Source organism: Streptomyces sp. NPDC027962 (genome assembly GCF_055566095.1).
This window is the reverse complement of sequence record NZ_JBVHTA010000017.1, coordinates 66,752-122,084: the sequence shown is the minus strand read 5'-3', so window position 1 is coordinate 122,084 and position 55,333 is coordinate 66,752. Positions and strand designations below refer to the sequence as shown.

Annotated in this window: 51 protein-coding genes and 2 pseudogenes (1 of these 53 only partly in view); 29 read left to right on the top strand and 24 right to left on the bottom strand. The window is 70.8% G+C overall.

What is annotated here, in order from left to right:
* The 4 genes from ACZ4SA_RS18245 to ACZ4SA_RS18230 form a co-directional block, all read left to right on the top strand.
* Nucleotides 1-1,372: the 3' portion of a GMC family oxidoreductase gene (locus ACZ4SA_RS18245; protein ID WP_468275389.1), read on the top strand. The gene continues 191 nt to the left of window position 1, outside the view; 1,372 of the gene's 1,563 nt are visible here — the last part of the coding sequence; the start codon falls outside the window, past its left edge; the stop codon is at nt 1,370-1,372.
* Between the two features lies 1 nt (nt 1,373).
* Nucleotides 1,374-2,228, top strand: a complete 855-nt coding sequence (locus ACZ4SA_RS18240; protein ID WP_468275387.1) for a nucleoside hydrolase — start codon at nt 1,374-1,376, stop codon at nt 2,226-2,228.
* Between the two features lie 345 nt (nt 2,229-2,573).
* A complete protein-coding gene (locus ACZ4SA_RS18235; RefSeq protein ID WP_468275385.1) occupies nt 2,574-3,254 on the top strand; it encodes a class F sortase in 681 nt (226 codons plus the stop codon).
* A gap of 99 nt (nt 3,255-3,353) precedes the next feature.
* Nucleotides 3,354-3,704 (top strand): PRC-barrel domain containing protein, encoded by a 351-nt coding sequence (locus ACZ4SA_RS18230; RefSeq protein ID WP_468275383.1) that lies wholly within the window; start codon nt 3,354-3,356, stop codon nt 3,702-3,704.
* Nucleotides 3,705-3,740: 36 nt separating this feature from the next.
* On the opposite strand, the gene ACZ4SA_RS18225 is transcribed toward ACZ4SA_RS18230, so the two are convergent.
* Nucleotides 3,741-3,950: a DUF6381 family protein gene (locus ACZ4SA_RS18225; RefSeq protein ID WP_468275380.1), complete on the bottom strand. Its 210-nt coding sequence runs from the start codon at nt 3,948-3,950 to the stop codon at nt 3,741-3,743.
* A 105-nt stretch (nt 3,951-4,055) separates the two neighbouring features.
* The gene (locus ACZ4SA_RS18220) at nt 4,056-4,496 is read right to left on the bottom strand and encodes a nuclear transport factor 2-like protein (RefSeq protein ID WP_468275378.1); all 441 of its coding nucleotides are present in this window, start codon (nt 4,494-4,496) and stop codon (nt 4,056-4,058) included.
* A gap of 93 nt (nt 4,497-4,589) precedes the next feature.
* Between ACZ4SA_RS18220 and ACZ4SA_RS18215 the strand changes: the two genes are divergently transcribed.
* The 3 genes from ACZ4SA_RS18215 to ACZ4SA_RS18205 all read left to right on the top strand — a co-directional run bounded on the left by ACZ4SA_RS18215 (nt 4,590) and on the right by ACZ4SA_RS18205 (nt 6,722).
* The gene (locus ACZ4SA_RS18215) at nt 4,590-5,159 is read left to right on the top strand and encodes a PadR family transcriptional regulator (protein ID WP_468275376.1); all 570 of its coding nucleotides are present in this window, start codon (nt 4,590-4,592) and stop codon (nt 5,157-5,159) included.
* Entirely contained in the window at nt 5,146-5,976 is an 831-nt protein-coding gene (locus ACZ4SA_RS18210; protein ID WP_468275373.1) for an SGNH/GDSL hydrolase family protein, read from the top strand. Before ACZ4SA_RS18215 ends, ACZ4SA_RS18210 begins: the two co-directional genes overlap by 14 nt.
* A 305-nt stretch (nt 5,977-6,281) precedes the next feature.
* Complete coding sequence (locus ACZ4SA_RS18205) at nt 6,282-6,722, top strand: SSI family serine proteinase inhibitor (RefSeq protein WP_468275370.1); 441 nt, start codon at nt 6,282-6,284, stop codon at nt 6,720-6,722.
* 20 nt (nt 6,723-6,742) lie between these two features.
* Here ACZ4SA_RS18205 and ACZ4SA_RS18200 read toward each other — a convergent pair whose 3' ends face one another.
* The 5 genes from ACZ4SA_RS18200 to ACZ4SA_RS18180 all read right to left on the bottom strand — a co-directional run bounded on the left by ACZ4SA_RS18200 (nt 6,743) and on the right by ACZ4SA_RS18180 (nt 11,259).
* Nucleotides 6,743-6,901 (bottom strand): hypothetical protein, encoded by a 159-nt coding sequence (locus ACZ4SA_RS18200; protein ID WP_468275369.1) that lies wholly within the window; start codon nt 6,899-6,901, stop codon nt 6,743-6,745.
* A 92-nt stretch (nt 6,902-6,993) separates the two neighbouring features.
* The gene (locus tag ACZ4SA_RS18195; RefSeq protein WP_468275367.1) at nt 6,994-7,944 is read right to left on the bottom strand and encodes a cytochrome c oxidase assembly protein; all 951 of its coding nucleotides are present in this window, start codon (nt 7,942-7,944) and stop codon (nt 6,994-6,996) included.
* Nucleotides 7,945-8,074: 130 nt separating this feature from the next.
* Nucleotides 8,075-9,100 (bottom strand): 6-phosphofructokinase, encoded by a 1,026-nt coding sequence (locus ACZ4SA_RS18190; RefSeq protein WP_468275364.1) that lies wholly within the window; start codon nt 9,098-9,100, stop codon nt 8,075-8,077.
* A gap of 154 nt (nt 9,101-9,254) precedes the next feature.
* Complete coding sequence (locus ACZ4SA_RS18185; RefSeq protein ID WP_468275361.1) at nt 9,255-9,983, bottom strand: type 1 glutamine amidotransferase; 729 nt, start codon at nt 9,981-9,983, stop codon at nt 9,255-9,257.
* Between the two features lie 37 nt (nt 9,984-10,020).
* Nucleotides 10,021-11,259, bottom strand: coding sequence for a DUF1727 domain-containing protein (locus ACZ4SA_RS18180; RefSeq protein ID WP_468275359.1), 1,239 nt, complete (start codon nt 11,257-11,259; stop codon nt 10,021-10,023).
* A gap of 127 nt (nt 11,260-11,386) precedes the next feature.
* Between ACZ4SA_RS18180 and def the strand changes: the two genes are divergently transcribed.
* Entirely contained in the window at nt 11,387-11,950 is a 564-nt protein-coding gene (def, locus tag ACZ4SA_RS18175; RefSeq protein ID WP_468275357.1) for a peptide deformylase, read from the top strand.
* Between the two features lie 562 nt (nt 11,951-12,512).
* On the opposite strand, the gene ACZ4SA_RS18170 is transcribed toward def, so the two are convergent.
* On the bottom strand, nt 12,513-13,148 hold the full coding sequence (locus tag ACZ4SA_RS18170) for a TetR/AcrR family transcriptional regulator (protein ID WP_468275354.1): 636 nt from the start codon (nt 13,146-13,148) through the stop codon (nt 12,513-12,515).
* A 165-nt stretch (nt 13,149-13,313) separates the two neighbouring features.
* Here ACZ4SA_RS18170 and ACZ4SA_RS18165 point away from each other — a divergent pair, with 165 nt between their 5' ends.
* Nucleotides 13,314-14,543, top strand: coding sequence for an acyl-CoA dehydrogenase family protein (locus ACZ4SA_RS18165; protein ID WP_468275353.1), 1,230 nt, complete (start codon nt 13,314-13,316; stop codon nt 14,541-14,543).
* A gap of 69 nt (nt 14,544-14,612) precedes the next feature.
* Here ACZ4SA_RS18165 and ACZ4SA_RS18160 read toward each other — a convergent pair whose 3' ends face one another.
* The 3 genes from ACZ4SA_RS18160 to ACZ4SA_RS18150 all read right to left on the bottom strand — a co-directional run bounded on the left by ACZ4SA_RS18160 (nt 14,613) and on the right by ACZ4SA_RS18150 (nt 18,668).
* Nucleotides 14,613-15,098 (bottom strand): glutathione peroxidase, encoded by a 486-nt coding sequence (locus ACZ4SA_RS18160; RefSeq protein WP_468275350.1) that lies wholly within the window; start codon nt 15,096-15,098, stop codon nt 14,613-14,615.
* A 159-nt stretch (nt 15,099-15,257) separates the two neighbouring features.
* Complete coding sequence (locus tag ACZ4SA_RS18155; RefSeq protein ID WP_468275348.1) at nt 15,258-16,136, bottom strand: acyl-CoA thioesterase; 879 nt, start codon at nt 16,134-16,136, stop codon at nt 15,258-15,260.
* Between the two features lie 18 nt (nt 16,137-16,154).
* On the bottom strand, nt 16,155-18,668 hold the full coding sequence (locus tag ACZ4SA_RS18150) for a DEAD/DEAH box helicase (RefSeq protein ID WP_468275345.1): 2,514 nt from the start codon (nt 18,666-18,668) through the stop codon (nt 16,155-16,157).
* A gap of 121 nt (nt 18,669-18,789) precedes the next feature.
* Between ACZ4SA_RS18150 and ACZ4SA_RS18145 the strand changes: the two genes are divergently transcribed.
* Both ACZ4SA_RS18145 and ACZ4SA_RS18140 read left to right on the top strand, forming a co-directional pair.
* Nucleotides 18,790-19,581, top strand: coding sequence for a metal-dependent hydrolase (locus tag ACZ4SA_RS18145; protein WP_468275343.1), 792 nt, complete (start codon nt 18,790-18,792; stop codon nt 19,579-19,581).
* A gap of 289 nt (nt 19,582-19,870) precedes the next feature.
* On the top strand, nt 19,871-20,317 hold the full coding sequence (locus ACZ4SA_RS18140) for an SRPBCC family protein (protein ID WP_468275340.1): 447 nt from the start codon (nt 19,871-19,873) through the stop codon (nt 20,315-20,317).
* 61 nt (nt 20,318-20,378) lie between these two features.
* On the opposite strand, the gene ACZ4SA_RS18135 is transcribed toward ACZ4SA_RS18140, so the two are convergent.
* The 3 genes from ACZ4SA_RS18135 to ACZ4SA_RS18125 form a co-directional block, all read right to left on the bottom strand.
* Nucleotides 20,379-22,160 (bottom strand): ABC transporter ATP-binding protein, encoded by a 1,782-nt coding sequence (locus ACZ4SA_RS18135; protein ID WP_468275338.1) that lies wholly within the window; start codon nt 22,158-22,160, stop codon nt 20,379-20,381.
* Nucleotides 22,157-23,995 (bottom strand): ABC transporter transmembrane domain-containing protein, encoded by a 1,839-nt coding sequence (locus ACZ4SA_RS18130; RefSeq protein ID WP_468275336.1) that lies wholly within the window; start codon nt 23,993-23,995, stop codon nt 22,157-22,159. Before ACZ4SA_RS18130 ends, ACZ4SA_RS18135 begins: the two co-directional genes overlap by 4 nt.
* A gap of 209 nt (nt 23,996-24,204) precedes the next feature.
* Nucleotides 24,205-24,651, bottom strand: a complete 447-nt coding sequence (locus tag ACZ4SA_RS18125) for a MarR family winged helix-turn-helix transcriptional regulator (protein WP_468275334.1) — start codon at nt 24,649-24,651, stop codon at nt 24,205-24,207.
* Nucleotides 24,652-24,745: 94 nt separating this feature from the next.
* On the opposite strand from ACZ4SA_RS18125, the gene ACZ4SA_RS18120 reads away from it, so the two are divergent.
* Nucleotides 24,746-26,554 (top strand): ABC transporter ATP-binding protein, encoded by a 1,809-nt coding sequence (locus ACZ4SA_RS18120; RefSeq protein WP_468275331.1) that lies wholly within the window; start codon nt 24,746-24,748, stop codon nt 26,552-26,554.
* Between the two features lie 391 nt (nt 26,555-26,945).
* A complete protein-coding gene (gene mltG / locus ACZ4SA_RS18115) occupies nt 26,946-27,812 on the top strand; it encodes an endolytic transglycosylase MltG (RefSeq protein WP_468275328.1) in 867 nt (288 codons plus the stop codon).
* Between the two features lie 36 nt (nt 27,813-27,848).
* Here the strand turns inward: mltG and ACZ4SA_RS18110 are convergent, their stop codons facing one another.
* Entirely contained in the window at nt 27,849-28,931 is a 1,083-nt protein-coding gene (locus tag ACZ4SA_RS18110) for an NAD(P)-binding domain-containing protein (RefSeq protein ID WP_468275327.1), read from the bottom strand.
* A 95-nt stretch (nt 28,932-29,026) separates the two neighbouring features.
* On the opposite strand from ACZ4SA_RS18110, the gene ACZ4SA_RS18105 reads away from it, so the two are divergent.
* From ACZ4SA_RS18105 to ACZ4SA_RS18065, 9 genes are all read left to right on the top strand, one after another.
* Nucleotides 29,027-29,449: a secondary thiamine-phosphate synthase enzyme YjbQ gene (locus ACZ4SA_RS18105; protein WP_468275326.1), complete on the top strand. Its 423-nt coding sequence runs from the start codon at nt 29,027-29,029 to the stop codon at nt 29,447-29,449.
* 151 nt (nt 29,450-29,600) lie between these two features.
* Nucleotides 29,601-31,193, top strand: a complete 1,593-nt coding sequence (locus ACZ4SA_RS18100) for a TIGR02677 family protein (protein WP_468275324.1) — start codon at nt 29,601-29,603, stop codon at nt 31,191-31,193.
* Nucleotides 31,190-32,422, top strand: coding sequence for a TIGR02678 family protein (locus tag ACZ4SA_RS18095; RefSeq protein ID WP_468275322.1), 1,233 nt, complete (start codon nt 31,190-31,192; stop codon nt 32,420-32,422). Before ACZ4SA_RS18100 ends, ACZ4SA_RS18095 begins: the two co-directional genes overlap by 4 nt.
* Nucleotides 32,419-36,534 (top strand): TIGR02680 family protein, encoded by a 4,116-nt coding sequence (locus ACZ4SA_RS18090; RefSeq protein ID WP_468275320.1) that lies wholly within the window; start codon nt 32,419-32,421, stop codon nt 36,532-36,534. Before ACZ4SA_RS18095 ends, ACZ4SA_RS18090 begins: the two co-directional genes overlap by 4 nt.
* Nucleotides 36,525-37,823 carry a TIGR02679 family protein gene (locus tag ACZ4SA_RS18085; protein ID WP_468275318.1) on the top strand — a complete coding sequence of 433 codons (1,299 nt, stop codon included), beginning with the start codon at nt 36,525-36,527 and terminating at the stop codon, nt 37,821-37,823. The genes ACZ4SA_RS18090 and ACZ4SA_RS18085 overlap by 10 nt, the downstream gene beginning before the upstream one ends.
* Nucleotides 37,824-38,007: 184 nt before the next feature.
* Nucleotides 38,008-38,442 (top strand): hypothetical protein, encoded by a 435-nt coding sequence (locus tag ACZ4SA_RS18080; protein ID WP_468275316.1) that lies wholly within the window; start codon nt 38,008-38,010, stop codon nt 38,440-38,442.
* 18 nt (nt 38,443-38,460) lie between these two features.
* Complete coding sequence (locus ACZ4SA_RS18075) at nt 38,461-38,805, top strand: DUF6247 family protein (RefSeq protein ID WP_468275313.1); 345 nt, start codon at nt 38,461-38,463, stop codon at nt 38,803-38,805.
* Entirely contained in the window at nt 38,802-39,095 is a 294-nt protein-coding gene (locus tag ACZ4SA_RS18070) for a hypothetical protein (RefSeq protein WP_468275310.1), read from the top strand. Before ACZ4SA_RS18075 ends, ACZ4SA_RS18070 begins: the two co-directional genes overlap by 4 nt.
* Nucleotides 39,096-39,447: 352 nt before the next feature.
* Nucleotides 39,448-41,610: an ATP-binding SpoIIE family protein phosphatase gene (locus ACZ4SA_RS18065; RefSeq protein ID WP_468275307.1), complete on the top strand. Its 2,163-nt coding sequence runs from the start codon at nt 39,448-39,450 to the stop codon at nt 41,608-41,610.
* A gap of 167 nt (nt 41,611-41,777) precedes the next feature.
* Here the strand turns inward: ACZ4SA_RS18065 and ACZ4SA_RS18060 are convergent, their stop codons facing one another.
* On the bottom strand, nt 41,778-42,962 hold the full coding sequence (locus ACZ4SA_RS18060) for a beta-ketoacyl-[acyl-carrier-protein] synthase family protein (protein ID WP_468275304.1): 1,185 nt from the start codon (nt 42,960-42,962) through the stop codon (nt 41,778-41,780).
* 547 nt (nt 42,963-43,509) lie between these two features.
* Here ACZ4SA_RS18060 and ACZ4SA_RS18055 point away from each other — a divergent pair.
* Nucleotides 43,510-44,001, top strand: a pseudogene (locus ACZ4SA_RS18055) (transposase family protein); the annotation flags it as partial.
* Nucleotides 44,002-44,030: 29 nt separating this feature from the next.
* On the opposite strand, the gene ACZ4SA_RS18050 reads toward ACZ4SA_RS18055, so the two are convergent.
* The 3 genes from ACZ4SA_RS18050 to ACZ4SA_RS18040 form a co-directional block, all read right to left on the bottom strand.
* Complete coding sequence (locus ACZ4SA_RS18050; RefSeq protein ID WP_468275302.1) at nt 44,031-44,894, bottom strand: SDR family oxidoreductase; 864 nt, start codon at nt 44,892-44,894, stop codon at nt 44,031-44,033.
* Nucleotides 44,895-45,025: 131 nt separating this feature from the next.
* Nucleotides 45,026-46,204: a cytochrome P450 family protein gene (locus tag ACZ4SA_RS18045; RefSeq protein WP_468275300.1), complete on the bottom strand. Its 1,179-nt coding sequence runs from the start codon at nt 46,202-46,204 to the stop codon at nt 45,026-45,028.
* A gap of 84 nt (nt 46,205-46,288) precedes the next feature.
* A complete protein-coding gene (locus ACZ4SA_RS18040; protein WP_468275297.1) occupies nt 46,289-46,912 on the bottom strand; it encodes a LysE/ArgO family amino acid transporter in 624 nt (207 codons plus the stop codon).
* A 69-nt stretch (nt 46,913-46,981) separates the two neighbouring features.
* Here ACZ4SA_RS18040 and ACZ4SA_RS18035 point away from each other — a divergent pair, with 69 nt between their 5' ends.
* Nucleotides 46,982-47,884 carry a LysR family transcriptional regulator ArgP gene (locus ACZ4SA_RS18035; protein WP_468275295.1) on the top strand — a complete coding sequence of 301 codons (903 nt, stop codon included), beginning with the start codon at nt 46,982-46,984 and terminating at the stop codon, nt 47,882-47,884.
* Between the two features lie 247 nt (nt 47,885-48,131).
* Here ACZ4SA_RS18035 and ACZ4SA_RS18030 read toward each other — a convergent pair whose 3' ends face one another.
* From ACZ4SA_RS18030 to ACZ4SA_RS18020, 3 genes and pseudogenes are all read right to left on the bottom strand, one after another.
* The gene (locus ACZ4SA_RS18030) at nt 48,132-48,839 is read right to left on the bottom strand and encodes a PepSY domain-containing protein (protein WP_468275293.1); all 708 of its coding nucleotides are present in this window, start codon (nt 48,837-48,839) and stop codon (nt 48,132-48,134) included.
* A gap of 83 nt (nt 48,840-48,922) precedes the next feature.
* Nucleotides 48,923-49,078, bottom strand: a complete 156-nt coding sequence (locus ACZ4SA_RS18025) for a DUF6131 family protein (RefSeq protein ID WP_356636862.1) — start codon at nt 49,076-49,078, stop codon at nt 48,923-48,925.
* Between the two features lie 83 nt (nt 49,079-49,161).
* A pseudogene (locus ACZ4SA_RS18020) lies at nt 49,162-49,359 on the bottom strand (hypothetical protein); the annotation flags it as partial.
* A gap of 389 nt (nt 49,360-49,748) precedes the next feature.
* On the opposite strand from ACZ4SA_RS18020, the gene ACZ4SA_RS18015 reads away from it, so the two are divergent.
* On the top strand, nt 49,749-50,954 hold the full coding sequence (locus tag ACZ4SA_RS18015; RefSeq protein ID WP_468275290.1) for a PP2C family protein-serine/threonine phosphatase: 1,206 nt from the start codon (nt 49,749-49,751) through the stop codon (nt 50,952-50,954).
* Nucleotides 50,955-50,990: 36 nt separating this feature from the next.
* Here the strand turns inward: ACZ4SA_RS18015 and ACZ4SA_RS18010 are convergent, their stop codons facing one another.
* Nucleotides 50,991-51,497: a MarR family winged helix-turn-helix transcriptional regulator gene (locus ACZ4SA_RS18010; RefSeq protein ID WP_468275287.1), complete on the bottom strand. Its 507-nt coding sequence runs from the start codon at nt 51,495-51,497 to the stop codon at nt 50,991-50,993.
* Nucleotides 51,498-51,738: 241 nt separating this feature from the next.
* On the opposite strand from ACZ4SA_RS18010, the gene ACZ4SA_RS18005 reads away from it, so the two are divergent.
* Nucleotides 51,739-52,617: a SigB/SigF/SigG family RNA polymerase sigma factor gene (locus tag ACZ4SA_RS18005; protein ID WP_468275285.1), complete on the top strand. Its 879-nt coding sequence runs from the start codon at nt 51,739-51,741 to the stop codon at nt 52,615-52,617.
* 56 nt (nt 52,618-52,673) lie between these two features.
* On the opposite strand, the gene ACZ4SA_RS18000 is transcribed toward ACZ4SA_RS18005, so the two are convergent.
* On the bottom strand, nt 52,674-53,183 hold the full coding sequence (locus ACZ4SA_RS18000; protein ID WP_468275283.1) for a MarR family transcriptional regulator: 510 nt from the start codon (nt 53,181-53,183) through the stop codon (nt 52,674-52,676).
* Nucleotides 53,184-53,188: 5 nt separating this feature from the next.
* Here ACZ4SA_RS18000 and ACZ4SA_RS17995 point away from each other — a divergent pair, with 5 nt between their 5' ends.
* The 3 genes from ACZ4SA_RS17995 to ACZ4SA_RS17985 all read left to right on the top strand — a co-directional run.
* The gene (locus tag ACZ4SA_RS17995) at nt 53,189-53,863 is read left to right on the top strand and encodes an ATP-binding protein (protein WP_468275280.1); all 675 of its coding nucleotides are present in this window, start codon (nt 53,189-53,191) and stop codon (nt 53,861-53,863) included.
* 366 nt (nt 53,864-54,229) lie between these two features.
* Nucleotides 54,230-54,490 carry a WhiB family transcriptional regulator gene (locus ACZ4SA_RS17990; RefSeq protein WP_468275277.1) on the top strand — a complete coding sequence of 87 codons (261 nt, stop codon included), beginning with the start codon at nt 54,230-54,232 and terminating at the stop codon, nt 54,488-54,490.
* A 93-nt stretch (nt 54,491-54,583) separates the two neighbouring features.
* Nucleotides 54,584-55,333, top strand: a 750-nt coding sequence (locus tag ACZ4SA_RS17985) for a HAMP domain-containing protein (RefSeq protein WP_468275275.1), incomplete at its 3' end; no start/stop codon positions are given.

Sequence of the window (55,333 nt, the reverse complement as noted above, 5' to 3'; positions counted from 1 at the left end):
CTACGACTGGGACTACCCCGTAGAGCCGCAGGAGAACGGCAACAGCTTCATGCGCCACGCACGGGCCAAGGTGCTCGGTGGCTGCTCGTCCCACAACTCCTGCATCGCCTTCTGGGCGCCCGCGGAGGACCTGGACGAGTGGGCTGCGACGGGCTGCGCGGGCTGGAGCGCCGCGGACTGCTTCCCGCTCTACCGGCGGCTGGAGACCAACGAGGCCCCGGGCGACCACCACGGCCGCTCAGGGCCGGTGCATCTGCGGACCGTGCCGCCCGACGACCCTTGCGGCCGTGCCCTGCTGTCGGCGTGCGTGGCCGCGGGGATTCCGAAGACGCCGTTCAACACCGGTACCACGGTGGTGCGAGGCGCCCACTGGTTCCAGATCAACGCCTTCCCCGACGGCACCCGGGCGTCGTCCTCGGTCTCGTACCTGCATCCGATTCTCGGCAAGCGGCCGAACCTGGAAGTGATGACCGGACTGCAGGCCAGGCGGCTGCTGTTCGACGGCGACGGGCGCTGTAGCGGTGTGGAGTTCCGGCGGCCGGACACGATCCACAGCGGCGCGGTCGCCGCCCGGCGCGAGGTGATCGTCTCCTGCGGGGCCGTCGACTCGCCGAAGCTGCTGATGCTGTCCGGCATCGGTCCCGCCGGGCATCTGCGGGACGTCGGGGTGGACGTCCGTGTCGACGCCCCCGGTGTCGGATCCCACCTCCAGGACCATCCGGAGGGGGTGATCATGTGGGAGGCGAAGCAGCCGATGGTGAGTTCGTCCACGCAGTGGTGGGGGATCGGCATCTTCGCCGACACGGAACCGGGCCTGGACCGGCCCGACCTGATGTTCCACTACGGCTCCATGCCCTTCGACATGAACACCTACCGCCGCGGCTATCCCACGTCGGACAACGCCTTCTGCCTCACCCCGAACGTGACCCGCGCCCGTTCGCGGGGCACGGTGCGCCTGCGGACCCGTGACTTCCGGGACAAGCCGAAGGTGGACCCCCGCTACTTCACGGACGGGCACGACATCCGGGTCATGACCCACGGGCTGAGGCTGGCCCGCGAGATCGTCGCGCAGGCTCCGATGGCGGACTGGGCCGGTGCGGAACTGGCACCCGGGCCGGGGGCCCGGAGCGACGAGGAGCTCCTCGCCTACATCCGCGAGACGCACAACACCGTCTATCATCCGGCCGGGACGGTCCGCATGGGCCCCGACTCCGACGCGGACTCACCGCTCGACGCCCGACTGCGGGTCAAGGGCGTACGGGGGCTGCGGGTGGCCGACGCGTCCGTGATGCCGTTCCTCACGACGGTCAACCCGTGCATCACCACCATGATGATCGGTGAGAAGTGCGCCGACATGATCAAGGCGGGGTGACGTGCCCGTCCCCGTCATCATCGACTGCGACCCCGGCCATGACGATGCCCTCGCCCTCGTCCTCGCAGCGGGCGACCCCGCGGTCGACCTGCTGGCGATCACCACCGTCGCCGGAAACCAGACAGTCGACAAGACGACACTGAACGCCCGCCGGGTCTGCACCGTCGCCGGGATCACCGGCGTCCCCGTCGCCGCCGGCTGCGCCCGGCCACTCGTCCAGCCGCTGCTCGTCGCGGACGACGTCCACGGCGAGTCCGGACTCGACGGGCCCGCCTTCGGGGAGCCGACGGTCGACGTGGTGCCCGAGCACGCGGTCGACCTCATGCACAGGGTCCTGACGGAGCATCCGGAACCGGTCACGCTCGTCCCCACCGGTCCGCTGACCAACGTGGCGCTGTTGCTGACGCGTCACCCCGACAGCGCCGAGCGAATCCGGGAGATCGTGCTCATGGGCGGCTCCACCGGCCGCGGCAACAGGACTCCCGCCGCCGAGTTCAACATCCACGTCGACCCCGAGGCGGCGCACACCGTCTTCACCAGCGGGCTCCCCGTCACCATGTGCGGGCTCAACGTCACCCACCAGGCGCTCGTCACACCCGAGGTGCTGGCCCGTCTCGAGCGACTCGACACCCGGCTGTCCCGTATCTGCGCGGAACTGATCACGTACTTCGCGTCGACCTACCGCCGGCTGTGGGGATTCGCCGCGCCTCCGCTGCACGACCCCGTCGCCGTGGCGCGCGTCATCGACCCGGAGATCGTGCGGTGCGTCGAGGCGAACGTGGTGGTCGAACTGCACGGCCAGTACACGCGTGGGGCGACCGTGACCGACCTGCACCAGTACCTGGACCGCCCGTGAACGCACGGGTGGCGGTGGAACTCGACGCCGAAAGGTTCTGGGACCGGGTGATCACGGCCGTCGACGCCCTCGGCAGCCGTACGCCCTGAGGCCGCCGCGGCCGTGGACGACGGATCCGACACCACTTCCGCGCACTGCGCGGTCCGGCCGGGTGAATCCCGCACCGGCAGTCACCCGTCGGGCCTACCCGATCGCTCGGATGCCGCCCTCTGCGGTGGTGGGGGCCCGCGAACGTGCCGATGGTTTTCACGTCGCCACTGCGAGCCCGCGGAAGCCGGTGCCCTGACGGACGGCGCGGGCGGCGGCGAGCTCACACGACATCAGCAGCGAAAGGGTGTACGTCCCATGGCCGTGCAGCAGTCGAAGGATACGAACGAGCAGCCCGCCCGGCCTTCGCTCGGGCGCGCCCTCCTCTGGCCCGCGGCATCGGTCGGACTGGGCCTCCTACTGATCTACAACGCCGTCGACCCCGTCGCGGACGGCAAACCCGCCGCCCCGCCCGCCCTGACAGCTCCGTCGTCGACGGCCACCGTGCCGGGCGACGTCTCCCGCAAGGGACTCGCGCGCTCCGAGCCGACGCGGCTGAAGATCCAGCAGATCGCGGTCGACGCGCCTTTCACCCCCCTGTCCATCGGCGCCTCCGGCCGGCTCGACCCGCCGCCACCCGACGACAGCAACCTGGTCGGCTGGTTCCAGGAAGGCGTGACGCCGGGCGAGAAGGGGACCGCGATCATCGCCGGACATGTCGACACCAAGACAGGCCCCGCTGTGTTCGCGCAGCTGAGCGAGCTCAAGAAGGGGAGCCGGGTGGACGTCGTCCGCAAGGACCGCTCCGTCGCCACGTTCGAGGTCGACGAAGTCGACAACTTCAGCAAGTCCGACTTCCCCGACGACAAGGTCTACGCGGACACTCCCGACCCGCAGCTGCGGCTGATCACCTGCGGAGGGGAGTACGACAGGAAGGCGAAGGACTACGAGGAGAACGTGGTGGTCTTCGCGCACCTTGCCTCGGCGACGCAGCCCTGACGACGACCCCGGATCATGGGCTGCCAAAGCCGTGTGAAGGCGCGGCGCCAGGGTACCCGCGACGGCGGACGGGGCCGTAGCCGCAGGTGAGGAGGGACCATGGCAGGCGACATGTGGGGGTACCCGGAGACGGCGCAGTATGTGCCGGGGGCACAGCTCGTCGGGTACTCGGTCGAGGCGACCGACGGGTCGATCGGCAAGGTCGACAAGCACACCGACGAGGTCGGCCGGTCGTACCTGGTCGTCGACACGGGGCCGTGGATCCTCGGCAGGCGGGTGTTGCTGCCCGCGGGGCTCGTCTCACGCATCGACACCGCGAACGAGACCGTGCATGTGGCGGCCACGAAGGCCGAGGTCAAGGACTCACCGGCCTTCGAGAGCGGCAGGCACGAGGACGACGCCGACTACATCATGCTCATCGAGAGCCACTACGCCAACCGGCACATGTGAGGGCCGCCCCTGAGGGCCGCCCCGATGCCCTCGGGGCTATTGCGGGCCCTCCTCGTCCCGGTCGTCGTACAGCGCGTCGGCCTCCCGGCGCAGCTCCGCCTCGCTGCGCGACCGCAGACGCTCGGCGCGGTAGCGGAGGCGTTCGGCCTGCTCCGGGTCCTCGGCGCGGCGGGCCTGCTGGAAGAGCTGCTCCGCCTTGTCCCGGTCGTGTTCCGCGTGTATGCGGTGGCTGTCGTGCTCCGGCATGACGTCCTCCTGCGGTTCCGGGTCCGGGAGAGTGCCCCGGTGGTGCGGGTGTGATGCCCCGGTAGGGGCCGGTTGCCCGTACGGCACCGGGGCAAACCCCGCGGGTCAGGACGCGCTGGGACCGGCGGGGGCCGGCGCCAGGCCGTCGGCGACCAGGCCGGCGAGGACCGCCTCGCCCAGAGCCTGCACCGCGGACTGCGGACGCACCATCACCGTGAACTCCTTGATCCTGTCCTCCTCGTCGAACTGCAGCAGATCGATGCCGTGGATCTGCTTCCCGTCGACCGTGGCCCGGAAGATCAGGATCGCCGACGGTGTCTCGCCGCCGTCGGCGCTCGTCTCGGTCGTCCCGTCGAGCTGTCCGACGTAGCGGAAGTCCTCGAACGTGCGCAGCAGGACTCCGAAGAGCCCGAGCACCATGGGCCTGCCCTCGAAGGGGGTGAACTTCACGGGGCTGTAGAGGCGGACGTCCTGCGTGAAGAGTTTGCCCAGGCTCGTGAGATCGCGGTCCTTGACGGCGGCGCGGAAGAGGTCTGCTGTTGCCATGGCTTCTCCTCGGTAATCCTGAATCTGATTAGTCACTTTCTTGAGTATCATGAGCGGACGCACCGGGGACAGAGAGCGAGAAGGAGCATTCCGATGGCCTTGCGTCACGCGGTCCTCGCGGTCCTGCTGGACGAAGAGTTGAGCGGCTACCAGCTGGCCAAGGCGTTCGACATGAGCGTGGCCAACTTCTGGCACGCTCTGCCCCAGCAGCTGTACGGCGAGCTGGCCAGGCTGGAAGCGGACGGGCTGGTCAGCGGCCGGGAAGTGGTGCAGGAGACCCGGCCCAACAAGCGTCTGTTCAAGGTGACGCAGGCGGGTCTCGCCGAGCTGGAGCGATTCGCGGCCGCCTCGGCCAAGCCCTCCTTCATCCGTGACGACCTGCTCGTCAAGGTCCAGGCCTCCGACCGCATCGGCACCGAGGACCTCATCGCGCAGCTGACGGATCGAGCCGCGTTCGCCGCGGCCAAGGTCGAGCTGTTCAGCGGTCTGCTCCAGAAGATCCGAGGGGACCGCAGCGAGGAGGAGTTCCTGCGTCACGGCAAGCGGGTCGGGCCCTATCTGACCTGCCTGCGCGGCCTTGCCTTCGAGCAGGGCAACCGGGACTGGTGCGAGCGCAGCGCGGCGATCATGCGGGAAAGGCGGCAGGCTCATGCACAACGGTGAGTACCAGCGCTACGTCGCGCTCGGGGACAGCCAGACCGAGGGACTCGGCGACGGCGACGACACCGTGGGGCTGCGGGGCTGGGCCGACCGGCTCGCCGAACAACTGGCCGCGCACAACCCCGGCGTACGGTACGCGAATCTCGCCGTACGCGGCCGCCTCGCGGGCCAGGTCCGCGAGGAACAGCTCGACGCCGCGCTCGCCCTGCGCCCCGACGTTGCCACCGTCGCCGCGGGGGTCAACGACCTGCTGCGCCCCCGGTTCGACGCAGACGAGGTCGCCGGGCATCTCGAGGCGATGTTCGCCGCGCTCACGGCTCAGGGCGCCCGCGTGGCGACCGTCACCTTCCCCGATGTCACGCGGATCACCTCGCTCGCCCGCCCGATCGGCCCGCGCGTCGGCGCCCTCAACCACCGCATCCGGGAGGCGGCACGCCGGCACCAGGTGGCCGTGGCGGAGGCATCCGTTCATGAGGTGGTCACCGATTTCCGCCTGTGGAGCCCGGACCGGCTGCACGCAAGCCCGCTCGGCCACGAACGGATCGCCGCCGCCGTGGCCGACGCTCTCCGACTGCCCGGCAGCAGCACTGCATGGACGGATCCGCTTCCGCCTCCGGCAACACCCGTTCCCACCGGGTGGCGTGCGACGGCCGACGAGCTGCGCTGGGCCGGTTCGTTCCTCGGTCCGTGGCTCGGCAGGCGCCTGCGCGGCCGCTCCTCCGGAGACGGCCGCACGGCCAAACGCCCGCAGCTTCTCCCCGTCCAGGCGCTGCCCGCGCTCGGCGGCGGCGAGGCGGCCGCGGGCGCTACGGCGCCGTGACCGCCGAAGCGGCGCGGCGGGGGAGAGCCGGCCCTCGGGGGAAGGCCGGTCCTGTCCCGAGGTGCGCGCCCGCGTCTCCGCGATACGGCGCCTGACCGGCGCATAGCGCTCCTTGCAGCGCCTTGACGAACCCCGGGATGTCGTCCCGCCCGGGCGGGACGAGCGCGACGCCGTACGGAGCAATCCGGCGCCCCGTACGCACCACTGTGCGGCGCGGCGCCTTGCGCCGCGCCGCACTCGCGGAGTGCTCTATGCCTCGCCCCGCCCGAGCCGGCCACGTCGGCCCATCCCGTCAGGAGCGCCCCATGCACCGCAGCGCCACCCTTGCCGCAGCCGCCCTGCTCGCCGTCTCCGCTGCCGTGCCCGCCGCCGCGTCACCCGGCCCGTCCGAACCCGACCGGCCCGTGGCCGAGGCGGCGGAACGGGCCGGGAGACCGGACCCGTCCCGTGGCCTCTTCCTGACCGTGTCGGGCGCGGAGAACACCTGGATCCGAGGCGTGCTGCTGCACTGCAGCCCCGTGCCCGCCGGACCGCACCCCGAGGCGAGGGCCGCCTGCGCCGCACTGGACGCTGCGCGCGGCGACCTCGACCGGCTGACCGGGGACCCGCATCCGTGCACCAAGCAGTACGACCCGGTCACCGTCAGCGCCACCGGCGCCTGGCGCGGCCGCCCCACCGCCTGGCACAAGACCTTCGCCAACGCCTGCGAACTCGCCAGGACCACCGGCGCGGTCTTCCGCTTCTGAACGGATCAGGCGGGAAAGGATCAGGTGCTCTTGGAGGCGATCAGGCCGATCGTCACCATCCCGAGCACCACCCAGCCGAACCACAGCCAGCCGTTGCTGCCGAGTGCCGCCGTGTACGCCGTCACGACCACCAGGGCCCCGACGGTCAGTACGCCCATCGTCTTCGTCGAACCGGACATCTGTGCCCTCCTTCGACGGCGGGGACCGTCGAGGACAATCGTCGCTCCTGAGGAGGGCCCTCCGCTACCGCCCGGTGAGCACCGGCCGCCGGCTACCTGCTGCGCGCCTGGAGCGAGGCGAGATACGCGTTGTACGCCTCGAGCTCCTTGTCGCCGTCCCGGTCTGCCGCCCGGTCCCTGCGCTTGGCCAGGCGCTGGTCGGAGCGGTACCACTGGAACACGAGCGCGATCAGCACCAGCACGGACGGGATCTCGCTGAACGCCCAGGCGATGCCGCCCGCCGCGTTCTGGTCGGAGAGCGCGTCGATGCCGAGGGAGGCCGGCGGATTCCGGTACGCCCCGATCATCGGCTCGGTCGCCATCATCAGGGCGATGCCGAAGAACGCGTGGAACGGCATGCCGGCGAACAGCTCCAGCATCCGCATCACATAACCGGGCCGGTGCGGCCCCGGATCCACGCCCATGATCGGCCAGAAGAACACCAGGCCGACCGCCAGGAAGTGCACCATCATCGCGACATGACCGGTCTTCGACTCCATGAGGAAGTCGAACAGCGGCGTGAAGTACAGCCCGTACAGGCTGGCGATGAACAGCGGGATCGTGAAAGCCGGATGCGTGACGATCCGGATGTAGAAGCTGTGCAGCAGCATCAGCAGCACCTCGCGCGGCCCCTTGCGGCCCCGGCCCGCGACAGGCAGCGCGCGCAGCGCGAGAGTGATCGGCGCACCCAGCAGCAGCACGATCGGCGAGAGCATGCTGATCACCATGTGCTGCACCATGTGCACGCTGAACATGACCATGCCGTAGTCGTTCAGTCTGGTGCACATCATCAGCGCGATGCTCAGCACACCGACGGTGAACCAGACCGTGCGGCTCACCGGCCAGCTGTCGCCGCGCCGGCGCAGGCGTGCGACGCCCCAGCCGTAGAACCCGAGGGCGAGGAGGCAGCCGACGAGGAAGAAAGGGTCAGGAGAGAACTCGAGGCCCCGCCCCAGCGTGAACGGCGGCAGATCCATGGTCATGCCGTGCCCGCTGTGATCCATCTGTTCACTCCCGCAGGGGATTCCTGATTCGTGCTGGTTGTCCGCTTGCTCGCACAAGAGTAGAACCGCCCCCGGTCGCCGCTGCGACCGGGGGCGGTTCGTATGGTTCCGCAGGGATCCGCGGGTTGGATCAGAGGACCGTCTCGGCCTCGTCGTACCGCTCCGCGGGCACGGTCTTCAGCGTCTGCGTCGCTTCGGCGAGCGGCACCATCGTGATGTCCGTGCCGCGCAGCGCCGTCAGCATGCCGAACTCGCCGCGGTGCGCGGCCTCCACCGCGTGCCAGCCGAAACGCGTCGCGAGGACACGGTCGTAGGCGGTGGGCGTTCCGCCGCGCTGGACATGACCCAGGATCACCGGACGCGCCTCCTTGCCGAGCCGTTCCTCCAGCTCGACGGAGAGCTGACGGGCCACTCCCGCGAAGCGCTCGTGGCCGTATATGTCCTTGCCGCCCTCGTCCCACTGCATCGAGCCCTCACGGGGCTTCGCTCCCTCGGCGACGACCACGATCGCGAACCGCTTGCCCGCCTCGAACCGGGCGCCGACCCGCCGGGTCAGCTCCTCGATGTCGAAGGGCCGCTCCGGCACCACGATGGCGTGCGCACCGGCCGCCATGCCCGAGTGCAGCGCGATCCAGCCGGTGTGCCGGCCCATGACCTCGACGATCAGGACACGCTGGTGGGACTCGGCGGTGGTCTTCAGACGGTCCAGCGCCTCGGTGGCCACGCCGACGGCGGTGTCGAAGCCGAAGGTGACGTCGGTCGAGGCGATGTCGTTGTCGATCGTCTTGGGCACACCGACGATGGGGAGCCCGGCCTCGGACAGCAGGTTGGCCGCCTTGAGGGTTCCCTCGCCGCCGATCGGGATGACGGCGTCCAGTCCCAGGTCGGCCAGATGCCCCTTGGCCCGTTCCACGCCGTCGCGAAGATGCGCCGGCTGGACCCGGGAGGAGCCGAGGATCGTGCCGCCACGGGCCAGGATGCCGCCCACCGCGTCCAGATCCAGCTTGCGGTAGTCGCACTCCAGGAGGCCCTTCCAGCCGTCGTGGAATCCGATGACCTCGTCGCCGTGATCGACGACGGCACGGTGCACGACGGAACGGATGACGGCGTTCAGTCCGGGGCAGTCGCCGCCGGAGGTGAGCACACCAATGCGCATAGCGCGGATACCTTTACAACGTGGGCCGACTCCCGGACCACGTCGTCCGGTTGGATCCCCGCCACCCTACCGGCGTCGGGTGGCGGGTCAGAAACGGGCGTCCGACTGGTGGGACCGCGCCCACCCGGCTTCGCTCAGCTGAGCGAAGGGCCCATCAGGCGGGCTGCGTCGCGGCCGCGATCCGCTCGGCGCGCAGCGCCTCGTACCACCGGTCGTCGGTCGGCGGCAGCGCGTTCACATCGAGCGCCAGCTTCAGCAGCAGATCGGCGATCTGCGGATTGCGGGCCATGACGGGGCCGTGCATGTAGGTACCGAAAACGGTGTCGTTGTACGCGCCCTCCGTACCGTCACCGGTGCCGTTGCCCCGGCCGAAGACGGTACGGGCGAACGGGCGTGCCGACGGGCCGAGGTGTGTGATGCCCTGGTGGTTCTCGAAGCCCGTCAGCTGGGGCAGCCCCAACTGCGGGTCGATGTCCGCCAGTACGTCACCGACGCAGCGTGCGCCCTCGCCGCGCGTGGAGACCACGTCGATGAGGCCGAGGCCGGGCTCCCGCTCACCGAGGTCGTTGATGAACTCGTGACCGAGGATCTGGTAGCCGGCGCACACCGAGAAGATGATCGCGCCGTTCGCCGCCGCCCGGCTCAGCCCGCCGTCGCGGCGCAGCCGCTCGGCCGCGAGCCGCTGCGGGCGGTCCTCGCCGCCGCCGATCAGATAGATGTCGCCGGAGGTCGGCACCGGCTGGTCGCTGCGCACGTCGATGCGCATCACGTCCAGGCCCCGCTGCCGGGCCCGCCGCTCCACGACGAGGGCGTTGCCCTGGTCGCCGTAGGTGCTGAGCAGGTCCGGGTAGACCCAGACCAGACGCAGACTGCTGTCACTCATGCTCTTCGTCCTCAAGTCCTTTTCTTCCGGCCGTGGGTCAGTTGCCGACGCGGCGGCGCACGTCCTGGAAGGCGGTGTAGTTGGCGATCAGCTCGATCCGGCCGGGCGGCGCCGACTGCACCGCCTCGTCGACCGACTCGCACACCCGGAAGTCCAGACCGGCGACCTCCAGCCGGACCGCGAGGTCCAGCCTGCGGTCGCCGATGACGAAGATCGGGTGCCCGGCGAGCCGGGTGTAGTCGACGTCCCACAGCCAGGAGGTGTCCGTACCGTCCGCGCCGCGGGCGTTGACGGAGAGGATCACCGGCGTCGGCGGCGGGTCGATCAGGGAGAACGTCTCCAGCCATCCGGCCGGATTCTTCGCCAGCAGCAGCCGCACATCGCGGTTGAGGAAGGACACGACGTCGTACCGGCCGGCCACGGCCTGCACCTGGTACATGCGTTCCAGCGCCACCTGCGGGGGGACCCCGAAGCAGGCGGCGACCGCCGCGGAGGTCGCGGCGTTGGCCCTGTTGGCACGGCCGGGCAGCTGGAGGTGGATCGGCCAGGCGGAGCCGTGCGGGTCGATGACATGGTCGCCGCTGAGCACCCAGCTCGGGGCGGGGCGGCGGAAACCGCACTCGCCGCAGAACCAGTCGTCACCGGGACGCTGCATCACACCGCCGCAGGACGGGCAGGACCAGGCGTCGTCCTTCCACTCCTGGCCGGCCGCCACCCACACCACATTGGGGGACGAGGAAGCCGCCCACACCACCAGCGGGTCGTCGGCGTTGGCGATGACCATCGCCTTCGAACCGGAAAGCCCCTCACGCCACTTCTCGGCCAGCATCCGCGTCTCCGCCGCGCGGTCCAGCTGGTCACGGGAGAGGTTGAGCAGCGCGATGGCCTTGGGCGTCACGTCCCGGGCCACACCCGCGAGGTACTTCTCGTCCACCTCGATCACACCGAACCGGGCGTCCGACCCGCCGGCCAGCGCCGACGTGATACCCGCCGGCATGTTGGCGCCGAGCGCGTTCGAGACCACCGGGCCGCTGGCGCGCAGCGCCTCCGCGATCAGCCGGGTCGTGGTGGTCTTGCCGTTGGTCGCAGAGACGAGGACCACGTCCAGGTGCTGCGCGAGCCTCCCCAGCAGATCGGGGTCGAGCTTGAGCGCCACCCGGCCGCCGATCACCGATCCGCTGCCGCGCCCGGCGGCGCGGGACACCGCTGCTGCGGCCTTGCCCGCCGACACGGCCAGCTTGGCTCGCGGCGTCAGGGGCTCCGAGTTGCCTGACATCGTCCTTGATCCTCCTTGCATCGGTCCGGACTCAGCCTATCCAGCTCCGGTCGGCCGCCCGCACCGCGGCACCGTCGGAAAACGTGGAGGTCACGCGCGACCGTACGGGGAACGTACGCTGGACGCCATGCGAAACCGGCCGATCCCCGGCAGTTCCGGACGCGTCAGGCCGATGAGCCTGCTCGCGGATCCGGCGCTGCACGCCCCCTGCGAGACCGTCACCGACTTCGGCCCCGCCCTCGCGGAACTCGTCGAGGACCTGTTCGCGACGATGTACGCGGCCCAGGGCGTCGGCCTCGCGGCCAACCAGGTCGGGGTGGGTTTGCGGGTGTTCGTGTACGACTGCCCCGACGACGAGGACATCCGCCACCTCGGACACGTCGTCAACCCCCGTCTGGTGGCGGCGGACGGCGTCGTCGTCCGCGGCCCGGAGGGCTGCCTGTCGCTGCCGGGCCTGGAGGCCGGCACGGAGCGCTTCGACCGTGCGGTGGTGGAGGGCGTGACGAAGGGCGGCGAGCCGGTGCGGGTGGAGGGCACGGGGTTCTTCGCGCGCTGCCTGCAGCACGAGTGCGACCACCTGGACGGGGCGGTCTACGCGGACCGCCTCACGACCCGACGCCGCGCCCGCCTGGCGCGCGCGGCGAGCAAGGCGTCGTGGGCGACGCCGGAACGGGTGGCGCGACTGCGGTGAGCCGGCGCGCGTGCGCGCGGCGCCTGTGGTGGGCTGGTTGCCCTGCCGTCCCCTACGGGCTGGCCGCCTTGCGGCCCCACCTCCCGACCCGGGGCCTGCCTGCCCCTTCCCGAACCGGGGCAAGCCCCGGACTCCGTACGGCGCTTCGCGCGGTGTTCTCGAACTCCCCTACGGCCGGGCGGTCGTGGGGGCCTCATCACGCCGGAGACGGGCGGTGACGCCCGCGCCGTGGTGACGCCCGCACACAGCCGTCGGCCATGCCCGCCCCGCGGTCCTGGAGGCGGGCCGTGACGGCCATGCCCGCCCCGCGGCCACGCCCGTGCCCGAAAGCCGGCGGTGGCGCCCGCACACGGCGGCCACGCCGGCACCCGGGGAGCCCCGTGCCCCAGGGCGTGTTTCGAAAGTCCCGCCTGGCCCACGACGCCTGGCACGCACACTCGCTGCGTTGTCGGAGTCATCCAAGTACGTCCAGTACGAGGATGAACCTCCGCCTTGCGATCGCACGCACCAGACGCCGCGGGCCCCGCCCTGCGGGCGGACGACGCTACTTTCGGAACACGCCCTAGAAGCCCGGGCCGTCCGCTCTGTCCTCGACCTGGAAGAGGCGGCCGCACAGCAGGTCCGTCAGGCTCGTCACCAAGTCCGCCCGCGAGCACTGCCGTTCGCCCAGCCACCAGTCCCCGGCCGCATGCATCATGCCGACGACGCCATGGCCCCACGCCCGGGCCACCATCTCGCCTCCGGGGCCGAGGTCGACGCGGTCGGCGATCACCTTGCCGAGTTCCTCGCCGAGGCGGCGCAGCAGCGGCGCCGAGTGGCGTCCGACGTCGAAACCGGCCTCCGAGGGCTGGTTGTCCTCCGCCGGATGCATCAGGAACCGGTACACCTGCGGACGCGCCTCGATCGCGGCGAGATACGTGTCGAGCGTGCCCGCCACGCGCTGGCGGCGGTCGACGTCCGCGTCCACCGCCACCTGCAGCGCCCTGAGCAGCGCGTCGGTGTGGCGTTTGGCGAGCGCCCGGTAGAGACCGCTCTTGTCGCCGAAGTGCCGGTAGAGGATGGGCTTGGTGATCCCGGCCTCTGCGGCGATGGCGTTCATGGAGGCCTGGGGGCCGTCCCGGAGCACGACCCGGTCGGCGGCCTCGAGGAGCTCCCGGCGGCGCTGGTCCGCCGACCGCTGCTGGTGTGTGGTCTCCATGTGATTCTCCCCGCCCGGACGATTGCGTGACGCCTGCGCAAAGTAACACCCTGCCAGTGCGCACACATGATCGGGCCATGGCTGGTTGACAGGGGCTACCGGCCGGTAACACACTTCGGTTACCGCAGGTAACACTCACATCATCGCCGCAGTACTGGAGGGGACATGGCCGAGTTCACGCTCGATCTCAACGACGACCAGAAGCAGGTCCGTGACTGGCTGAACGGATTCGCCAGGGACGTGATGCGTCCGGCCGCCGCCGAGTGGGACGAGCGTGAGGAGACCCCCTGGCCTGTCATCCAGGAGGCCGCCAAGATCGGAATCTACTCCCTCGACTTCTACGCCCAACAGTTCTTCGACCCCACCGGCCTCGGCATCCCGATGGCGATGGAGGAACTGTTCTGGGGCGATGCGGGCATCGCGCTCTCGATCGTCGGTACCGGACTCGCCGCCGTCGGCGTCATCGCCAACGGCACCGAGGAACAGATCGGTACCTGGATTCCCCAGATGTACGGCGATGCCAACGATGTCAAGGTCGCCGCCTTCTGCTCCTCCGAGCCCGACGCCGGCTCCGACGTGTCGTCCATGCGCACGCGCGCCGTGTACGACGAGGCGAAGGACGAATGGGTCCTCAACGGCACGAAGACCTGGGCGACGAACGGTGGCATAGCGAACGTCCACGTCGTCGTCGCGCTCGTCGATCCGCAGCTCGGCTCCAAGGGTCACGCCTCGTTCATCATTCCGCCGGACACCCCGGGGCTGTCCCAGGGGCAGAAGTTCAAGAAGCACGGCATTCGCGCCTCGCACACGGCCGAGGTCGTCCTCGAGGACGTCCGTATCCCCGGCAGCTGCCTGCTGGGCGGCAAGGAGAAGCTGGACGAGCGCCTGGCGCGGGCCCGCGAGCGGGCGAAGGCCGGTGGCGGCGAGAGGGTGAAGAACGCGGCGATGGCCACCTTCGAGGCCTCCCGCCCCGCCGTCGGCGCGATGGCGGTCGGCACCGCCCGCGCCGCGTACGAGGTCGCGCTCGACTACGCGAAGACCCGTGAGCAGTTCGGCCGCCCGATCATCGACAACCAGGGCATCGCCTTCCAGCTCGCCGACATGCGCACCCAGATCGACGCGGCCCGCCTCCTGGTGTGGCGCGCCTCCTGGATGGCGACCGCGGGCAAGCCGTTCACCTCCGCCGAGGGCTCCATGTCGAAGCTGTTCGCCAGCGAGACCGCGAAGAAGGTCACCGCCCAGGCCGTCCAGATCCTCGGCGGCAACGGCTTCACCCGCGAGTACCCCGTTGAGCGCATGCACCGCGACGCCGCCATCTACACGATCTTCGAGGGCACCAGCGAGATCCAGCGCCTGGTGATCGCCCGCACCCTCTCGGGCATGCCGATCCGCTGATCAGCCAAGAGCGCGCCAAGGCTCCGGCCCCGGCAACCGCCCAGGGGGACCGGAGCCTTCCGCGTGTGCTCAGGCGGACAGCAGCGTCTCGATCGCCGCCAGCACCTCGGGGGCCTCCGGCTCGGTGCGGGGGCGGAAGCGGGTGACCTCGCCCTGGGGCGAGATCAGGAATTTCTCGAAGTTCCACTGGACGTCACCCGCCTCGCCCTCGGCGTCCGCGACCTTCGTCAGCTCGGTGTACAGCGGGTGCCGGTCCGCGCCGTTCACGTCCGTCTTCTCCAACAGCGGGAAGGTCACCCCGTACGTCGCGGAGCAGAAGGTCCCGATCTCCTCCGCGCTGCCCGGCTCCTGCCCGGCGAACTGGTTGCAGGGCACGCCCAGCACGGTGAAGCCCCGCTCGCCATACTCCTTCTGCAGCCGCTCCAGGCCCGCGTACTGCGGAGTCAGCCCGCACTTGGAGGCCACGTTCACCACGAGAACCGCCTTGCCGCGGTGGTCGGCGAGCGAGGTGTCCTCGCCGGTCAGGGTACGCAGCGGGATGTCGTAAAGGGGCATCAGGGACTCCTTTGAACCTGTCTTCGTCTGTTGGTCGGTCGTCCGCCGGTCTTCGTGCGGCACGCACGGGTGCGACAAGCTGCGACAAGCATGCAACACCGGGCTCAAAGGCTCAGTACGGGCCCGTGAACGGCCTGGCGGCCGCATGGCGTACGCGCCTCACTCAGTGACCGCCATGGGGCGGAACAGCCCCTCCTGCACCACGGACACCAGCAGCCTTCCGTCGCGGTCGTAGATCCGTCCGCGAGCGAGCCCCCGGCCGCCCGTCGAGATGGGCGACTCCTGGTCGTACAGGAACCACTCGTCGGCCCGGAACGGGCGGTGGAACCACATCGCATGGTCCAGCGACGCCATGTCGAAGCCCCGGTGGCCCCACAGCGGCTCGACGGGGATGCGTACCGCGTCCAGCAGCGTCATGTCGCTCGCGTACGTCAGCGCGCACGTGTGCACCAGTGGATCGTCGCCCAGCGGGCCCACCGCGCGCATCCACACCGCGCTGCGCGGGTCCGCGCCCTTGATCTCGTCGGTCGTCCAGCGCAGCCGTTCGACATAGCGGATGTCGAAGGGCTGGCGTCGTGCCATGCGCTCCAACGCCTCGGGCAGCGCGCCGAGATGCTCACGGATCTCGGTCGCGACCGTCGGGAGCGACTCCGGGTCCGGGAAGTCCAGCCGCGGCGGCAACTGGTGCTCGATGCTGCCGGGCTCGGGGCGGTGGAAGGACGCCGTCAGATTGAAGATCGTCCGGCCCTCCTGGACGGCGGTGACCCGGCGGGTCGTGAACGACCTGCCGTCCCTGACCCGTTCGACCTGGTACACGATCGGCACCCCGGGCCGCCCGGGTCGCAGGAAGTACGCGTGCAGCGAGTGGACGGGACGCTCGCCGTCGGTGGTCCGCCCCGCCGCGACCAGCGCCTGACCCGCCACCTGGCCGCCGAAGACTCGCTGCAGCGACTCGTTCGGGCTGAGCCCGCGGAAGATGTTGACCTCGATCTGCTCCAGGTCGAGCAGATCGACCAGACGCTCCGCCGGATTCGTCATCGGAATCTCTCTCCCCTGTCAGAGCTGACCGACGGACGTGACGCGCACGACAGCCAGGCCCGCCTCGTCGGAGGCCGCGAGATCGACCTCCGCGCTGATACCCCAGTCATGGTCGCCGTTCGGGTCGGCGAATGTCTGCCGCACACGCCACAGACCGTGCGCCGGGTCCTCCTCGATGGCGAGGAGCTTCGGTCCGCGGGCGTCGGGGCCGGTGCCCAGGTCGTCGTACTCGTCCCAGTACGCGTCCATCGCTTCGCCCCACGCGTCCTCGTCCCAGCCGGACTCCGCGTCCAGCGTGCCCAGTTCCGCGACGTGGTCGAGGGCCGCCAGCTCCACACGGCGGAACATGGCGTTGCGGACCAGGACGCGGAACGCGCGGGCGTTCGCCGTGACAGGCTTGACCTGGTCGGCCTTCTCCTGGGCCTCCTCGGCCGTCTCCACCTCCGGGTTGGCCAGCTGCTCCCACTCGTCCAGGAGGCTGGAGTCGACCTGGCGCACCATCTCGCCCAGCCAGGCGATCAGATCCTCCAGGTCCTCGGTCTTCAGATCGTCCGGGATGGTGTGATCGAGCGCCTTGTACGCGCTCGCCAGATAGCGCAGCACGATGCCCTCGGTGCGAGCGAGCTCGTACCAGGAGGTGAACTCGGTGAAGGTCAGGGCCCGTTCGTACATGTCGCGGATGACGGACTTCGGCGAGACCGGGTGGTCGCCGACCCAGGGGTGCGACTTCTTGTAGACGTTGTACGCGTGCCACAGCAGCTCTTCCAGCGGCTTCGGGTACGAGATGTCCTGGAGGCGCTCCATACGCTCCTCGTACTCGACGCCGTCGGCCTTCATCCTGCCGACCGCCTCGCCGCGTGCCTTGTTCTGCATGGCGGCGAGGATCTGCCGCGGATCGTCCAGCGTCGACTCGACGACGGACACCATGTCCAGCGCGTACGACGGGGACTCGGGGTCCAGCAGGTCGAAGGCGGCGAGGGCGAACGTCGACAGCGGCTGGTTCAGCGCGAAGTCCTGCTGGAGATCGACGGTGAGCCGGATGGTGCGGCCCTCCGCGTCGGGCTTGTCCAGCTGCTCCACCACGCCGCCGTCGAGCAGCGAGCGGTAGATGGCGATGGCCCGGCGGATGTGGCGCAGCTGAGCCTTGCGCGGCTCGTGGTTGTCCTCCAGCAGCCGGCGCATCGCCTCGAAAGCGTTGCCGGGCCGGGCGATCACCGAGAGCAGCATGATGTTGGTGACCCGGAAGCGGGACGTCAGCGGTTCCGGCTCGGAGGCGATCAGCTTCTCGAACGTGCTGTCCGACCAGGCGACGAAGCCCTCGGGGGCCTTTTTCCTGACCACCTTGCGGCGCTTCTTGGGGTCGTCACCGGCCTTCGCGAGCGCCTTCTCGTTCTCGATGACATGCTCGGGCGCCTGTGCGACGACAAAACCGGCGGTGTCGAAACCGGCCCGGCCGGCACGCCCCGCGATCTGGTGGAACTCGCGCGCCCGCAGGGTGCGCACCCGGTTGCCGTCGTACTTGGTGAGCGCGGTGAACAGCACCGTGCGGATGGGCACGTTCACGCCGACGCCGAGCGTGTCGGTGCCGCAGATGACCTTCAGCAGACCGGCCTGGGCCAGCTTCTCCACCAGCCTCCGGTACTTGGGCAGCATGCCGGCGTGATGCACGCCGATGCCGTGCCGTACGAAGCGGGACAGGTTCTGGCCGAACTTGGTGGTGAAGCGGAAGTTGCCGATCAGCTCGGCGATCTTGTCCTTCTCCTCGCGCGAGCACATGTTGATGCTCATCAGCGACTGCGCCCGCTCCACCGCCTGCGCCTGGGTGAAATGCACGATGTAGACGGGTGCCTGCTTGGTCTCCAGCAGCTCCGTCAGCGTCTCCGTGATCGGCGTCAGCCGGTATTCGTACGACAGCGGAACCGGCCGGGTCGCCGAGCGGACCACGGGGGTGGGGCGGCCGGTGCGGCGGGTCAGGTCCTTCTCGAACATGGATACGTCGCCGAGCGTCGCCGACATCAGGATGAACTGCGCCTGCGGCAGTTCGAGCAGGGGGATCTGCCAGGCCCAGCCGCGGTCCGGCTCCGCGTAGAAGTGGAACTCGTCCATGACGACCTGGCCGATGTCGGCGTCCTTGCCGTCACGCAGCGCGATCGAGGCCAGCACCTCGGCGGTGCAGCAGATGACCGGGGCGTCCGCGTTCACGGACGCGTCGCCGGTCAGCATGCCGACGTTCTCCGTGCCGAACAGCTTGCAGAGGTCGAAGAACTTCTCCGAGACCAGCGCCTTGATCGGCGCCGTGTAGAAGGTGACCTGGTCATTCGCCAGCGCCGTGAAGTGCGCACCCGCCGCGACCAGGCTCTTCCCGGAGCCGGTGGGTGTGGAAAGGATCACGTTCGCCCCCGAGACCACCTCGATCAGGGCTTCCTCCTGAGCCGGATAGAGCGTGATGCCCTGGCCCTCCGCCCACGAGGAGAAGGCCTCGAAGAGGGCGTCGGGGTCGGCATCTGGCGGCAGCTGATCGATAAGGGTCACGCCCCCATCTTGCCTGGCGCGGACCCCGAGGCGGGAACCGGCCGCCGACGGCAAGATCGCGAAGCGATACGCTGCCCTGTCAACTTGAGTTCGGGACAAGAACAATGGGGCGGGAACGCACATGATGGGACCGGCGCACTCTCTGTCCGGGGCGGCTGCCTGGCTGGGGGTGGGCGCGGCGACGGCTGCCGCCGGCCATCCGATGCCCTGGCCCGTCCTCGTCGTGGGAGCACTGATATGCGCGGGCGCGGCGCTGGCGCCGGACCTGGACCACAAGGCGGCGACCATCTCGCGGGCCTTCGGGCCGATCTCCCGCGGACTGTGCGAGATCGTCGACAAGCTGTCGTACGCCGTCTACCAGGCGACCAGGAAACCGGGCGACAAGCGCAGGACCGGGGGCCACCGCACCCTCACGCACACCTGGCTGTGGGCGGTGCTGATCGGCGGCGGCGCGTCCGCCATGGCGGCCCTCGGCGGACGGTGGGCGGTCCTCGCGCTCCTGTTCGTCCACATGGTGCTCGCGGTGGAGGGCCTGCTGTGGCGGGCCGCGCGGGTCTCCAGCGACGTCCTGGTGTGGCTGCTCGGCGCCACCAGCGCGTGGATCCTGGCGGGCGTCCTCGACAAGCCGGGCAATGGTTCGGACTGGCTGTTCACCGGGCCCGGCCAGGAGTACCTGTGGCTGGGCCTCCCCATCGTCCTCGGCGCCCTCGTCCACGACATCGGTGACGCGCTCACGGTCTCGGGCTGCCCGATCCTGTGGCCCATCCCGGTCGGCAACAAGCGCTGGTACCCGGTGGGCCCGCCCAAGCCGATGCGTTTCCGCGCGGGCAGCTGGGTGGAGCTGAAGGTCCTGATGCCGGCGTTCATGCTGCTCGGCGGAGTGGGTGGGGCGGCGGCGATGAACTTCATCTGAGGCGGCGGGGCCTGGTTGCCTGCCCTGCCCGGCGGTGCGGCCGGTCCGTGCCGCCGAGGAGGACACCTACCAGGACGCCGGGCCGGCGCGTGCGGGACCGGTGGGGTGCCGCCGGGTGGCGATCTTCGTCCGAGTCGTATCGGATCGCTTCGTGCGGTCACGCATGTCAGCCCTGTCGCGCGTCGAACGGACGCCCCACGCCCCGTTCCCGGCGTCGCCCGCTGCACCTCTGCGACGGTGCGCTCGCGCGACCGCACCGACCAACCGGCCGAGTACACAAGGAGACGATATGGGCGGGCAGTTCGAGGCCAGTGTGGACATCGACCGCGGCATCGAGGAGGTGTTCGCCTTCCTCGCCGACGGCCGCAACGACCCGAAGTTCAGCCCCCGCGTCCTGCGGATCGACAAGATCACAGAGGGTCCCACCGGGGTGGGCACGGTGTACCGGAGCACGGTCAAGGACGCAGGGATGAAGACCACGCGGGAGTTCCGCATCAGTGTCTTCGAACCGCCCCGGCAGATGCGCTGGAACGAGGTCTCCCGCAACGTCGTCACGGCCGCGGAGGGCGGCTATGACCTGCAGCCCCTGCCGGACGGCGGAACCCGGGTGCGCATCTTCAACACCCTCGAGGGCCACGGCGTCGGCAAACTCCTCGTCGGTTTCGCGCTGGGCGCCGCACGCAAGGACGCCCCCGCCTTCGGCCGGCGCATCAAGGCGGCCGTCGAAGCTTCCTGAACCGCCAGGCCGGCGCGTCCTGGACCGGAACGATCCAGGACGCGCCGGCATGGCGTGAGCCTCAGCCGTGCCAGGAGCGCCACAGCGCCGCGTACGCCCCCTCCGCGGCGACCAGCTCGTCATGGCTGCCCAGCTCACTGATGCGGCCGTCCTCGACCACTGCGATCACGTCCGCGTCGTGCGCCGTGTGCAGCCGGTGCGCGATGGCCACGACCGTACGGCCCTGAAGTACCCGAGAGAGCGAGCGCTCCAGATGGCGGGCCGCCCGCGGGTCCAGGAGCGAGGTCGCTTCGTCCAGGACCAGCGTGTGCGGATCCGCGAGGACCAGACGGGCGAGGGCGATCTGCTGGGCCTGGGCGGGGGTCAGGGAAAGGCCTCCCGACCCGACCGCCGTGTCCAGCCCGCCGTCCAGCGCCCGCGCCCACCCGTCCGCGTCGACCGCACCGAGCGCCGCCCACAGCTCGGCGTCCTGCGCGGAGGAGCGCGCCAGCAGCAGATTGTCTCGGAGCGCGCCCACGAAGACGTGGTGCTCCTGGTTGACGAGTGCCACGTGCTCCCGTACCCGCTCCGCCGGCATCCGGGACAGCTCGGCCGCACCGAGGGTGACGTTCCCGGTGCGCGGGGCGTAGATGCCCGCGAGCAGCCGGCCGAGCGTGGACTTGCCCGCTCCGGATGGTCCGACGAGGGCCAGCCGGGTGCCCGGCGGCACGTCCATCGACACGCTGTGCAGCACGTCGACGCCCTCGCGGTACCCGAAGTGCACCTGGTCGGCGCGGACATCACGTCCCTCGGGGTGCAGGTGCCCGTCGCCCGCCTCCGGTTCGATCTCCCGCACACCCACCAGCCGCGCCAGCGACACATGGGCCACCTGGAGCTCGTCGTACCAGCGCAGGATCAGGTTCACCGGGTCGACCATCATCTGCGCGATCAGCGCGCCCGTGGTCAGCTGACCGACACCGATCCAGCCCTGCAGCACGAACACGCCGCCGATCAGCAGCACCGAAGCGAGCACGGTCGCATGGGTGATGCTGATGACCGGGAAGAGGACCGACCGCAGATACAGCGTGTACCGCTCCCAGGACGTCCATTCCTTGATCCGACGGTCGGAGAGAGCCACCCGGCGCGCCCCGAGGCGGTGCGACTCGACCGTGCGGCCGGCGTCGACGGTCTCGGCGAGCACCGCGGCCACGGCCGCGTAGCCCGCGGCCTCCGAACGGTACGCGGAGGGCGCGCGCTTGAAGTACCAGCGGCAGCCGACGACCAGCACCGGCACCGCCACCAGCACCGCGGGCGCGAGCGGCGGTGCGGTCACCGTGAGACCGCCGAGCAGCAGCACGACCCAGAAGACGCCGATCGTCAGCTGCGGCACGGCCTCGCGCATGGCGTTCGCCAGCCGGTCGATGTCCGTCGTGATACGGGAGAGCAGGTCGCCCGTACCGGCCCGCTCGAGCACGCCCGGGGGCAACCCCACGGAACGCACGAGGAAGTCCTCCCGCAGATCCGCCAGCATCCGCTCGCCGAGCATCGCCCCACGCAGCCGCACCAGGCGGACGAAGAACGCCTGGACGACGAGCGCACCGGCGAACAGGGCGGCAGTGCGCTCCAGATGGAGCTCGCGCGCCCCGTCCGCCGTTTTCTCCACGAGGGAGCCGAGGAGCCACGGGCCCGTCATCGAGGCGACGACCGTGACCGTGTTGACGGCGACGAGGACCGCGAAGGCCCGGCGGTGCCGCCGCAGCAGCTCGCCCACGTACGCCCGCACGGTGGCCGGCGTCCCCACCGGCAGGGTGGTCGCCGTGCGGAGAGCCGCCGGGTCGTACTCCGGCGGTGCCAGGCCGATCATGCTGTCTCCTCGATGTCGTCGCCGTCGGCCTTCGCCTGGTCGAACCCCGGGCCCGCGGGGCCGCGTTGGGCGCCCACGAGATGCTGCTCCGCTTCGGTCTCCCGGGTCACGACCGCGCGGTAGCGGGGCTCGGTGTGCAGCAGTTCGCGGTGCATGCCGGCAGCCACGGCCTCGCCCTCGTGGACCAGGACGACACGGTCCGCCCGGTCGAGCAGCAGCGGCGAGGAGGTGAACAGGACCGTCGTTCGTCCCGCGCGCAACTTCCGTACGCCTTCCGCGATCCGGGCCTCCGTGTGCGAGTCGACGGCCGACGTCGGCTCGTCGAGCACGAGCACCTCCGGGTCGGTGACCAGCGAACGTGCCAGCGCGAGGCGCTGCCGCTGGCCGCCCGACAGGGAGCGGCCGCGCTCGGTGATGGGCGCTGCCATCGGGTCGCTGCCCAGGGATGACTGTGCGAGCGCGTCGAGCACGTCGCCGCACTCCGCCGCCGTCAGGGCCCGGTCTGCGGCCACCGAGCCGGACGCCGGCACGTCGAGCAGCTCCGCGAGGGTCCCCGACAGCAGGACGGGGTCCTTGTCCTGGACGAGGACGGCGCCACGGGCCGCGGCGAGCGGCTGCTCGTCGAGTGCCACACCACCGAGCAGCACGGATGGCAGACCCTCCGATTCCGTGGGGTGGCCGCCGAGACGTTCGGCGAGGCGCCCCGAGGCGTCGGGGTCGCCGCAGACGACCGCGGTGAGCGTTCCGGCCATGGCCATGAGCCCGGTGGCCGGGTCGTACAGGTCGCCGGTGAGCGGCCCGTCCGCCGCGGCTGAGGCTTGGGCCCTGCCACCGCCGGACGCGCGCTCCAGGGCCAGCACCCGGGCCGCCCGCCGTGCGGACGGACGGGAGAAGGAGTACGCCATCGCGATCTCCTCGAAGTGCCGCAGTGGATAGCTCAGCAGCATCACCGCGCTGTACACGGTGACCAGTTCACCGACCGCGATCCGGTTGTCGCCGACGAGCCCGAGCCCGTACCAGACGACCGAGATCAGCAGGAGACCCGGCAGCAGCACCTGGACCGCGCTGATCAGGGACCACATGCGTGCGCTGCGGACGGCGGCCGTGCGCACGTCCTGCGAGGCGCGGCGGTAGCGCTTCAGGAACAGCTCCTCGCCGCCGATGCCGCGCAGCACCCGCAGACCGGCCACCGTGTCGGAGGCCAGCTCGGTGGCCCGGCCCGCCTTCTCCCGCTGGACGTCGGCGAGCCTGGTGGCCCGGGGGAGCAGGGGCAGCACCCCGAGGGCCAGGACCGGCACCCCGACGGCGACGAGGACGCCGAGTGCCGGTTGGTAGATCACCAGTCCGACGCAGACGGCCACGACGGTGAGGGCCGCTGCGAGGAAACGCGAGACCGCTTCCACGAACCAGCCGATCTTCTCCACGTCTCCGGTCGAGACGGCCACGACCTCGCCCGCGGCGACCCGCCGGGTGAGCGCGGCGCCCAGTTCGGACGTCTTGCGGATGAGCAGCTGCTGGACCTGTGCCGCGGCGGTGATCCAGTTGGTGACGGCCGTGCGGTGGAGCATGGTGTCGCCGAGGGCGATGCAGACGGCGGCGACGGCGAGCAGCCCGCCCGCCAGAGCGAGGCCGCTGCCGGACTTGTCCACGACCGCCTGGACGGCCCGTCCGACCCCGTAGGGGAGCGCCATGACGGACATGAAGTGCAGCATTCCCCAGTACAAGGCGCGTAGCTGGCCGCGCAGTTGATGCCGGCCGAGCCAGAGGAGGAATCTCGGCCCCGACCGGACGTCCGGTTGACCGGGATCGACATACGGAAGGTCGCGAATCTGCATGATGTCCCAGGTCGTCGGAAGAGCGGCACGGATCTACCAGCGTTGCGCTCCCGCCCGTGGGCGGCAAACGATTTACGGGCCTGTCGTCGGCTTGGCGTCGGTCTGCCGCCGGCCTGTCGTCGGGCCTCGTCGTGCCTGTTGTGGCGCCTTGTCGCAGGGCTGCGGGACGGGCCTGGCGCCGGCCTGTCGTCGGGCTCCCGGACGGGCCGTCAGCAGCGCGGGTCGATGCCGTCGACCAGGGTGGAGAGCAGACCGCCGAGAACCTCTCGCTGCTCGGCCGTGAGGGGTGCCAGGACGTCCTCGGCCGCCGCGCGGCGCGCGTCGCGCAGCGTGCGCAGCGTGGCGCGGCCGGTGTCGGTGAGCTCGATCCGGGTCACCCTGCGGTTCGTCGGATCGGGAACCCGGCGGACCCGCCCTCCCGCCTCCAGCCCGTCGACCAGGCTCGTCACCGCACGCGGAACCACCTCGAGCCGCTCCGCCAGATCCGCCATGCGCGGCGGGCGGTCGTAGTGGGCGACCGTGCGCAGCAGCCGGGACTGCGCGGGAGTGATGGCGATGTCGGCGGACTCGAGCTGGCGCTTCTGGCTGCGGTGGAGCCGGCGGGTCAGCCGCAGGAGCTGCTCGGCCAGCAGGCCGTCGGCGTCGGAGGTGGTCATGCGGGAGACAGTATCAGGACCTTGTTCATTGTGAATACAGGTAACAATGAGTTAGGCTCCCCGAGATCGCGCCTTTTCCGTCCGAAGGAGTGCATTGCGTCCCGACCACCCCACCTGGACACCACCGCCCAGGGATCCCGACCAGCCGCCCGCGGAAGTGCGGCGCATCCTCCGGCTCTTCCGGCCCTACCGTGGTCGGCTCGCAGTCGTGGGGCTGCTCGTCGGAGCCTCGTCGCTGGTGTCCGTCGCCTCGCCGTTCCTGCTGCGGGAGATCCTCGACACCGCGATCCCGCAGGGGCGTACCGGACTGCTCAGCCTGCTCGCCCTCGGCATGATCGCCACCGCGGTGATGACCAGCGTCTTCGGTGTGCTCCAGACGCTGATCTCCACCACGGTGGGTCAGCGTGTCATGCACGATCTGCGCACCGCGGTCTACGCACAGCTGCAGCGTATGCCGCTGGCCTTCTTCACCAGGACGCGCACGGGCGAGGTCCAGTCGCGCATCGCCAACGACATCGGCGGTATGCAGGCGACCGTGACTTCGACGGCCACCTCTCTGGTCTCCAACCTCACCTCGGTCGTCGCCACCGTCGTCGCCATGCTGGCGCTGGACTGGCGGCTCACCGTCGTCTCCCTCCTCCTGCTGCCGGTGTTCGTCTGGATCAGTCGCCGGGTCGGCCGCGAGCGGAAGAGGATCACTACACAGCGGCAGAAGCAGATGGCCGCGATGGCCGCGACCGTCACCGAGTCCCTGTCGGTCAGCGGCATCCTGCTCGGGCGCACCATGGGCCGCTCCGATTCCCTCACGGCGTCGTTCGCCCGGGAGTCGGAGCGCCTGGTCGACCTCGAGGTGCGCTCCAGCATGGCCGGGCGCTGGCGGATGTCGACGATGGGCATCGTCATGGCCGCCATGCCAGCCCTCATCTACTGGGCCGCCGGCCTCGCGATGCAGACGGGCGGGCCCGCGATCTCCATCGGCACGCTGGTCGCCTTCGTCTCGCTCCAGCAGGGCCTCTTCCGGCCCGCCGTGAGCCTGCTCTCGACCGGAGTGCAGATGCAGACCTCGCTCGCCCTGTTCCAGCGGATCTTCGAGTACCTCGACCTGCCGGTCGAGATCACCGAGCCCGCGGAGCCGGTGGCGCTCGACAAGATCCGGGGCGAAGTGCGCTTCGAGAAGGTCGACTTCGCGTACGACCCGGATCAGGAGCGGCCGACCCTCGACGGCATCGACGTCACCGTGCCCGCCGGCGGCTCGCTCGCCGTCGTCGGCCCGACGGGCTCCGGCAAGTCCACGCTCAGCTATCTGGTGCCGCGGCTCTACGACGTCGTCGGCGGCCGGGTCACCATCGACGGTGTCGATGTGCGGGACCTTGACTTCGACACGCTCGCACGCGCGGTGGGAGTCGTCTCCCAGGAGACGTATCTCTTCCATGCCTCCGTGGCCGACAATCTGCGCTTCGCCAAGCCCGACGCCACGGACGAGGAGATCGAGGCCGCCGCCCGCGCCGCGCAGATCCACGACCACATCGCCTCCCTGCCCGACGGGTACGACACCCTGGTCGGCGAGCGGGGCTACCGCTTTTCCGGCGGCGAGAAGCAGCGGCTCGCCATCGCGCGCACCATCCTGCGGGACCCGCCGGTCCTCATCCTCGACGAGGCGACCAGCGCACTCGACACCCGCACGGAACACGCCGTGCAGCGCGCGATCGACGCGCTCTCGAGGGGCCGCACCACGATCACCATTGCCCACCGGCTCTCCACCGTGCGGGACGCGGACCGGATCGTCGTCCTCGACGCGGGCCGTATCGCCGAGTGCGGCAGCCACCGGCAACTTCTCGAACAGGGCGGCCGTTATGCCGCTCTGGTCCGCAGGGACGCCCGGCCGGCGCCGGTCGCCCGCTGAAAGGGCGACGGCGCCGCCGCTCCCGTGGGACGGGGACCGGCGGCGCCTTCCGTGAACGATCGTCAGACGAGCCAACCCACGAAGTGGACGACGCCGGCGAGCAGGTTGGTGATGAGGTCCATGGTGGTGCGTTCTCCTTGTGCAGGGTGATGTGGGACGCGCAGTCGCGGTCTGCAGCGCGGCGCCTGCGCACCGCAAGCTTCATGCGTCGCGCAGGTGCGCGGCAATCAAAACGGCCACGACCGCACGTTCCGACGAACAACCGCGCGAGCGTTCGTTTGTTCGTGTCGATTCGGTGGTCGGTGATCCCGGCACCCGGGCCACCGGCCCTCGCCGTGTCGGCCTCCTGAAGCTCCCGGGATCACCGAGCGGGCCGGGTTAGCGTGCCCGTATGACGAACGAGCCCCTGCCGCGGTCCGGGCGCCGGTCCCGCCTGACCCGCCGTGGCCGGCTGATCCTGGCCCTGAGCGCCGCGGCCGTGGCGGCCGGAGTGATGCTCGTGCCGTTGCTGGCCCGGGCCCCCGAGTCGCCGCACCGCCCACCACCATCGCCACCGCCTCCGAAGACCTTGGTGATCCCGGAGGGTTGGCGCGCCACGCAGGTGTACGAAGCGATCGACAAGGCCCTGAAGGCGGCGCCCGGAACCACCGCAAGGGCGGCCGCCCGCGCGAAGCTGAACCTGCCCGCCGACGCCAAGGGCAATGTGGAGGGCTATCTCTTCCCGGCCACGTATCCCATCGATGCGACGACCACCCCCGCCCGCCTGCTCAGCTTCATGGTCAACATCGCCAACCAGCGTTTCGGCACCGAACGCATCGCCGCCGCCGCCCGAGACGTCGGCGTGACCCTCCATCAGGCGGTGAACATCGCCAGCATCGTGCAGGCCGAGGCCGACACGACCGCCGACATGGGCAAGGTGGCCCGCGTCGTCCACAACCGGCTCGCCCAAGGCATGCCGCTGCAGATGGACTCGACCATCAACTACGCGCTGGGCCGCAGCTCCCTGGACACCACCACCGCCGACACCCGTATCGACAACCCCTACAACACCTATGAGTTGCAAGGGCTGCCGCCCACCCCCATCGACAACCCGGGGGAGGAGGCCATGCACGCGGCGGTCGCTCCGCCGCCGGGCGGCTGGCTCTACTTCGTGACGGTGGAACCGGGGGACACCCGCTTCACCAGCAGCTACGAGGAGCACCAGCGCCATGTGGCGGAGTTCAACACCGTACGCGCCACGGCACGTGGCACCGGCTGACGGCCGCCGCCCGCTGTGCCCGCTGCCGAACGCAGGTCAAGCCAGGGCGGGTTCACGGTCCAGCAGGCGCCTGATCTCCCGTACGGCAGCCCGTCCCGCCCGGTTCGCGCCGATCGTCGAGGCCGAGGGCCCGTAGCCGACGAGGTGCACCCGGGCATCGCGTACCGCCCGGGTGCCCTCCATCCGGATTCCGCCGCCCGGTTCGCGCAGCCGGAGCGGGGCGAGATGGTCGATCGCCGCACGGAAGCCGGTCGCCCAGAGGATCACATCGGCCTCCACCGATCGTCCGTCGTCCCAGACCGCTCCGGTGGGTGTGATCCGGTCGAACATCGGCCGGCGGTCCAGCACACCCGTTTCCCGGGCCCGCCGGATCGTGTCGTTGACGGGCAGGCCGGTGACGGAGACGACGCTCTGCGGGGGCAGGCCGCGTCGTACCCGCTCTTCCACCCGCGCGACCGCTTCCCGCCCGGCGTCCTGGTCGAACGGTCCCTCGCGGAAGACCGGCGGCCGCCGTGTCACCCAGGTCGTCTCCGCGGCCACCTCGGCGATCTCCATCAGATGCTGCGTCCCGGACGCCCCGCCGCCGACCACGATCACCCGCTGCCGCGTGAACTCGTCGGGCCCCGGATAGTCCGCGGTGTGGAGCTGGCGCCCCCGGAACGTCTCCTGGCCGCGATATCGCGGCCAGAAAGGGCGGTCCCAGGTGCCCGTGGCGTTGATCAGGGTCCGGGTCGACCAGATGCCTTCGGAGGTCTCGACGGCGAGACGCCCGCTCTCGCCCTCGCGAACGGCGCTCACCGTGACGGGCCGGTGCACCAGCAGCCCGAACCGCTCCTCGTATGCGGTGAAGTACTCGCCGATCACCTCGGACGAGGGCCGCCACTCGTCCGCCCCGGTCAGTTCCATGCCGGGCAGCGCGTGCATCCCGTGCACCTTGCCGTATGTCAGCGAGGGCCAGCGGAACTGCCAGGCACCGCCGGGGCGCGGGGCGTGGTCCAGCACCACGGAGTCCTGGTCGGGCACCAGACCGGTGCGCCGCAGATGGTAGGCGGCGGACAGCCCGGCCTGCCCCGCACCGATGACGACCACGTCCACTTCTCGTACCCCAAGGTAGTTCACGCTTCTACCAACCGGGGGCGGATCGTGGATCTTCCCGCAAAGCGGCAGCCGACAGACGGAAAGCCGTACGGGTCGCCAGGCGGGAGGATGGGCCCATGCCCGGAACCTTCACCACCACGACCCTGACCATCCGCACCGGCTCACAGGAGACGGTCACCGATCTGACGCACGCCTGCGAGCGCTTCCTTGGGGAGCGCGCGGGCGGCGCCGACGGCCTGCTGAATCTCTTCGTGCCCCATGCGACGGCCGGCATCGCCGTGCTCGAGACGGGCGCCGGCAGTGAGGAGGACCTGCTGGCCGCGCTCCACACCCTGCTGCCCGCCGACGACCGCTGGCAGCACCGCCACGGCAGCTCCGGCCACGGCAGGGACCACGTACTGCCCGCGCTGGTACCGCCGCACGCGACGCTGCCGGTGATCGGCGGCCGGCTGGAACTCGGAACCTGGCAGTCCGTGTGCCTGGTGGACACCAACAAGGACAACCCGGACCGCCAGGTCCGGCTGTCGTTTCTCGGGTAGCGGCGGGTACTGCGGGACTGTAGGCGGGATATCCGGCCGCACCAAGCGGTTCAGCGTCGCTCCTCTTTCGCAGTGATCGCGACGGCGTGAATCAGCCAGGTCCTTTGGGTCCCTGCCGGCGGGGGCGGCGCCTGGGGGAGAATGGCCGACGATGAACGTCATCGTTTCCACCGCTTCGACCGGTCCGGAACCCGAGCCGGATGGATTCGGCCCCTTCGCCCACCTCACCGTGCCGAACACCCCGCTCTACCGCCAGGTGATGCGGGTGTTCCTCGTGGCCAAGGAGCGGTTCGCGGTTCATCTGCGTCCCGAGGACGTGCATGGGGCACTGCCGGCGGACATCCGCCCCGCCGACCCCGAGGCCGTCGTCACCGCGCTCGACAAGCTCGTCGCCTGGGGCAATCTGCGGGCCGATCCGGACACCGCCCGGGTCACCGCCGTCGAGGACTTCTACCGGAAGCGGTTCATCTACCAGCTCACGCGCGAGGGTGAGGCCGCTGAGGCCGCGCTGTCCGCCTTTGACGAGGCACTCGGGCGCCGCGGCGCGCTCCAGGCCGTCGCCCTGCACGACATCGTCACCCACCTGCGCGCCCTGCTCGTCCTGGCCGCCGAGGACGAGCCCGACCCGGCCAAGGCGCACCTGGCGCTCGACGCGCTGGCCAGCCGCTTCGCGGCACTCGCCGACAACGCCCGCTCCTTCATGGGATCTCTCCAGAGGACCATCGACCTGCACGACGTCGAGGAGGAGGTCTTCCTCGCGTACAAGGACCGGCTCATCCAGTACCTGGAGCGGTTCATCCAGGACCTGATCACGCTGGGCGGGAGGATCGCCCGGCTGATCTTTGAGCTGGAGGAGGACGGAAGGGCGGAGTCCCTGTTGAGGGCCGCCGCCGGGAGGGAGGCCGCCGACGCCTCGCCGGAGGAGTTCGAGAGTGCGGAGCGTGAGGTGTACGAGCGGTGGGCCGTGCGCTGGGCGGGACTCGGCGCGTGGTTCATCAGCAGGGACGGGCGCGAGTCGCAGGCCCGGCTCCTGCGTGGCCGGGCGCTCGGTGCGATCCCGCAGCTCCTGGCCGTCGTACGGGCACTGAACGAGCGCCGGTCGGGGCGCTCGGACCGGTCCGCCGACTTCCGGACGCTGGCCCGCTGGTTCGCCGAGGCGGCCGACGACGACGCCCGGCACCGGTTGTGGCGGGCCGCCTTCGGCCTCTATCCGGCGCGGCACCTCACCGTCGACGGCGACACGCTCACGGCCCGCGCGGCGCGGCCCGTCCCGGCCGTCACCTCGTGGGCCGAGGCGGAGCCGCTGCGGATCAGCCCCCAGCTGCGCCGCACCGGAAGTTACGAGCGGCGCGGCAAGCCCCGCAAGGTCGAGGACCGTGAGGAGCGGCGGCGCGCTCTCGCCGAGACGGCCGCCAAGCAGGCCGCGGAGACCGCGGCCGCCCGCGCCCGGCTCGTCACCGACGGCGTCATGCGCCTGTCGGGCCTCGGCGAGCTCGACCCGGCCTCCTTCGGTCTGTTCCTCCAGCTGCTCGGAGACGCGCTGGCCACCTGGCGACCCGGGATGAGGCACACCGTGGCCACCAGCAACGACGGCTCCATGGAGATCAGGCTCACCGCGCTCACCGACAGCACCACCGCCGAGATCCGCACGCCCGGCGGTGTCTTCAGCGGCCCGGACCACGTCGTCGAGATCGTCGACCTGACGGACGGAGACGAGCTGACGGACGGAGACACTGGCCGATGACCGGACCACTCGCCGAGGTGCTGGAGGGTCAGCACGCCGCCGACCTGCGCAAAGCGGCCCGGACTCTGCTCAAACACCCCCTCCTCCTCGCGCGCGGCCGGCACGCCGACGAGTTCCGACTCGTCCGCCGGCACGCGCCCGAGCTCCGGGAGTGGTTCGACCGCAACACGGGCTGGTCCCTCCTCGTGGATGCCGAGACGGCACGCCTGCGCAAGATTCCCGGCGTCCTCACCGACCCCACGCACCCGGCCCGAGACGCGAGCCGGGGCGCCGCCCCGTTCACCCGCCGCCGCTACGTCCTGTTCTGCCTCGCGCTCGCCGCCCTCGAACGCGGCGAGGCCCAGATCGCCCTCGGGCGCCTCGCCGACCAGATCGTCCTCGACGCCGCCGACCCTCGACTCGCCGCCGCGGGTGTCGAGTTCGCCCTGGAGCGCCGTGACGAGCGCCTCGACCTCGCCTCCGTCGTACGGCTGCTGCTCGACCTCGGCGTGCTGCGGCGCGTCGCGGGCGAAGAGGAGGCTTACGTCAGCGGGGTGGGCGACGTCCTGTACGACGTGGAAAGGCGAGTCCTGGCCGGCCTCCTCGCCACCCGCAGAGGCCCCTCCACCGTGCGGGCGGACGACCTTGAGGGACGGCTTGCCGAGCTCGTCGAGGAAACCGCCCTGGACAGCGACGAGCTGCGCTTCCGCGCCATGCGCAGCTCACTCACCCGCAGGCTCCTCGACGATCCGGTGCTCTACTACGACGACCTGACCGACGCCGAAGTCGGCTACCTCACCCGGCAGCGAGGCTTCCTCACCGCCCGGATCACCGAGCTGACGGGCCTCGTCGCCGAAGTGCGGGCCGAGGGGATCGCCATGGTCGACCCCGACGACGACCTGACCGACCTCCGCATGCCGGAACAGGGCACCCACGGCCACATCACCCTGCTGCTCGCCGAGCATCTCGCCGCCGCCGAGGCGCCGGTCACCCCTGGCGAACTCGCCCTGCGCGTCCGCGACCTCGCCGCCGAGCACGGCGGCTTCTGGTCGAAGTCCGCCCGGGAGCCGGGCATGGAGACCGAGCTCGTCGAACAGGCCGTCGCCCGGCTCACCGCGCTCGGTCTGGTCTCCCGTACGCCGCACGCGGTCGTGGCCCGTCCCGCCCTCGCCCGGTACGCGGTCGGCGAGACCGTCATCCGTGAGCCCGGCTCAGCCTCCGTGCCCCCGCAGCGAAAGGCCACCTCGTGACCCGCCTCCCCACCCCGCGGCGATCCCGCTGGCAGCCCCTGCGCGTCGGGCTCGTCGACCTGTTCCACTACGACGTCGAGGAGTTCCACTTCCGGGACGGGCGCCTGCTGTTGCGCGGCAACAACGGCACTGGCAAGTCCAAGGTCCTCGCCCTGACGCTGCCGTTCCTGCTCGACGGCGACCTCAGCCCGCGCCGCGTCGAACCCGACGGCGACCCCGGCAAACGAATGGAGTGGAACCTGCTCCTTGGAGGCGAGCACCCGCACTCCGAACGGCTCGGCTATACGTGGATCGAGTTCGGCAGGCTCGACGACACGACCGGCGAGCAGCACTTCCGTACGCTGCTGTGCGGACTCAAGGCCGTCAGCGGGAGAGGTATCGCCCGCCACTGGTACGCCGTCACCCGCCAACGTGTCGACCACGGCTCCACCGAGCGCACGGAGGACACGTTCCGGCTGCTCGACGCCACGGGCACGGCCCTTTCCCGGGACCGGCTCGCCGAGGCGGTCGCCGGGCACGGCATGGTGTACGACCAGGCCAAGGCATACCGCCGCGCCGTCGACGAAGCACTGTTCGGCCTCGGAGACCAGCGGTACGCCGCCCTGGTCGACCTGCTCATCCAGCTGCGCCAGCCCCAACTGTCCAAGCGGCCCAACGAAGCCGCCCTCTCCCGCGCCCTCACCGAGGCTCTGCCGCCCATGGACCAGGCCGTCATCGCCGACGTGGCCGAGGCATTCCGCTCCCTGGACGAGGAGAAGGACGAGCTGGCCGCCGCCTCCGCCGCGGAACGGGCCGCCTCCGCCTTCCTGGAGCACTACCGGCGCTATGCCCGGATCGCCACCCGCCGCCGGGCACGGCTTCCGCGGGCTGAACACTCCCGCTACGAGCGCGTGCAACGGGATCTGGCCGATGCGCAGGAGCGGCGGAGTCGCGCCGAGGAGACGCGGGCGGCGGCCGAGGAGGAGATCGGGTCCCTGGCGGAATCCGCAGAACGCCTGCGGGCCCAGGAGGCGGCCCTGCGCGAGGCGCCCGAAATGCGTGACGCCCGGGAGCTGGAGCACGCCGCGCGGGCCGTGACGCGAACGGCGCAGGCGGCGGACCAGGCGCGCGGGGACCGGGAGCAGGCGACCGCTTTTTGCACCAAGGCGCTCGGCCGGCTCGGCGCAGCCGAGAACCGGCTCCGTGCCGCGCGGCTCAGGGTCCGGGAGACCTTCGACCAGGCACGGGAGCACGCCACCGCCGCGCACATCGGTCTGCCCATGGACGAGCGGCTGCCCGAGCCCGAACTGCGGCGCGTCACCGAGGACGCCGTGGGGCGCGCCGAACGCTCCCTCGCCCACGTCGAGGGCCTCCTCGCAGCAGCCGAACAGGCCGCCGCCGCGCACCGCCGGGCGTCGGGCCGTCTCGATGAGGCGGAGACCGACCTCGCCCTGGCCGCCGAGTCCCACGGTGAGGCGGAAGAGGGCGCGGCGCGGGCCGGACAGGCGCTCCTGGACGACGTACGCGAACGCGCCCGCACCTGGACGGAGCTGGCCTTCCCCGATGAGACCGGCCTCCTCGACGAACTCCAGGAATGGACCCGTCACCTCGACGGCCCCTACCCGGCACGCGTCTACGCGGGCAGGGCGCACGCCGTCCGCTCGGCGGACCTCGCCGACCAGGCGGCCGAAGCCGGCCGCCGGGCCTCTGAGCTGGCGGAGCGCGCGGACGAGGCGCGGCGGGAGCTCGCCGCACTGGAAGCCGGCGGCGGACGCGAGCCCGAGCCTCCCGCCACCCGCACCCCTGGCCTTCGCGAACAGCTTCCGGGCGCCCCGCTGTGGCGCATGGTCGACTTCCGTGACGACCTGCCCGAATCCGACCGCGCGGGGCTTGAAGCGGCGCTCGAAGCCTCCGGCCTCCTCGACGCCTGGGTGCTCCCCGACGGTTCCGCCCTCGCCGTGAACGGGCACGACGTCCTGCTCGCCCCGTCGAGCGGACCGGTCAGCGGCCCATCGCTGGCCGACGTGCTGCGCCCGGACGTGGACCACGGTGACGGACGAGCCGCGTCCCTGGGCGAAGCGACGGTGCTCGGTCTGCTCGCCGCCATCGGCCTGGGCAGCGGGGGAGGAGCCGGGACATGGGTGGCAGCGGACGGCCGCTTCCGTGTCGGCGCGCTCACCGGCACCTGGGCCAAGCCCGCCGCCGCGTACATCGGCGAAGGCGCGCGGGAGGTGGCGCGGAGGTCCCGCGTCGCCGCGCTCGGCATCGAACTCGCTTCTCTGCGCCAGGAATCGGAAGCTGTCGCGACGCGCTCCGAGGCGATCGCAGGCCGCCGTCGCACACTTGACACCGAACTCGCCTCCGTACCTGACGAGTCGCCGCTCACCCGGGCGCACGCGCTCGTGAGCGCCGCTGCCGACACCGTACGCAAGGCCCGCAGACGGCGTGAGGAGCGCGCCGCCGAGGTGACCGAGGCGGCCGGGCGAGCCGAGCGCGCCGCCACCGAACTCACCGAGGCCGCCACCGATCTGGGGTTGCCTGCCGACCGGGCCGGACTCACCGCCGTACGTCACGCCCTCGGTTCCCTGGCTGCCACGCTGGCCGCCCTGTGGCCCGCGGTGCGCGAACAAGCCGAGGCCGCACGCCAGGTGGACGACGAGCACGCCGAGGCGGCCGACGCGGAGCGGCGGGCCATCGACCTCGCCCAGCGGGCCGAGGACGCGGAACGTGAGGCGGCAGCGGCGGACGAGCGCCACCTGACCTTGCGCTCCACCGTCGGAGCGGCCGTCGCCGAACTCGAACGGCGCCTCGCCGAGACTGCCGCGGCACTGCGGATCTGCGAGGCCGGCGAGAAAACCGCCCAACGGCGTCACGCAGAGGCGGACCGGGAGGCCGGCCGTGCCGAGGGGCGGATCGAGCAGTTGGAGAAGGACCTCACGGAAGCCGTCGGCGCACGCGCGGAGGCCATCGACGGGCTCCAGCGCTTCACCGCCACCGGCCTGGTCGCGGTCGCGCTGCCCGAACTCGTGATCCCTGCCGCCGAGGACAGCCCCTGGGCCGCCACCCCGGCCATCACGCTCGCCCGCACCATCGAGACGGGCCTCTCGTCGGTCGACGACACGGATGCCGCCTGGGAACGCGTCCAGCGTCGGCTCAGCGAAGAACTCAAGTCCCTGCAGGACACCCTGTCCCGGCACGGGCACAGCGCCTCCGCCCGCATGGTCGAGGACGGCATGGTCGTCGACATCGTGTACCAGGGCCGCGACCGGGCCGTACCCGAACTCGCCGAAGCACTCGCCAAGGAGGTCGGCGAGCTGACCCGCATCCTGTCCGCGCACGAACGGGAGATCCTCGAAACCCACCTGATCACCGAGGTCGCAGGCACCCTCCAGGAACTCATCGGTGCGGCTGAGCGCCAGGTGCGGGACATGAACACCGAGCTGGAGGACCGCCCCACCTCCACCGGTATGAGACTCCGGCTGGTGTGGCGGCTCTCGCGCAAGGCCCCGCCCGGACTCGCCCCGGCCCGCGAGCGGCTGCGCCAGTCGGCCGACGCCTGGACCGCCGAGGACCGCACGGCGGTCGGCGAGTTCCTCCAGGCCCAGATCGCCCGCCAGCAGTCCGACGACGGCTCGGGCAGCTGGCTCGAACACCTCACCGCCGCGCTCGACTACCGCTCCTGGCACGAGTTCGGCGTCGAACGCCACCAGCACGGGCGCTGGGTCCCGGCCACCGGCCCCGCCTCCGGCGGCGAACGCGTCCTCGCCGTCTCCGTGCCACTGTTCGCCGCCGCCTCCTCGCACTACGCCAGCGCGGGCAGCCCGCACGCGCCCCGCCTGGTCACCCTGGACGAGGCGTTCGCGGGCGTGGACGACGACTCGCGGGCCAAGTGTCTCGGCCTGCTGAGCGCTTTCGACCTCGACGTGGTGATGACCAGCGAGCGGGAATGGGCCTGCTACCCACAGGTCCCCGGCATCGCCATCGCCCAGCTGTCCCGGATCGACGAGTTGGCAGCGGTCCTCGTCACCCGCTGGGAGTGGGACGGCACAAGACGACAGCGCCGCGACGACCCCGTGCGGCACCCGGCACCGGACGCGGCGGGCAGGCCGGAACGGGAGCCACAGTGGAGCTGACACACGATGGGCACGCGGCGCCCGGTGCCGTACCGGTGGCGGTCACTCGCGCCGCGGTCGACGACCCCCGACTGCGCCGCCTGTTGGGCGTGCCGGAACTCGAGTGGCTCGTGGAGCGAGTGCGCGGACGGCTCGTGGCCGGGCAACCCCTGACGGGTGCCGTCTCCCTGGCCACCCCCACTCCGGGGCAGCGATCCGCGGTCGAACGGCTGCTTGCCCGACCACCAGGTGGCGGCCGTTCCCTCACCGTACGGCTGGAAGCGGTCGACGCCGTGCTGCGCCGGTCGGGCATCAGTCCGGACGGCCTCGCCGCCGCCGTCACGGCGCTCACCGGCCCCGTCACCCCGCTCGCCCAGATCAGGGCCGAGGAGGAAGCCGCCTGGGATCGGGCGTACACACCTCTTGAGGCACTCGTACGGGACCAGCCCGAGCTCGCCGCCTGGGCCGCCAGGGTGCGGGCCGACGGCCTCGCCCGGCGCCTGGGCCGTACCCCTCACTCCGTGCGCGTCCTGCTCACGGGAGTCTGCGCCGCGCTTCGCGAACTTCCGGCCGACCCCGCCGTCTCGCTGGCCGCCTTCGCCGCCCGCGTCCTCGGCTCTGCCCACGCGCTGGACGACGGCACCCCGCAGGGCACCCTCACGCTGTCCGGGATCCGCGCCCTGACCGGGTTCACCGACGGCAGCGGCGCCGAATGGCGGCGGGACGCCTGGGCATCAGCAGGCCTGCTGAAGGACGAACTGTCCTCGACGGTCCTCACCCTGAACCTGCGAGGGACCCCCGCCCTCGACTGGATGGCCGACGAGGGCGAACCGACCGTCCTGACGCTTCGCCAGCTGATCCGACGGCCACCCTCCGCCGCCTCCCCTACGGTATGGATCTGCGAGAACCCGACCATCCTCGCCGCGGCGGCGGACGCCCTCGGCCCCGCCTGCCCGCCCCTGATCTGTCTCCAGGGCCAGCCCTCGGCCGCCGCACTCGCCCTGCTGCGCCACCTGCACGGCAACGGCCCGGACCTCCGATATCACGGCGACTTCGACTGGGGTGGGATTCGGATCGCAGGCGCCCTGCTGCGCCGCGTTCCGTGGCATCCCTGGCGCTACTGCGCCGCCGACTATCGCGCGGCCCTGACCGCGAGCGACCCGGAGCTCCCGCTCAGACCTCTCACCGGGGCCCGTACCCGAACCCCCTGGGATCCCGACCTCGCCGAGGCCCTCGCGGAAGCCGGCATCCGGGTCGAGGAGGAGCGAGAACTGGATCTCCTGCTGTCCGACCTGAGGGAACGGCCCTGAACCCGGTGTCCAGGCTGCGTTTCTGGATGAGGACGGCGGCGAGGCGGCGAGAGGTCGTCCCGGCTGTGGACGTGGGGGTCTGAAGTTCAGACATGGTCGTAGTTCTAGACTGGGTCGGAGATATAGCCATGGTCGCGCTAGAGTGGCCGAGGACCCGCTGAAGGACACCTACGGAGGCCGGGCTATGACACCCCGCAAGAAGCGGGCCACACTCGCCCGCACAACTCGCCGCCCCTATGTGGATGACGCCACCTGGTGCAGCGCCGACGACATCGCCGCCGGCGATGCCCTGACCGTCGGTCACCTGCTCACCGTCCTCCTGGACCGGTATGCCGTCGGCGTCGTCGACGTTCCCCTTCCGGAGGAGGACGTGCGCGCGGGTGGACGCAGCGGGCATCTCGCCGCCATCGGAGACGCCGCCTGGGCCCACGCCGACGAGCGCCGAGCGCGTGAGGGCATCCAGTCCATGAGCGTCCTTTGTGAACTGCTGCTGCGTGAGACCGTTGCCGGACGAGTCTCGGCCGGTCTCGACGCCGCGCCGCGCGCCCAGCAGCAGACCGAGCCGCGCGAGGAAGCCGCGGGCGCCGTTACCCCGTCCCTGCTCCACTCCGCCGCCTGAGACCTTACGGAGCCCGCCATGACCGAGCGTGCCGCAGAGCCCACTGGCCCTCGCATCCCCATGCCCGAGAAGACCCCGGCCGCGCTCCGCGTTGCCGTCGGACGCCTCGACCCGACTGTCCTCGCCACGTTTGATCAGCAGTGGGATGAAGCGATGCGCCAAGCCCGCGATGAGCACACCCTCACACCGCCCCGTGCCTTCGTCGAACACTGGTGGTCATGGGTCGGAGTCGCCCGCTACCCGCAACGCCTCGCCCGCTTCCGTGAGTGCGAGCGCATCGTCAGCGAGTCGGACGATCGCGCCGCGCGCCGCGCCGCTGCGAGTGAGCTGGCTTCGATCCTCGCCGAGGCTGTCGCCGCGTGAGTGACTGGACCTGGGAGTACGAACCCAACGCCGAGAACGTCGTCGGCGGCCTGGACAAGGCCCAGCGGCTGGAGGTCGAGGCGATCGCGCAGCGGATCGCCGATGCCGTGGGAGTCCGTCGCATCGGTAAGCCCTTCGACATCACCGACGCGGCATCCGGCGTCAGGACGTTCGCAGAGGGCGCCGTGATGGTCTGGTACCAGGAGGACTACCAGGAGCGCCTCACTGCCGACGCCGGTCCGCTAGGGTCGGTTGTCTTTGCGGAGGTTGGTGGACACGAACACCAGTAACACCGACCGTCGGGTCCGGTTGAGCTTCCTGGCGTGACTGCCATCCGATGAGCAACTCTGGCGGTCGGTCGAGGGCAGAGGAAGTTGAACGCTGTCCTACGCGTGCCGGAGGCCAGCGGCTTGGCCGAGCGGGCCGTCCGCATCGACACCAGGGACTCCTCCATCCCCCCGCCTGCCATCGGCCGCAGCATCGGCGTTCGCTCACTGTCCGCGTTCACCGGGCGATCCGCTGGTGTGGGCGAAGCGACCCCCGGTGTTATTCAATGAGGTGTGCGGTCAGGGATCTCGGGGCCCCGTCGCACGGGTCCGAGTACGGCCCCGGCACTGCGCCGGGGATTGCTGAGAGAGCCGCATGGACTCCACACCCTCTCCCTCGCCCTCTTCGGCGTTCGACATGGTCAGCAGCGCCCTGGGGCGCTACATCCCGCGCGGCGGAGCGGCAGCGGCCCCCGGTCCTGCCGACGCGCGGGGCGACCGCACCACCCGCCCTCGCGTACCCGACAGCCCGGCAGCCGGCCGTCAGGATCAGATTCTCGGGGCGGTCAACCTGGACAGAGATCTGAGAATCACCCGCTGCAATCTGGACGCCCCTGTATTCGCGGGTCTGGACGCCGTGGCCGGGAGTTCTTTCGTCGACTTCCTGCCCCCCGGGGACGTACCGACGGTCACACGGCGGTTGCGGCAGGTCCTGGAGACCGGTGAGGCGCACGTCGCCCGGATCCAGCGCCTGCGGCGCGGCGACGGGTCGGAGCTGGTGGTCTCGATGAGCATCCTGCCTGCCGCGCTGCCTCACGAGGGCCTGACCGTCTCCTTGATCGCCATGGCCAGGAGGCTGCACCTGTACGCGGCGGAGACCGCGATCGGTACCTCGCTGGACATCGGCGAGACCGCGCAGTCGCTGGCGCAGTCCCTGTTGGCTTGGGGAGACGTGGCCGCCGTCGACCTCGACTTCGCCGTGTGGACGGGCGAGGGAGTCACCGGGCAGGGGCGGGGGCGCATCCGGCTACGGCGGGCGGCTCTGGTGCCGGACCGGGCGTGGCCCGAGGGCTACGTGACTCCGGGCGACGATCTTCCCAGCGATGCGAGTCGCCTGCTGGCGCAGGCGGTCCTGCGGGACGACGCCCCGCAGGCCATCGTCATACCCGACCGGGAGGCGGTCGAGCGGGTACTCGGCAGTCCGCGAGTGATGCGGGCCCTGGTGCCCGGCGACCGGTCGGCGGGTGTGGCGTGCATACCGCTGGTCTTGGACGGCGCGCCGTCCGTCGTGCTGGGCGTGGTGGAGGTCTGGCGGCGGGCGGACCGTCCCTTCCGCGACAGCGAGCTGTTCGACCTGCAGGAACTGGTTGCCAGGACCGCCCATCACGTCGACCTGGCCCGTCAGCACCAGCGCGAGCACACTCAGGTGCTGGCGTTGCAGCGGCGGCTGCTTCCCCGGACCGGCGGCGACACCATTGAGATCGCCAGCGTCTACCAGCCCGCCACGCCCGACAGCGCGGGCGTCGGCGGCGACTGGGTGAACAGCTTTCCGCTGCCGGACGGCCGTACCGCACTGGTGGTCGGTGATGTCGTCGGGCACGGCCTGGGAGCTGCGGCAACCATGGGCCAACTGAGCATGGAGGCCCGCGCGCTGCTGTCGGCGGGGCTCGCGCCGGACGAGGTACTGGAGCACCTGGACAAGACCGTGACGATGCTGGACGACGCGGAGTCCGGGCTGGCGGCCGGCTACAGCGCCCTCGGGTCGACCTGCTGCATCGCCCTCTACGACCCGGTCAGCCACCATGTGGCGCTGTCCAGCGCCGGCCACCTTCCTCCGGTCCTGGTCTCCCCGGACGGGCACGCGGGCCCGCTCGCGGTCCGCCCTCACCCCGGCCTGGGCGCCGAGTTCGCGCTGCGGGAGCCGTTCGACGTGCACATGTTCGACGCACCCCCGGGATCCCTGCTCGCTCTCTTCACCGACGGCCTGGTGGAGGATCCGGCCGTGTCGATCGACGAGGGCATCGTCAGGCTGGCGGACGCCGTGTCCGGGGTGCACCCCTGGGACTCCTTGCAGCAGGCCGCACGGCACGTCGTCTCCGCGCTGGCACCCGTGCGCCAGCGCGACGATGTGACCCTGCTGCTCGCGCGGATGATCGGCTACCGCAAGGGGGACACCGCGACCTGGCGACTGCCCGCCCGCGACGACGCCCCCGCCCGTGCCCGCTCGCAGGTGTCCGCGCTGCTGCAAGAATGGCGCACCAGGGACGACACCCGGGACAACGTGCTGCTGCTGGTCAGCGAGCTGGTCACGAACGCGGTGCGCTTCGCCGCCGGTCCCATCACGGTACGGCTGATCAGGGCCGGTCACGGCCTGCTGTGCGAGGTGGGCGACACCGGCAACGGCAGGCCATGTCTGAGCCGGGGCAGCCTCCTCGACGACGGCGGCCGTGGCCTGCACATCGTGCACAGGCTCACCACCCGGTGGGGGGTCCGGTGGACGGACTCCGGCAAGGTGGTCTGGGCGGAAGTCGCGAGGTGACGCGGCTGCGGCGCGGGGCTCGGCCGGCGTATGGGGGAGTGCGGCGAAGGTACGGTCGGCGTGCGTCAGTCGGCCCCACCGACCTTACGGGCGGTGCCCTCGGCGGTACCGGTGTCGTGACCGGTGATGGGGGCGGCCCGTTTGCTGGTACATGGCGTGGGATCGCACTACAGCCACTCGCCTTCCAGGGCGGTGGCGGTGAGACCCGGTGCCGCCGCGTACAGGACGGCGCGATTGCCTGACTTCTGCCCCGCGTCGTGTGCCCGCCGCATGATGTCGAACACGGCGGCGCCTCCGCGGTTGCCGCCGGTGTAGCTGTCCCGGCTGTAGTCCAGCAGCCCCGACGGCCACGCGTCGGGCATCGTCTGCTCCATGTACTCCAGCACCCGGGTCCCGCCGGGGTGCGCGAGCAGCACGTCGGGGTGCCAGGAGTCGGGGTTGTCCTGGTAACGGACGTGCAGCCACTCCCACATCGCGGTGACCGTCTCCTGAACGGCGCGCGGCCCGCGCCGGTCCATCACGAAGTGGGTGCCGTCCGACCGCGTATCCAGGCGGTGCAGATTTTGGGTGCCGGGCAGGGTGTGGTGCCAGGCGGCGTCCAGCCGCAGCACCGACTCGGACCTCGGGCGGCCCGTGACCACCATGGCGACCGCGGTGTCTGCAAACAGCAACCGTACGATCAGGGACTCGAGAGTGTCGTCCGCAGGCTGGTAGGTCGTGCTCAGCGCCTCCGCGATCACGACCAGGACCACCCGGTCGGGGTCCGCGGCCACCAGATCCGCCGCCAGCGCCAGGGAGCGGGTTCCCGCGATACAGGCCCACTGCGTCGCCGGCTGCAGCATCACGTCGTTGCGCAGCGGAAGTCTGTTGGCCAGGGCGATGTCCAGACCCGGCAGCGCCGGGGTGGTGGAGTGACTGGTGATCAGGCAGTCGATGTCTGCGGCGTCCAGCCCGGCGATCTGCAGGGCCCCCCGCGCCGCACGCTCCCCGTAGGACTGCACGGCCTCCCAGGCCGGCGCGGTGCGCTCCTGGACGGTCTGTGGTGCGGGTATCGTCTCGAGCGCGGCGATCACGCGGTCCACGTCCTGCTGGGTGAACCCGTCGAGTGCCAACGCCTCTTGGGCCGCCCCGATGCCGACAGCCCGCAGGCTGCCGCCGTTGCCAGGCGCGACGGCGGCCTCCAGCGGCAGCATCCACCCGCGGGTCTCAATGCCCGTGCTGGCCGCGATGCTGTCGATCCGCGGCGCCCACGCCGCGTGCGGATGCCGCCCGCGCACCTCCGCAACGATCTGACTGGTCTCCACGTCGTGCTCGCCGTGTATCACGGCAGGAGGACAGAGGTAAGCGGCCATAATGGGGCACCTTTCCATGGGAACACGAAGGAATGTCACGAGTGCTGTGTCATGGGTCACTTTGGAATTTCGCGCCCAAGACGTTGCCGATGGACTCCACTTCGGGAGTCGGTAACCGTTTCGAGCATGGACGATAAATGGATATTTCCGCTGTGATGCAGACAACTTAGCTGGCCCTTGAAATGCGTGACACGGCACACACCGCTGAAACAGGGGGCGCTCAGAGCGGTTCCGCAAGCCCTACTTGACTTACCGTCAACCGGGACGGCTACCTGGTCACTGCCGCCGGAGCGGGGCGGCCACCCTGGCGGCACGGGCCACTCGCCACAGAGACGCTCCGCGACCGGGAAGAGGTGCGCCGCGATCGGCAGGCTCTCCGACGCGATGGGCGACAGCGGATGGCGTCCCGCCGAGTGGTGCAGTCACTGAGTTCACCGTGGCTACTGATCGGGTGACGATGCAGGGTCCTCAACGGTACGAGGCTCCCGTGCCGTTGAGGGAGGTGTTCGACGTCTCAAGCCATTGACAGGAACCTCGTTGGTGTTCTGCGCCCGGCCTGCTGCGTACGCTGTGCCAAGCAGATCCCGACTACGTCCTGCTGGACGGCACCCTGGCGGAGTGCGATCGGGGTTGGCGACAGCCGGGCTGACTACTCCCACAAGCACCGCCAGCACGGGGTGAACGTGCAGGTCGTGACCGCCCGTCGGGGCGGCTGCTGTGGATCTCGCCCACGTTGCCCGGCCGCCCCCACGGCCTGAGCGCAGCCCGCACCCACCAGATCATCCGGATCTGCGAGCGCCGGGGCGTCCAGGAGCTCCGAGACCGCGCCTACATGGGAGCCGGCCCGTGGGTGACGACATCCCTCAGACGCCCGCCGGGCCGCGGCCTCACACCAACCAGCACCGTGCCGAACGGCCGGTCGACAGCGCCGAACTGCGCCCGCACGCGGCGGAGGTCCTGCGGACAGTCGCCCGCCGCATCCTGGCCTGGGCGGCGAGGTCGGCGATCGGGCACCAGGACAGCGGTACCTAGTCCTTGAGCGCGCGGTCTTCCTTTCCAGGAAGACCGCTACGCCGGAGCGTCGTCAAGGGCTTCGTCGGCTGTGGCTCGTCCTTGTCCCGTGCGGAGGAACTCTCGGGCCCCGCGCAGCCTGGTGGTGAGCCGGTGCTGTGTGGCCGTGCTGTCGAGGCGTACGTCGAGGGCCCCTGGGAAGCGGCTGTCTGCGCGTCGCCCTGTGGGCAGCCTGGAGGAGTCAATGCCGTCTCGCCGGGCGATGAGGACGCCGAGTTCGTGGCGGCTGACGGCGTCGGGGCCGGACAGGTGGAAGACACCAGCCGCGTCGGACAGCGCGAGTTCCCACAGGGCGGCTGCGAGGTCGGCGACGTGCACCGGGCAGCGAATGTCGTCCGTGAACAGGGCCCCTTCCCTCGTACCAGCGGCCAGTTCGTGCACCACGTTTTCGTAGGAGGATCCGCCGTCGCCGATGATCAGGGAAGTGCGGGCGACGACCGCGGTGGGGTGGAGGAGGCGCGTGGCGGTCTCGGCTGCGGCCTTCGCGGCCCCATAGGGGGTCACGGGATCGGGGAGGGCCGTTTCGTCGTAGCCCGGGTGGGCCCCGGAGAACACGGCGTCGCTGGAGACGTGCACCAGGCGGATGCCTCGTCTCGCCGTGATCGCGGCGAGACGGACGGGGCCGTCGGCCGTGGTCGCCCAGTCTGCCCCGCCGCTGGAGGCGTTGATCACCAGTTCCGGCGCCACCGTCCCGATGACCATTTCGAGACTGGACGGATCGCGTACGTCCAGGTGATGCCATGGGACGTTGAGGGCTTCGCCGGGGCGGGAGTTGAACGTCGCGGCCGTAGCGCCCGAATCTGCCTGGCGTACCAGCTCGGCCCCGAGGAACCCGCTCGCTCCGATGATCAGCACGGTCATGCCGATTTACGGTAGTGGGGCTTCACCCCGCGCCGCCGTGGAACGGGTGAAGCCCGCTCACCACGTCGGCGTGGACGGTGCCGGTGGCCGAAGGACGGAGAGCAGACCGGCTTCACCGTTGTAGTTCGGGCCTATGCCAGGACGGGGAGTGTTGTAAGTCCGCGGACGAGGCGGGTGCGACGCCAGCCCAGTCGATCAACCGGTACGGCAAGGCGGATCCCGGGAAATCGGGTCAGCACCGCTCGCAACGCGATCTCCAGCTCGGCTTTGGCCAGGGGCGCGCCGACGCAGCGGTGGATGCCGTGGCCGAAGGCGAGGTGAGCAGATGCGTCCCGGGCCAGGTCGAGCTGGTCCGGCGCCGGGAACCGCGCCGGGTCTCGGTTGGCTGCCCCGAGGGCGACCAGGACAGGGACGTCGGCCGGGATATTGGAGTCGCCGAGCGTGACGGCTTCCGTGGCGAAGCGGAAGGTGGCCGTACTCACCGCAGAGTCGAAGCGGAGCAGCTCGTCCAGCGCGGCAGGGACCTCATTCGGATCCGTCCGAAGGCGGTCCAGCTCGGTCGGGTGCTGGAGCAGCGTCAGGATGGCGTTGCCGAGAGCGTTGGTGGTGGTCTCGTGTCCGGCCACGAGCAGCAGCACGGCCAGGGAGACCAGCTCCTCCTCGTTCAGGTGGTTGTCTCCGTCGCGAGCCGCGATGAGTCGGTCGAGGAGAGAGCTGCCAGGGTGCAGGCGCTTGGAGGCGATGAGGCCCGTCATGTAGTCGGCCATCGCGTGGGAGGCCGTGTCGATGACGTCGGGCTCTCCTGCCGCGAACAGCTCTGCGGACCAGCGTTGGACATCGGATCGGTCGGCTTGGGGAACTCCGAGAAGCTCGCAGATCACAACGACCGGCAGCGGCACCGCCAGACCGGCCACGAAGTCGAATGGTTCGCCGGCGGGCCACTGGTCCAGCAGGTTGTCGGTGACCTGGGCGATGAACGGGCGCAGCTCCGCGACGGCCCCGGTGGTGAATGCCTTGGTCGCCAGCTTGCGCAGCCGGGTGTGCTGGGGCGGGTCGCTGGCCAGCATGGTGTGGGCGACTGCGGGGTGCAGGCGCCTCCGTGACTCCTTGCCCGCGAAGAAGGCGGCTGTGTTTTTCGAGAGCCGGGAGTCGCCGAGGGCTTCCCTGGCCTCCGCGTATCCGGTGACCAGGTAGCTGGTATGGCCTCCGGAACCGGCAGATACGGGTTGCACCGGGCACGTGGACCGCATGGCCGCGTATGCCGGATAGGGGTCCCGGAGGAAGCGGGGGTTCTTGGTCGGGTCGATCATGGCCTCAGGCTCCAACGGGTTCCGGCTGGCCGTCGTCGGCGACACGCCCCAGGCTCCTGGCGCACCATGTGGATGCCGAGGGGCTCATGCCCCCGCCACCAGCATCCCGCCCATCGTGATCATCGTGGCCGCGACCAGGCCGTCCAGGCAGCGCCACGCGGCGGGGCGCGCCAGTAGGCCGCTGACGAGTCGGGCTCCGTAGCCGAGCGAGGTGAACCAGGTCAGGCTGGCCAGTATCGCGCCGAGGCCGAAGGTCCAGCGCTGCGAGCCGTGGTCGGAAGCGACGGAGCCGAGCAGAAGCACCGTGTCCAGGTAGACGTGGGGGTTGAGCCAGGTCATCGCAAGACAGGTCAGGACGGCCCGTCGGGCGGAGCCGGCCTCGGGGCCTTGTGCGGTGAGGCCGCCGTCCGGGACGGGCCGCAGCATCCGGCGGGCGGCCAGGATGCCGTAGCAGACGAGGAAGGCGCCACCGGCCAGCCCGACCGCGGTCAGGGCGGCCGGCCATGCGGTGACCACGGCGCCCACGCCCGCCACGCCGAGAGCGATGAGGGCCGCGTCGGACACGGCGCAGACGGCGACCACCGCGAGGACGGCGTGGCGCCGCGCCCCCTGGCGCAGGACGAAGGCGTTCTGCGCGCCGATGGCGACGATGAGGGAGAGTCCGGTGCCGAATCCGGCGAGCGCCGCGCTGATGATGCCGTGGGTCATGCGCTCGACGTTATGGATCACCGCGCCATCAGTACAGCTAAAGTTTCTCACGTACCATTAGCGTTCGTGATGGACGAGCTTCCCCTGGACCAGGTACGCACGCTGCTCGCGGTGGTCGACGAAGGCACCTTCGACGCGGCCGCCGCGGCCCTGCACGTGACGCCGTCGGCGGTCAGCCAGCGGGTCAAGGCCCTGGAGCAGCGCATCGGCCGGGTGCTGCTGATGCGTACGAAGCCGGTGCGGGCGACGGAGTCCGGGCAGGTCGTGGTCCGCTTCGCGCGTCAGCTGGCCCGTCTGGAACGGGACACGCGAGCGGATCTGGGGATCGCCGACGGGCGGGGTCCGGCTCGGCTGCCCATCGCGGTCAACGCGGACTCCCTGGCCACGTGGTTCCTGCCGGCGCTGACCCGGGTGCCGCAGGACCCGCCGGTCTGTTTCGAGCTCCACCGCGAGGACGAGGCGCACACCACGGCGCTCCTGCGCGAGGGCCAGGTCATGGCGGCGGTCACCTCGTCGCCCGACCCGGTGGCGGGCTGCACCGTGCGCCGCCTGGGGCTGTTCCGGTATCTGCCGGTGGCCGCCCCCGGCTTCGCGGCCCGGCACCTGGACGGGGCGCCGGAGCGCGACCTGTGTGAGGCTCCGGTCATCGTCTTCGACCGCCGCGACGAGCTTCAGGACGCCTTCGTGCGGTCACTCTCGGGCGACGGGAGGGGCGCGAGCCGGATACGCCATCACGTGCCGACGTCGGAAGGGTTCTGCGACGCGGTGACCGCCGGGCTCGGCTGGGGAATGGTGCCCGAACCGCAGGCGGAACCGCTGCTGCGCTCGGGCGCGCTGATCGCGGTCGCGCCCGGCCGGCTCATGGACGTTCCGCTTTTCTGGCAGCAGTGGAAGCTGGACTCACCTGCGCTGGCGGCTGTTGCGGACGTTGTCGCCTCGGCGGCGGCCGAGGCGCTGCGTGCCCCGGCGTGAACCGGGGTCCGGGGCCGTCCCGGGTGTGTCGACAGGGCGGCCGGGACGGGGTGCAGGGCAGCCCCTGGGCCTGGGGCTGCCCTGACGGAGTGGGCCGACACCGACAGGGAGTCGGCCGACACCGGCACGGAATCAGGCGGACGAGTTGGGCGGACCACCGGCACGGAGTTGGGTGGACACCGGCAGGGACCGCCCGGACCGCCAGGTGAGGCTGGACTTCCCGTCTGATCTCCAACCGTACGAGGGCTCAGTCCTCGTCGACGTGCTCACCCAGGATCTCGCCGCTCGTGGCGTCGATGTCGTAGGTGGTCCTGCTCCAGTCCTGCTCGGTGACGACATCGACCGACCAGACGACCTGGCCGGAGTCGTTGTCGTCCAGCTGCACGGTCGTGACGACGCCCTGCTTCTTGTCCGTCGCGGCCTTGACCGCCTGCTGCGCCGTCCACTTGGCCTGGCCGAGGAGGTCGGCGACTTCGCGCTTCTCGTCGGCGTCCTGGTCGGGATCTACCTGGGACTGCATCACGTTGCCCGTGACCGCGTCCATGAGGACGGTGTGTTCGGTGCCGTCCTGGGTGGCGACCTTGGCCTCCCATTCGGGGCCGCCGGGGCTCGGCGCGGGACTGGCGGTGCTACCGCCCTCGTGGCGCTGCAGTTCGAGCTCGACCAGCTTCGAGCCGGAGACCTCGCCCACAGCGGTGGTGGCTGCCTTGTCCCAGGTGACCTTGGTCGCCGGGATCAGGGCCTGGCGCTCCGCCCGGTCGTCGGTGAGGCGCGACGCCGTGCCGGTGGGGCTTGCGGTCGAGGTGTACGTCGGGGTCGCGGTCGGGCTCTGGCCCGCCGCGTTGACCTTTGTTCCCTTGTCACTTCCGCAGGCCGTCAGCAACAGAGCCGCGCTGACGACGGTGCACGCGGTCAGCGCGGCTCGGAGCCGGACGTTGTGAGTGTGAACATTCATGTCGCCACGCGTAACCACGGGGCCGACCGGCGTCACGGTCTGCCCGGAAGATCACTCGATCGAGCCGCGCGCAGCGCGCCGGGTCACCAGTAGTGCTTACGGCCACCCACGGCGTGACCCAGGGCTCCCGCCACCCAAAGGATCACTCCGACGGCGATCAGCACGATTCCGATGGTCCAGAGGATGCCGATTCCTGCCACCGCACCTATGACGAGCAGGATGAGTCCAAGAACGATCATGTCGGCCTCCAGAGAGGGGTGCTTCTACAAGCCGGTTGCCCGCTTGTCACCAGGGCAAACTCTCGGGGGCTCAGGCGGGGTTGTCATGATCCAGTGCCGGGGTCGGGGCGCACCGGAGCCGTCATCCCGGCCCGCGCGGCCTCGAGCTGGGCCGAGAACGCCGTACCGGGGAACAGGGCGACGCCCGTGAGGTTCGCCCGGAGCAGCAGCGCGACAAAGGCCGTCAGCGGGCCGTACACGGCGCCGAACGATCCGCTGCGCTCCACGTAGAGGGACGGCAGCGCGTTCTCGATCGGCCCGGAGCTCGCACCCGGCGCGATCCGGGTCAGTGTGTGCTCGACGGGCCGGCCGGCACCCTCGGTGTGGAGAGTGGTGGCCACACCGAGAAGCGTGATGGTGGAGGGGGCCATCGTGAGTGCGAATGCTTGTTCGCCCCGTCTCGTGTCGGCACCTCGTCGGCGCACGCCCGCGTCCGCACTCGGGTCCGTGCACCGACCTGCGTCCAGTATCGTTGCCGTACGGCAAATGTTGTGCCGGGTTACTGGACTCGCCGGTGGCCCGCGCCGTCGTACTGTGCCATCAAGGGACGTGGGCCCGGCACGCCGGGCCTCGTGATGCCGACGAGACCCGGCACACCGAGCCCCGTGGATGCTGAAAGAAACAGGGAGACGTGGACGAATTCGCCGCTGTCGAGCGGGCTCTGCGCAGCGCAGCGCCGCACACTCTGCTGAGCGTGGTGACCGCAGCGCTCACGGAGCAGTACGGCGCCGAGCGGGTCGAACTCCGGTTGGCGGACTACGGAATGCACTCGTTGCAGGCTGTGGAGAACGTGCCCGGCACGACCGAGCCGGTGCTGATCGACGGCAGTCCGCAGGGTCGTGCCTTCGGCGCCCAGGAGCCCTTTGTGACGACCGGCGCCGGCACGGTCGAAGTGCATCTGCCCGTCACCATCCGCGGCGACCGCATGGGCGTGCTGTCCGTGCTCCTGCCCGAGGACCGCTGTGCGCCGACGCTCCTGGCGGAGATGCAGCACATCTGCGAGGCGCTCGGCCACGAAATCCTGGTCGCCGAGCGCGACACGGACCTCTATGTGCTGGCACGCCGAGCCGCCCGGCTGACGCTCGCGGCGGAGATGCAGTGGCAACTGCTGCCCGGGCGCTCCTGCGCACGCCGGGAGTTCGCCCTCGGCGCGCACCTCGAGCCCGCCTACGCGATCTTCGGCGACAACTACGACTGGTCGGCCTCCGCCGACCATCTGACGCTGACCGTCACCAACGGCATGGGGGAGGGGATCGAGGCGGCGCTGCTGACGAACCTCGCTGTCAACGCGCTGCGCAACGCCCGTCGCGCCGGTCTCGATCTCGCCGGTCAGGCCGAGCTTGCGGGCCAGGCCGTGTACGCCCAGTACCACGGAAGCGCATACGTCTCGGTCCTGCTGCTGCGCTTCGACCTCGGCGCCGGCGAGGTGGAGGCCGTGGACGCCGGCTCACCACGCATGTGGCGGCTGCGTGAGCGCACGGTGGACTCCGTTGCCTTCGACGCCCAGCTGCCGTTGGGGATGTTCGAGGACACGGTCTACGCCCCCGAGCGCTTCACGGTGCTGCCCGGTGACCGCCTGCTGTTCGGGAGCGACGGCGTGTACGAAGCGTCGTCCCCGTCGGGGGAGGCATACGGGCAGAGGGCGCTGGCGCGCTCGCTCCTGGCTACGAGGCTGCTGCCGCCGACCCAGGTGCCGGGCGCCGTGCTGCGCGAACTCGCCCGGTATCACGGCGAAACCCCGCTGGACGACGACGCGCTGGTCGTCTGCCTCGACTGGTACGGGCGCGAGGACGATGACGATGTGGACGGCGGTGCGCCGAGCGTGCAAGCACGCTGACGGGAGGTGGCCGGTGGGTGTCGCGGTCCGTCCGTTTCAGGCGGAGCGCGACGAACTGGGCGGTGGCCCGTGCTCCTGGACCGGGTCCGCCGCCCGGATGGCGTCACGGAAGTCGTTCAGGCCTTTGAGCAGCGCTTCGCGCGCCGTGGGTGTCATGTCGCCGATCGGCGCCAGGAGCATCTCCTCGCGCCGCGACCGCAGCTCGGCCAGGTGGGACTTGCCGCGCCCGGTCAGACGCAGGGTCAGTTCGCGCCGGCTCACCGGGCTGGGGGTGCGCTCGACGAAACCCAGTGCCTCGAGGCGGTCGCAGAGGCGGCTGACGGACGGCGGGGCGGCCCCCAGCAGATGGCCGAGCCCGCGGAGATTGATTCCCTCGTCGCGCTCCAGGCTGTACATCACGCGCAGCTGGGACACGGACACGGTCGACGGGGCTGCGACGTCCCGGCCGCGCTCCCACAGGGCCTCGAGGAGTTCCACGACCTGGCAGGCGGCCCGCGCGGCTTCGGCCGACCACTGCGGACGGGGGGCGGGACTCGTCGTCATACCTGCACACTCCGCATCGGATCCGGATCGCAACCGTATGTCCCTTGCATGTACCCACCCGGGGTGAGCGTATCTGCGCAGTGGGGGCTTCCCTCGAGGTGGCTGCCGGTGGGCGCCGCGAGGTTCCGCCGGGGGTCCCCTTCCCGACTTGACCAATTCTTGCGTTAGGGCAACTGTTGTGAGGGAAGAAGGGTTCGGGACGGTGGGCCGAGGCACGGTGTGCCGACAAGAGGGAGGCGTCATGGCCACGGTGACAGCAGCGACAACGGAGCAGCCGCAGTACCTGGATGAGAACTCTGCTTCCGACCGCCCGGGCGGCGAGTGGCTGCCGCGCGTCGACGACGCCTCGGCGATGGCCACCGCGGACGCCCGGTCGCTCTCGAAGGTGTTCTTCGACAGGCTGCGGCGGCTCGAGGAAGGCACGCCGGAGTACCAGTACGCACGCAACACCTTGATCGAGATGAACGTCTCGCTGGTCAAGTACGTCGCGCGCCGCTTCCGGAACCGCGCGGAGCCCGACGAGGACGTCATCCAGGTGGGCACGATCGGCCTCATCAAGGCCATCGACCGGTTCGACCTCAGCCGCGAGGTCGAGTTCACGAGCTTCGCCGTCCCGTACATCCTCGGCGAGATCAAGCGGTCCTTCCGGGACACGAGCTGGGCCGTGCACGTGCCGCGGCGGCTCCAGGAGCTGCGGCTGGAGCTGGTGCGGGCGTCCAGCGAGCTGTCCGGCACACTGCACCGCTCCCCCACGGCAGCGGAGCTGGCCGACCACCTGGGGCTGCCCGTCGAGGAGGTCTCCGAAGGCCTGGTCGCCATGAACGGCTATGTGGCCGGCTCCTTCGAAGTGCCCAACACCGAGGGCGGTGACAACGGCGAGGGCTCCATCGCAGACCGCTTCGGTGACGTCGACCCGGCTCTCGATCTCGTCGAGGATCTGCAGGCGCTCAAGCCCCTGCTCGAAGAACTCGACGACCGGGACCGTCTCATCCTGCAGCTCCGCTTCGGCGACGAGCTGAAGCAGTCGGAGATCGGAGCGAGGCTGGGCATCTCCCAGATGCAGGTCTCACGGCTGCTCAGCCGCACACTCGCCAAGCTGCGAGAGGACATGCTGACCTAGGATTTCCGTCGGACGGGCTGGGCAGGGGGAGCAGGCCCTGACCCCGGGAAGCCGGATCAGGCCGAGCGGGCGTCCTTGGCCGAGGAGTTGCGGTGTGCAGCGGCGGGTCCCGCGTCGCCCAGTGCGTCCTGGAAGCTTGTGAGCCCCTTCAGCAGGGCGTTGCGCCCCGACGGCGGCATGCCGGCGATCACGGTCAGGAGAGCCTCCTGCCGCTTGGCCCTCAGGTCGCGCAGGTACGCCTTGCCACGAGGGGTCAGATGCAGTTCCAGCTCCCGTCGGCTGACCGGACTCGGCAGCCGCTGGACGAACCCGAGAGCCTCCAAGCGGTCGCACAGGCGGCTGACCGACGGCGGAGTCGATCCGAGCAGCTCGCCCAGCGTGCGGAGGTTGATCCCCTCCTCGCGGTCCAGGCTGTACAGCACGCGGAGCTGCGACGCCGACACGGGAGTCGGGGACACCATGTCCCTGCCGCGTTCCCACAGCACTTCGAGGAGCTCGATGAGCTCTCGGGCAGCACGAGCGGTCTCCTGCTGCCGGCCACGGGGAGCAGCGGGTTTCGCGTCCATAGGGGGTGACACTCCGAATCAGACGTTCTCGGCCGGTCGCCGCACAACACCCTATCTTTCCACCGAAGAGGTCCCCGCGGTGCCTTGCGCACCGGCTCGCCAGGATTCGAGGCTGCCGCGGGGGCTCTTGGGCAGGCTCGCCCCCTGATCGTGCTGTCGAACGCCGCCGGCGCCGACCGGGCTCGGCGCTTGGTTACGGATTCCATGCATGGTGTCACTCCGGGAAACCGGGGAAAACGGGGAAGCCGAGTGGACGCAGGGACGCGTCGCGGAGTCGGCACCGAGAAGGAGGCACCCGTGATGATCGTTGGTTCGGCGGAAGCGGATATCGGCGATGCACGTCACGCCACTTCGGACATGTGGGCCGAGCATGCCCGCACGCTGATGTGGACGACGTGGTCCTGGTGGTTTCCGAGTTGGTGACCAATGCGGTCAGGCACACCGCCGGCTGGTGGCGATCGAGCGTCCAGGTGCACCGGAACCGGCTGGTCGTCGACATCGACGACGCCGACCGGGCCCACCCCCTGGACCGGCCGGCCGGCTTGGCTGCCACCGGAGGTCGGGGCCGGCACATCGTTCAGCGGCTGGCCGGCGATGTCGAGGTGCTGGAGCGGTCGAGCAGCAAGACCGTGCGTGCCGGCTGGCCCTGCGGCTCAGCCGCAGCCCCGCACTGCGCCTGACGCGCCCCGGCCGCGTCTCCGCCAGGCCCGGCGCGGCCGCGTTCGCGGGGACGGCGACTCCGCCGGGCAGGCAGGGCAGTTCCCGGACCCGGCGAATGGCGCTGCCCGAGGGCCCACGTGCAGATGGGACCCGAAGGTCTCGTGTGCACCCCGGACCCGACTGCCTCACGTGTATACACGGAACACACACAATTCCTGTGCGCTTCTTCCTCTGTTGGCCGGGGCCGACGCGAATCACCCGATGGGACAAGCCTGTTCGGGGCGTCGGTAGTTTGAGCCCGGTTCCATCGGTGAGTCGAAAAGGACACCCGTGGAGCACCGGGCGTGAGACCGCACAATTCAGCAGAAAGGATGGATGACCGCACTATGAGGAACTGGCGAAATGACGCGGCCTGCCGCGACGAGGACCCGGAGCTGTTCTTTCCCATCGGCACCACGGGGCCGGCGCTGATGCAGGCCAAGGAGGCGAAAGCCGTATGCCGGCGGTGCCCTGTGGCCGAGAAGTGCCTCGAGTGGGCGATGGAAGTCGGCCAGGACTCCGGGGTATGGGGCGGGCTGGACGAGACCGAGCGCCGCGCGCTCAAGCGCCGCGCATCCCGCCGGCGCGCCAAGGCTGCCGAAAGCTGACGTTTCCTCCGCGAGCCGCGCCGGGGTACTCTGCCTCGTAATTTGTCGTATGACAACGGTCATGCCGACGTGCCGAGGCGTTGAGGATTGGTCATGGCTGATACGACGGTCGAGAACTCGCGTCCGGTACCGCGGTCACGTACGCGTGCCGGGGGCAAGGTGGGAGAGCCGGAGCTGCGACAGCTGCTGGCCGGGCTCACCGCCGTACGCGACGGCGACTTCGGCACCCGGCTGCCGGACGAGGCGGACGGCCTGCTGGGCGAGATCGCGGGTGTGTTCAACGGCATGGTGGACCAGCTGTCGCTGTTCACCTCCGAAGTGACCCGGGTCGCCCGCGAAGTCGGCACCGAGGGAACCCTGGGCGGTCAGGCGGAGGTCCCCGGGGTCCTCGGCACCTGGGCCGACCTGACCGATTCGGTCAACGCGATGGCGGGCAACCTCACCACCCAGGTCCGTGACATCGCCCACGTCGCCACGGCCGTCGCCGGGGGTGATCTGTCGCAGAAGATCGACGTGGACGCGCAGGGCGAGATCCTGGAGCTGAAGAACACCATCAACACGATGGTGGATCAGTTGTCGTCGTTCGCCGACGAAGTGACCCGCATGGCGCGGGACGTCGGCACCGAGGGGATCCTCGGCGGCCAGGCCGACGTCAAGGGAGTCTCCGGCACCTGGCGTGACCTGACCGACTCCGTGAACTCCATGGCGGGCAACCTCACGGCCCAGGTGCGTTCCATCGCCCATGTGGCCACGGCCGTCGCCGGGGGTGATCTGTCGCAGAAGATCGACGTGGACGCGCAGGGCGAGATCCTGGAGCTGAAGAACACCATCAACACGATGGTG

Excerpts from the sequence above, each read along its gene's own strand:
- ACZ4SA_RS18235 (WP_468275385.1), top strand. The coding sequence starts at position 2,574 with ATGGCCGTGCAGCAGTCGAAGGATACGAACGAGCAGCCCGCCCGGCCT.
- ACZ4SA_RS18230 (WP_468275383.1), top strand. The coding sequence starts at position 3,354 with ATGGCAGGCGACATGTGGGGGTACCCGGAGACGGCGCAGTATGTGCCG.
- ACZ4SA_RS18225 (WP_468275380.1), bottom strand. The coding sequence starts at position 3,950 with ATGCCGGAGCACGACAGCCACCGCATACACGCGGAACACGACCGGGAC.
- ACZ4SA_RS18220 (WP_468275378.1), bottom strand. The coding sequence starts at position 4,496 with ATGGCAACAGCAGACCTCTTCCGCGCCGCCGTCAAGGACCGCGATCTC.
- ACZ4SA_RS18215 (WP_468275376.1), top strand. The coding sequence starts at position 4,590 with ATGGCCTTGCGTCACGCGGTCCTCGCGGTCCTGCTGGACGAAGAGTTG.
- ACZ4SA_RS18210 (WP_468275373.1), top strand. The coding sequence starts at position 5,146 with ATGCACAACGGTGAGTACCAGCGCTACGTCGCGCTCGGGGACAGCCAG.
- ACZ4SA_RS18205 (WP_468275370.1), top strand. The coding sequence starts at position 6,282 with ATGCACCGCAGCGCCACCCTTGCCGCAGCCGCCCTGCTCGCCGTCTCC.
- ACZ4SA_RS18200 (WP_468275369.1), bottom strand. The coding sequence starts at position 6,901 with ATGTCCGGTTCGACGAAGACGATGGGCGTACTGACCGTCGGGGCCCTG.
- ACZ4SA_RS18195 (WP_468275367.1), bottom strand. The coding sequence starts at position 7,944 with ATGGATCACAGCGGGCACGGCATGACCATGGATCTGCCGCCGTTCACG.
- ACZ4SA_RS18190 (WP_468275364.1), bottom strand. The coding sequence starts at position 9,100 with ATGCGCATTGGTGTGCTCACCTCCGGCGGCGACTGCCCCGGACTGAAC.
- ACZ4SA_RS18185 (WP_468275361.1), bottom strand. The coding sequence starts at position 9,983 with ATGAGTGACAGCAGTCTGCGTCTGGTCTGGGTCTACCCGGACCTGCTC.
- ACZ4SA_RS18180 (WP_468275359.1), bottom strand. The coding sequence starts at position 11,259 with ATGTCAGGCAACTCGGAGCCCCTGACGCCGCGAGCCAAGCTGGCCGTG.
- def (WP_468275357.1), top strand. The coding sequence starts at position 11,387 with ATGCGAAACCGGCCGATCCCCGGCAGTTCCGGACGCGTCAGGCCGATG.
- ACZ4SA_RS18170 (WP_468275354.1), bottom strand. The coding sequence starts at position 13,148 with ATGGAGACCACACACCAGCAGCGGTCGGCGGACCAGCGCCGCCGGGAG.
- ACZ4SA_RS18165 (WP_468275353.1), top strand. The coding sequence starts at position 13,314 with ATGGCCGAGTTCACGCTCGATCTCAACGACGACCAGAAGCAGGTCCGT.
- ACZ4SA_RS18160 (WP_468275350.1), bottom strand. The coding sequence starts at position 15,098 with ATGCCCCTTTACGACATCCCGCTGCGTACCCTGACCGGCGAGGACACC.
- ACZ4SA_RS18155 (WP_468275348.1), bottom strand. The coding sequence starts at position 16,136 with ATGACGAATCCGGCGGAGCGTCTGGTCGATCTGCTCGACCTGGAGCAG.
- ACZ4SA_RS18145 (WP_468275343.1), top strand. The coding sequence starts at position 18,790 with ATGATGGGACCGGCGCACTCTCTGTCCGGGGCGGCTGCCTGGCTGGGG.
- ACZ4SA_RS18140 (WP_468275340.1), top strand. The coding sequence starts at position 19,871 with ATGGGCGGGCAGTTCGAGGCCAGTGTGGACATCGACCGCGGCATCGAG.
- ACZ4SA_RS18135 (WP_468275338.1), bottom strand. The coding sequence starts at position 22,160 with ATGATCGGCCTGGCACCGCCGGAGTACGACCCGGCGGCTCTCCGCACG.
- ACZ4SA_RS18130 (WP_468275336.1), bottom strand. The coding sequence starts at position 23,995 with ATGCAGATTCGCGACCTTCCGTATGTCGATCCCGGTCAACCGGACGTC.
- ACZ4SA_RS18125 (WP_468275334.1), bottom strand. The coding sequence starts at position 24,651 with ATGACCACCTCCGACGCCGACGGCCTGCTGGCCGAGCAGCTCCTGCGG.
- mltG (WP_468275328.1), top strand. The coding sequence starts at position 26,946 with ATGACGAACGAGCCCCTGCCGCGGTCCGGGCGCCGGTCCCGCCTGACC.
- ACZ4SA_RS18105 (WP_468275326.1), top strand. The coding sequence starts at position 29,027 with ATGCCCGGAACCTTCACCACCACGACCCTGACCATCCGCACCGGCTCA.
- ACZ4SA_RS18100 (WP_468275324.1), top strand. The coding sequence starts at position 29,601 with ATGAACGTCATCGTTTCCACCGCTTCGACCGGTCCGGAACCCGAGCCG.
- ACZ4SA_RS18095 (WP_468275322.1), top strand. The coding sequence starts at position 31,190 with ATGACCGGACCACTCGCCGAGGTGCTGGAGGGTCAGCACGCCGCCGAC.
- ACZ4SA_RS18080 (WP_468275316.1), top strand. The coding sequence starts at position 38,008 with ATGACACCCCGCAAGAAGCGGGCCACACTCGCCCGCACAACTCGCCGC.
- ACZ4SA_RS18075 (WP_468275313.1), top strand. The coding sequence starts at position 38,461 with ATGACCGAGCGTGCCGCAGAGCCCACTGGCCCTCGCATCCCCATGCCC.
- ACZ4SA_RS18065 (WP_468275307.1), top strand. The coding sequence starts at position 39,448 with ATGGACTCCACACCCTCTCCCTCGCCCTCTTCGGCGTTCGACATGGTC.
- ACZ4SA_RS18060 (WP_468275304.1), bottom strand. The coding sequence starts at position 42,962 with ATGGCCGCTTACCTCTGTCCTCCTGCCGTGATACACGGCGAGCACGAC.
- ACZ4SA_RS18050 (WP_468275302.1), bottom strand. The coding sequence starts at position 44,894 with ATGACCGTGCTGATCATCGGAGCGAGCGGGTTCCTCGGGGCCGAGCTG.
- ACZ4SA_RS18045 (WP_468275300.1), bottom strand. The coding sequence starts at position 46,204 with ATGATCGACCCGACCAAGAACCCCCGCTTCCTCCGGGACCCCTATCCG.
- ACZ4SA_RS18040 (WP_468275297.1), bottom strand. The coding sequence starts at position 46,912 with ATGACCCACGGCATCATCAGCGCGGCGCTCGCCGGATTCGGCACCGGA.
- ACZ4SA_RS18035 (WP_468275295.1), top strand. The coding sequence starts at position 46,982 with ATGGACGAGCTTCCCCTGGACCAGGTACGCACGCTGCTCGCGGTGGTC.
- ACZ4SA_RS18030 (WP_468275293.1), bottom strand. The coding sequence starts at position 48,839 with ATGAATGTTCACACTCACAACGTCCGGCTCCGAGCCGCGCTGACCGCG.
- ACZ4SA_RS18025 (WP_356636862.1), bottom strand. The coding sequence starts at position 49,078 with ATGATCGTTCTTGGACTCATCCTGCTCGTCATAGGTGCGGTGGCAGGA.
- ACZ4SA_RS18010 (WP_468275287.1), bottom strand. The coding sequence starts at position 51,497 with ATGACGACGAGTCCCGCCCCCCGTCCGCAGTGGTCGGCCGAAGCCGCG.
- ACZ4SA_RS18005 (WP_468275285.1), top strand. The coding sequence starts at position 51,739 with ATGGCCACGGTGACAGCAGCGACAACGGAGCAGCCGCAGTACCTGGAT.
- ACZ4SA_RS18000 (WP_468275283.1), bottom strand. The coding sequence starts at position 53,183 with ATGGACGCGAAACCCGCTGCTCCCCGTGGCCGGCAGCAGGAGACCGCT.
- ACZ4SA_RS17990 (WP_468275277.1), top strand. The coding sequence starts at position 54,230 with ATGAGGAACTGGCGAAATGACGCGGCCTGCCGCGACGAGGACCCGGAG.